This is a genomic window from Methylobacterium sp. CM6244 (assembly GCF_054817885.1).
This window is the reverse complement of sequence record NZ_CM139247.1, coordinates 5,066,497-5,123,066: the sequence shown is the minus strand read 5'-3', so window position 1 is coordinate 5,123,066 and position 56,570 is coordinate 5,066,497. Positions and strand designations below refer to the sequence as shown.

General features: G+C 68.1%; 52 protein-coding genes (1 of these 52 running past the window's edge). 23 read left to right on the top strand and 29 right to left on the bottom strand.

From position 1 onward, the window contains the following. A protein-coding gene (locus tag ACYQML_RS24250; RefSeq protein WP_461234290.1) for an FAD-dependent monooxygenase crosses the window boundary here: on the bottom strand, positions 1-924 show its 5' portion. Its footprint begins 543 nt before the window's first position; 924 of the gene's 1,467 nt are visible here — the first part of the coding sequence; its start codon is at positions 922-924; its stop codon lies off the left edge, out of view. 544 nt (positions 925-1,468) lie between these two features. Between ACYQML_RS24250 and ACYQML_RS24245 the strand changes: the two genes are divergently transcribed. Further along, positions 1,469-1,768 (top strand): hypothetical protein, encoded by a 300-nt coding sequence (locus ACYQML_RS24245; RefSeq protein WP_056426204.1) that lies wholly within the window; start codon positions 1,469-1,471, stop codon positions 1,766-1,768. 26 nt (positions 1,769-1,794) lie between these two features. Here the strand turns inward: ACYQML_RS24245 and pdeM are convergent, their stop codons facing one another. From pdeM to ACYQML_RS24230, 3 genes are read right to left on the bottom strand one after another with little or no spacing between them, the layout of a single operon-like run. Next, positions 1,795-2,508, bottom strand: a complete 714-nt coding sequence (gene pdeM / locus ACYQML_RS24240) for a ligase-associated DNA damage response endonuclease PdeM (RefSeq protein WP_461235781.1) — start codon at positions 2,506-2,508, stop codon at positions 1,795-1,797. Positions 2,509-2,551: 43 nt separating this feature from the next. After that, complete coding sequence (locus tag ACYQML_RS24235) at positions 2,552-5,176, bottom strand: ligase-associated DNA damage response DEXH box helicase (protein WP_461234289.1); 2,625 nt, start codon at positions 5,174-5,176, stop codon at positions 2,552-2,554. Positions 5,177-5,182: 6 nt separating this feature from the next. Further along, positions 5,183-6,145: an alpha/beta hydrolase gene (locus tag ACYQML_RS24230; protein ID WP_311276295.1), complete on the bottom strand. Its 963-nt coding sequence runs from the start codon at positions 6,143-6,145 to the stop codon at positions 5,183-5,185. Between the two features lie 252 nt (positions 6,146-6,397). Between ACYQML_RS24230 and ACYQML_RS24225 the strand changes: the two genes are divergently transcribed. Continuing rightward, entirely contained in the window at positions 6,398-6,745 is a 348-nt protein-coding gene (locus ACYQML_RS24225; protein ID WP_056452303.1) for a DUF6460 domain-containing protein, read from the top strand. Positions 6,746-6,831: 86 nt separating this feature from the next. On the opposite strand, the gene ACYQML_RS24220 is transcribed toward ACYQML_RS24225, so the two are convergent. From ACYQML_RS24220 to ACYQML_RS24200, 5 genes are all read right to left on the bottom strand, one after another. Then, positions 6,832-7,506: a L,D-transpeptidase gene (locus tag ACYQML_RS24220; protein ID WP_374765594.1), complete on the bottom strand. Its 675-nt coding sequence runs from the start codon at positions 7,504-7,506 to the stop codon at positions 6,832-6,834. Positions 7,507-7,780: 274 nt separating this feature from the next. Further along, a complete protein-coding gene (gene nadC, locus ACYQML_RS24215) occupies positions 7,781-8,641 on the bottom strand; it encodes a carboxylating nicotinate-nucleotide diphosphorylase (protein ID WP_461234288.1) in 861 nt (286 codons plus the stop codon). Between the two features lie 207 nt (positions 8,642-8,848). Continuing rightward, a complete protein-coding gene (locus tag ACYQML_RS24210) occupies positions 8,849-10,390 on the bottom strand; it encodes an L-aspartate oxidase (RefSeq protein WP_461234287.1) in 1,542 nt (513 codons plus the stop codon). Next, positions 10,387-11,397: a quinolinate synthase NadA gene (gene nadA / locus ACYQML_RS24205; RefSeq protein WP_420604705.1), complete on the bottom strand. Its 1,011-nt coding sequence runs from the start codon at positions 11,395-11,397 to the stop codon at positions 10,387-10,389. Before nadA ends, ACYQML_RS24210 begins: the two co-directional genes overlap by 4 nt. A gap of 199 nt (positions 11,398-11,596) precedes the next feature. Next, on the bottom strand, positions 11,597-12,409 hold the full coding sequence (locus tag ACYQML_RS24200; protein ID WP_461234286.1) for an aminotransferase class IV family protein: 813 nt from the start codon (positions 12,407-12,409) through the stop codon (positions 11,597-11,599). A 76-nt stretch (positions 12,410-12,485) separates the two neighbouring features. Here ACYQML_RS24200 and ACYQML_RS24195 point away from each other — a divergent pair, with 76 nt between their 5' ends. After that, a complete protein-coding gene (locus tag ACYQML_RS24195) occupies positions 12,486-12,830 on the top strand; it encodes a MerR family transcriptional regulator (protein WP_056426175.1) in 345 nt (114 codons plus the stop codon). 57 nt (positions 12,831-12,887) lie between these two features. On the opposite strand, the gene ACYQML_RS24190 is transcribed toward ACYQML_RS24195, so the two are convergent. Both ACYQML_RS24190 and ACYQML_RS24185 read right to left on the bottom strand, forming a co-directional pair. Next, positions 12,888-13,922, bottom strand: a complete 1,035-nt coding sequence (locus ACYQML_RS24190) for an NUDIX hydrolase (RefSeq protein WP_461234285.1) — start codon at positions 13,920-13,922, stop codon at positions 12,888-12,890. Positions 13,923-13,970: 48 nt separating this feature from the next. Further along, a complete protein-coding gene (locus ACYQML_RS24185; protein ID WP_461234284.1) occupies positions 13,971-14,543 on the bottom strand; it encodes a sugar O-acetyltransferase in 573 nt (190 codons plus the stop codon). Between the two features lie 152 nt (positions 14,544-14,695). Between ACYQML_RS24185 and thiE the strand changes: the two genes are divergently transcribed. From thiE to ACYQML_RS24170, 3 genes are all read left to right on the top strand, one after another. Beyond that, the gene (gene thiE, locus ACYQML_RS24180) at positions 14,696-15,403 is read left to right on the top strand and encodes a thiamine phosphate synthase (RefSeq protein WP_461235780.1); all 708 of its coding nucleotides are present in this window, start codon (positions 14,696-14,698) and stop codon (positions 15,401-15,403) included. A gap of 231 nt (positions 15,404-15,634) precedes the next feature. Then, complete coding sequence (gene thiD / locus ACYQML_RS24175; RefSeq protein ID WP_461234283.1) at positions 15,635-16,441, top strand: bifunctional hydroxymethylpyrimidine kinase/phosphomethylpyrimidine kinase; 807 nt, start codon at positions 15,635-15,637, stop codon at positions 16,439-16,441. Positions 16,442-16,547: 106 nt separating this feature from the next. Beyond that, positions 16,548-17,177, top strand: coding sequence for a helix-turn-helix domain-containing protein (locus ACYQML_RS24170; RefSeq protein WP_461234282.1), 630 nt, complete (start codon positions 16,548-16,550; stop codon positions 17,175-17,177). Positions 17,178-17,242: 65 nt separating this feature from the next. Here the strand turns inward: ACYQML_RS24170 and ACYQML_RS24165 are convergent, their stop codons facing one another. The 5 genes from ACYQML_RS24165 to ACYQML_RS24145 form a co-directional block, all read right to left on the bottom strand. Then, on the bottom strand, positions 17,243-17,821 hold the full coding sequence (locus tag ACYQML_RS24165; RefSeq protein ID WP_461234281.1) for an ABC-type transport auxiliary lipoprotein family protein: 579 nt from the start codon (positions 17,819-17,821) through the stop codon (positions 17,243-17,245). A gap of 109 nt (positions 17,822-17,930) precedes the next feature. Further along, positions 17,931-19,013 (bottom strand): MlaD family protein, encoded by a 1,083-nt coding sequence (locus ACYQML_RS24160; RefSeq protein WP_056426158.1) that lies wholly within the window; start codon positions 19,011-19,013, stop codon positions 17,931-17,933. Positions 19,014-19,096: 83 nt separating this feature from the next. After that, entirely contained in the window at positions 19,097-19,912 is an 816-nt protein-coding gene (locus ACYQML_RS24155; protein WP_461235779.1) for an ABC transporter ATP-binding protein, read from the bottom strand. Between the two features lie 14 nt (positions 19,913-19,926). Next, a complete protein-coding gene (locus ACYQML_RS24150; RefSeq protein WP_461234280.1) occupies positions 19,927-21,096 on the bottom strand; it encodes an ABC transporter permease in 1,170 nt (389 codons plus the stop codon). Between the two features lie 67 nt (positions 21,097-21,163). Then, positions 21,164-22,357 (bottom strand): MFS transporter, encoded by a 1,194-nt coding sequence (locus ACYQML_RS24145; RefSeq protein WP_311276306.1) that lies wholly within the window; start codon positions 22,355-22,357, stop codon positions 21,164-21,166. A gap of 168 nt (positions 22,358-22,525) precedes the next feature. Here ACYQML_RS24145 and ACYQML_RS24140 point away from each other — a divergent pair, with 168 nt between their 5' ends. Beyond that, positions 22,526-23,602, top strand: coding sequence for a hypothetical protein (locus ACYQML_RS24140; RefSeq protein ID WP_082470024.1), 1,077 nt, complete (start codon positions 22,526-22,528; stop codon positions 23,600-23,602). 52 nt (positions 23,603-23,654) lie between these two features. After that, entirely contained in the window at positions 23,655-24,095 is a 441-nt protein-coding gene (locus tag ACYQML_RS24135; protein WP_056426144.1) for a DUF1489 family protein, read from the top strand. 63 nt (positions 24,096-24,158) lie between these two features. Here the strand turns inward: ACYQML_RS24135 and ACYQML_RS24130 are convergent, their stop codons facing one another. Beyond that, complete coding sequence (locus ACYQML_RS24130; RefSeq protein WP_461234279.1) at positions 24,159-32,348, bottom strand: apolipoprotein A-IV repeat region-like domain-containing protein; 8,190 nt, start codon at positions 32,346-32,348, stop codon at positions 24,159-24,161. 292 nt (positions 32,349-32,640) lie between these two features. Here ACYQML_RS24130 and ACYQML_RS24125 point away from each other — a divergent pair, with 292 nt between their 5' ends. Together ACYQML_RS24125 and ACYQML_RS24120 are read left to right on the top strand one after the other, a co-directional pair. Next, positions 32,641-32,967: an Hpt domain-containing protein gene (locus ACYQML_RS24125; RefSeq protein ID WP_461234278.1), complete on the top strand. Its 327-nt coding sequence runs from the start codon at positions 32,641-32,643 to the stop codon at positions 32,965-32,967. A 158-nt stretch (positions 32,968-33,125) separates the two neighbouring features. Then, positions 33,126-33,446, top strand: a complete 321-nt coding sequence (locus tag ACYQML_RS24120; RefSeq protein WP_056426135.1) for a 2Fe-2S iron-sulfur cluster-binding protein — start codon at positions 33,126-33,128, stop codon at positions 33,444-33,446. On the opposite strand, the gene ACYQML_RS24115 is transcribed toward ACYQML_RS24120, so the two are convergent. After that, positions 33,424-33,876, bottom strand: a complete 453-nt coding sequence (locus tag ACYQML_RS24115; protein WP_461234277.1) for a bleomycin resistance protein — start codon at positions 33,874-33,876, stop codon at positions 33,424-33,426. The two genes, ACYQML_RS24120 and ACYQML_RS24115, sit on opposite strands and share 23 nt — an antisense overlap. After that, positions 33,873-35,048, bottom strand: coding sequence for a vWA domain-containing protein (locus ACYQML_RS24110; protein WP_461234276.1), 1,176 nt, complete (start codon positions 35,046-35,048; stop codon positions 33,873-33,875). The genes ACYQML_RS24115 and ACYQML_RS24110 overlap by 4 nt, the downstream gene beginning before the upstream one ends. A 311-nt stretch (positions 35,049-35,359) precedes the next feature. Here ACYQML_RS24110 and ACYQML_RS24105 point away from each other — a divergent pair, with 311 nt between their 5' ends. Then, positions 35,360-35,818 carry a hypothetical protein gene (locus ACYQML_RS24105; RefSeq protein WP_207411678.1) on the top strand — a complete coding sequence of 153 codons (459 nt, stop codon included), beginning with the start codon at positions 35,360-35,362 and terminating at the stop codon, positions 35,816-35,818. Positions 35,819-36,051: 233 nt separating this feature from the next. Here the strand turns inward: ACYQML_RS24105 and ACYQML_RS24100 are convergent, their stop codons facing one another. Then, the gene (locus ACYQML_RS24100; protein WP_311276313.1) at positions 36,052-37,905 is read right to left on the bottom strand and encodes a cation:proton antiporter domain-containing protein; all 1,854 of its coding nucleotides are present in this window, start codon (positions 37,903-37,905) and stop codon (positions 36,052-36,054) included. Positions 37,906-38,265: 360 nt separating this feature from the next. On the opposite strand from ACYQML_RS24100, the gene ACYQML_RS24095 reads away from it, so the two are divergent. The 9 genes from ACYQML_RS24095 to ACYQML_RS24055 all read left to right on the top strand — a co-directional run bounded on the left by ACYQML_RS24095 (position 38,266) and on the right by ACYQML_RS24055 (position 46,839). Then, positions 38,266-39,468, top strand: coding sequence for a hypothetical protein (locus tag ACYQML_RS24095; RefSeq protein WP_056426124.1), 1,203 nt, complete (start codon positions 38,266-38,268; stop codon positions 39,466-39,468). Beyond that, positions 39,465-40,109 (top strand): hypothetical protein, encoded by a 645-nt coding sequence (locus ACYQML_RS24090; protein ID WP_056149950.1) that lies wholly within the window; start codon positions 39,465-39,467, stop codon positions 40,107-40,109. Before ACYQML_RS24095 ends, ACYQML_RS24090 begins: the two co-directional genes overlap by 4 nt. A gap of 136 nt (positions 40,110-40,245) precedes the next feature. Further along, positions 40,246-41,097, top strand: coding sequence for an AAA family ATPase (locus ACYQML_RS24085; RefSeq protein WP_207411681.1), 852 nt, complete (start codon positions 40,246-40,248; stop codon positions 41,095-41,097). Between the two features lie 237 nt (positions 41,098-41,334). After that, a complete protein-coding gene (locus ACYQML_RS24080; RefSeq protein WP_461234275.1) occupies positions 41,335-42,315 on the top strand; it encodes an aldo/keto reductase in 981 nt (326 codons plus the stop codon). Between the two features lie 29 nt (positions 42,316-42,344). After that, positions 42,345-42,869 carry a SixA phosphatase family protein gene (locus ACYQML_RS24075; protein ID WP_461234274.1) on the top strand — a complete coding sequence of 175 codons (525 nt, stop codon included), beginning with the start codon at positions 42,345-42,347 and terminating at the stop codon, positions 42,867-42,869. Between the two features lie 73 nt (positions 42,870-42,942). Next, positions 42,943-44,064 carry a hypothetical protein gene (locus tag ACYQML_RS24070; protein WP_461234273.1) on the top strand — a complete coding sequence of 374 codons (1,122 nt, stop codon included), beginning with the start codon at positions 42,943-42,945 and terminating at the stop codon, positions 44,062-44,064. A gap of 95 nt (positions 44,065-44,159) precedes the next feature. After that, positions 44,160-45,599, top strand: coding sequence for a YcjX family GTP-binding protein (locus ACYQML_RS24065; protein ID WP_461234272.1), 1,440 nt, complete (start codon positions 44,160-44,162; stop codon positions 45,597-45,599). Beyond that, positions 45,596-45,811, top strand: coding sequence for a hypothetical protein (locus ACYQML_RS24060; RefSeq protein ID WP_311276318.1), 216 nt, complete (start codon positions 45,596-45,598; stop codon positions 45,809-45,811). The genes ACYQML_RS24065 and ACYQML_RS24060 overlap by 4 nt, the downstream gene beginning before the upstream one ends. After that, positions 45,808-46,839, top strand: coding sequence for a YcjF family protein (locus tag ACYQML_RS24055; RefSeq protein ID WP_461234271.1), 1,032 nt, complete (start codon positions 45,808-45,810; stop codon positions 46,837-46,839). The genes ACYQML_RS24060 and ACYQML_RS24055 overlap by 4 nt, the downstream gene beginning before the upstream one ends. Position 46,840: 1 nt before the next feature. Here ACYQML_RS24055 and ACYQML_RS24050 read toward each other — a convergent pair whose 3' ends face one another. Further along, positions 46,841-47,392, bottom strand: a complete 552-nt coding sequence (locus ACYQML_RS24050; protein WP_461234270.1) for an RBBP9/YdeN family alpha/beta hydrolase — start codon at positions 47,390-47,392, stop codon at positions 46,841-46,843. Positions 47,393-47,584: 192 nt separating this feature from the next. On the opposite strand from ACYQML_RS24050, the gene ACYQML_RS24045 reads away from it, so the two are divergent. Continuing rightward, positions 47,585-47,812, top strand: a complete 228-nt coding sequence (locus tag ACYQML_RS24045) for a hypothetical protein (protein WP_056426098.1) — start codon at positions 47,585-47,587, stop codon at positions 47,810-47,812. Positions 47,813-47,885: 73 nt separating this feature from the next. Here the strand turns inward: ACYQML_RS24045 and ACYQML_RS24040 are convergent, their stop codons facing one another. The 7 genes from ACYQML_RS24040 to ACYQML_RS24010 form a co-directional block, all read right to left on the bottom strand. Further along, entirely contained in the window at positions 47,886-48,092 is a 207-nt protein-coding gene (locus ACYQML_RS24040) for a hypothetical protein (protein WP_461234269.1), read from the bottom strand. A gap of 95 nt (positions 48,093-48,187) precedes the next feature. After that, complete coding sequence (locus ACYQML_RS24035; RefSeq protein WP_461235778.1) at positions 48,188-49,213, bottom strand: 5-oxoprolinase subunit C family protein; 1,026 nt, start codon at positions 49,211-49,213, stop codon at positions 48,188-48,190. After that, on the bottom strand, positions 49,210-49,938 hold the full coding sequence (pxpB, locus tag ACYQML_RS24030) for a 5-oxoprolinase subunit PxpB (RefSeq protein ID WP_461234268.1): 729 nt from the start codon (positions 49,936-49,938) through the stop codon (positions 49,210-49,212). Before pxpB ends, ACYQML_RS24035 begins: the two co-directional genes overlap by 4 nt. A gap of 146 nt (positions 49,939-50,084) precedes the next feature. After that, complete coding sequence (locus tag ACYQML_RS24025; protein WP_461234267.1) at positions 50,085-50,774, bottom strand: hypothetical protein; 690 nt, start codon at positions 50,772-50,774, stop codon at positions 50,085-50,087. Positions 50,775-50,853: 79 nt separating this feature from the next. Beyond that, on the bottom strand, positions 50,854-51,243 hold the full coding sequence (locus tag ACYQML_RS24020) for a DUF3618 domain-containing protein (RefSeq protein WP_207411692.1): 390 nt from the start codon (positions 51,241-51,243) through the stop codon (positions 50,854-50,856). Further along, positions 51,240-51,635: a phage holin family protein gene (locus ACYQML_RS24015; protein WP_056426085.1), complete on the bottom strand. Its 396-nt coding sequence runs from the start codon at positions 51,633-51,635 to the stop codon at positions 51,240-51,242. The genes ACYQML_RS24020 and ACYQML_RS24015 overlap by 4 nt, the downstream gene beginning before the upstream one ends. 9 nt (positions 51,636-51,644) lie before the next feature. Continuing rightward, entirely contained in the window at positions 51,645-52,154 is a 510-nt protein-coding gene (locus ACYQML_RS24010; protein ID WP_156467727.1) for a hypothetical protein, read from the bottom strand. 405 nt (positions 52,155-52,559) lie between these two features. Between ACYQML_RS24010 and ACYQML_RS24005 the strand changes: the two genes are divergently transcribed. Both ACYQML_RS24005 and glgX read left to right on the top strand, forming a co-directional pair. Next, entirely contained in the window at positions 52,560-53,981 is a 1,422-nt protein-coding gene (locus ACYQML_RS24005) for an alpha,alpha-trehalose-phosphate synthase (UDP-forming) (RefSeq protein ID WP_056426081.1), read from the top strand. Between the two features lie 146 nt (positions 53,982-54,127). Then, positions 54,128-56,227 carry a glycogen debranching protein GlgX gene (gene glgX, locus ACYQML_RS24000; RefSeq protein WP_461234266.1) on the top strand — a complete coding sequence of 700 codons (2,100 nt, stop codon included), beginning with the start codon at positions 54,128-54,130 and terminating at the stop codon, positions 56,225-56,227. 40 nt (positions 56,228-56,267) lie between these two features. On the opposite strand, the gene ACYQML_RS23995 is transcribed toward glgX, so the two are convergent. Next, on the bottom strand, positions 56,268-56,549 hold the full coding sequence (locus tag ACYQML_RS23995; RefSeq protein ID WP_461234265.1) for a hypothetical protein: 282 nt from the start codon (positions 56,547-56,549) through the stop codon (positions 56,268-56,270). Between the last annotated feature and the right edge of the window lie 21 nt (positions 56,550-56,570).

The window sequence follows — 56,570 nt, the reverse complement described above, 5'->3', positions numbered from 1 at the left end:
GGCGAGGTTGATGGCGTCGTGCATGCCGGTATTCATGCCCTGGCCACCGGCGGGGCTATGGATATGCGCCGCGTCGCCGGCCAGGATCGCGCGCCCCTGCGAGTATCGCGAGACCTTGCGCTCGTTGATGCGGAAATGCGTGAGCCAGACCGGATCGACGACACGAAAGCCGCCCGCGCGCTGGTCCACCAGGGCCTGTACGTCGCCGAGGGTCGGGTCCGGGCGCGGATGCGCCGGATCGGTCTTGCCGACCTGCGCGATGACCCGCGCGCGGCCGCCGGGGATCGGGAAGACCACGAGCGGCCCATCCCGGTGGAGATAGGTCGCGATCTCATCGCCGGGCGGTGCGTCGTCGCCCTCCACGCGGATATCGGCGAGGAGCCAGTCGTCCCCCTGCGCCTCGCCCGCGAAGGCGAGATCGAGCCCGTGCCGCACGGTGCTGTGCGCGCCGTCGCAGCCGATGAGCCAGGATGCCGAAATGGTCTCCTCAGCACCGTCCGCGTGGCGCAGCGTCGCCTCGACATGCTCGTCACCCGTCACGAAGCTCACGAGTTCCACCTCGCGCTCCACCGCGACGCCGAACGTGGCGAGATGCTCGATCAGCAGGCGCTCGGTCTCCCGCTGCGGGATCATGAGGGCGAAGTTGTAGGTGCTGGCGACGGCGTCGAACCGGATATGGCCGAGGATGCTGCCGGCGCTGCGCAGGGCCGCTCCATGGACGCGCAGACCGGCATCGAGGAAGGCTTGCCTGCAGCCCATCCGGTCCATGAGTTCAAGGCTGCGCGGCCAGACCACGAGCGCCTTCGAGGTCTGCGTCGGCTGCGGGCTCTTGTCGATCAGGCGGATGCCGATGCCGTATCGGGCGAGTTCGGCAGCGAGGGTGAGGCCGACCGGGCCGGCCCCGACGATGAGCGCTTGAAGCATGACCGTGCCCTGGCTCCGCTGCGATTCGCATTCGAAGCCACTGTATCGGAGATTCGATCACCCTCGGTAGAGACAGACCTCCCTGCCAGGAGGGTATGGGGCGACCACCATTCCGGGCCGGGGGTAGCGATGGAGTCCAAGACGACCGCGTGGTGGCCTCCGATCGGTTGCGGATTGGCCTCCCTGCATGCGGGCCTGATCGTCTCGTTCGCCCTCGGCCGCCTCCTCACCTGACCGAAACGCGACCTCATCCTTCGAGGCCTCCGCTGCGCTGCGGCGCCTCAGGATGAGGCGATTGGTTGGGATGGTCCATACTCACCGGGTCGTCGACCCATGAACCCGATCGACGATGCCCTTAAATCGGAGAGTGCCCCCATGCCGCCATCGTCGCTCGGCAGCGATGGCCGGGCAGGATTTGCCGCGCGGGACGCCCCAGCGGCGATGGGGTTTCTCTAAGTATCTGACATGAAACAGGATTTCACGCCACTACCGGCGGCGGCGTTTTTGCAATGCAGGCGTGTATCGCTGGGAAAGTCGTGCCGCCATGTCCATCGGTCTTAACGGAATATCCGCCCCGGGAGCGAGCTACCCCGTCCGCACGACACCGTCAGGATCGACGGAAGCGTCGGCGAAGGACGACTTCCTGAAATATGCCAAGATGACGCCCGCCGAGAAAATCCGCGAAGAGATCCTCAAGAAGATGGGCCTCACGGAGGAAGCGTTGGCCGGGATGCCGCAGAAGGAGCTCGAAAAGATCAACCAGGCGATCAAGGAAAAGATCGAGGAACTGGTGAAGCAAGGCCGGGAGAAAGTCGTCGGAGCCTTCGCCGACATCAAGGCCTGAAGAGACGGCACGCGGCCGGGTGGCGCTCAGTCCCGGGCCAGCATCGCTTTGCCGATGGCGAAGACCCGGCCGTCTCCCAGGAGATGCGCGGTGAAACCAGCCGGAAACAGCGGATCGAAGGCCGGGTTGCGCACGTTGAGGCCGCCCGCATAGGCACCGAAAGCCGGCATCACCAGGCGCTTCCCGTCGGTGACGAAGCAGCGGCGCCGAACCGCGCGGCCGCGCATGGCGACCTTGCCGCAGGGATGCAGATGCCCGGCGATCTCGCCCTCCGGCGCATCCGCCAGCGGCTCGTGCCGCAGGGTCAGTCCACCGAGCGCCATCGTCTCGGCATAGCGCCCGCCGACGCCCTCGGAGACGGCATGGTCGTGGTTGCCGGCGATCCAGACCCAGTCCCGGCCTTCCTGGAGGGCGGCGATCATGGCCCGGTCACCGGGCTCCATCCGCTCGGGGCCGCGCGCATCGTGGAAGGAATCGCCCAAAGCCACGACGCAGGCCGGGTCGAAGCGGGCCACCGCCTCGTGCAGGCAGGCCAGGGTCTCGCGGGTATCGTAGGGCGGCAGGAACTGGCCCGAGCGCGCGGCATAGGCCGAGCCCTTCTCCAGATGCAGGTCGGAGACGATCAGGGTCCGGTGCGCGGCGAGCCACAACCCGCCGCAGAGGTCGAGGGTGAGCGCTTCGCCGGCCAGCGTCAGGCCGGGGGTCTTGATGGTCCGTTCGAGTTTCTGGCCGAGCGCCAAGATCGCATCCTCTAATCCGGGGAAGGGGCGCGTCACCGAATCGTCACCCGAGCGCTTCTTCGAGAAGCTGCGCCTCGGCCTCCGCCAGGATCTCGTCCGCGCCTTCGCCGTAGACCTTCTCGCGCCCGATTTCGAGCATGACGGACACGGAGAGCGGCGAGACGCGGTCCAGCGCCTTGTGGGTGATTCGCCCCTGGATGCGCCTCAACATCATGCCGAGGCGGGCCACGTCGAGGAGTCCGGTTGCCGCATCCTGCCGCGCGGCGCGCAGGAGCAGGTGGTCGGGCTGGTGCTTGCGCAGCACGTCGTAGACGAGATCGGTGGACATGGTGACCTGCCGCCCGGTCTTCTTCTGGCCCGGATAGCGCCGCTCGATCAGCCCGGCGATCACGGCGCATTGGCGAAACGTGCGCTTCATCATCGAGGATTCGTCGAGCCAGGCTTCGAGATCGTCACCGAGCATGTCCTCGGCGAACAGGGCGCCGAGGAAGCCGGGCTCGCGGGCGATGGCCTCGCTCACGTCGCGGGTCATCCAGATGGCGATGCCGTAATCGTTGGCGGCAAAGCCGAGGGGACGCAGGCCCGCCCGCTCCAGGCGGCGGGTGAGCAGCATGCCGAGGGTCTGGTGAGCCAGTCGTCCCTCGAAAGGGAAAGCGGTGAGGTAATGGCGCTTCGCCCGGGGGAACGTCTCCACGAGGAGGCCGTCGGGCCCCGGCAGGATCGAGCGGCTGCGCTGCTGGACGAGGTAGTCCGCCACCTGTTTCGGCAGCCGGTCCCATTCGAACGGATCGGCGATGAGGGCGCGCACGCGAGCGGCGAGGAAGGTCGAGAGAGGAAACTTCGCTCCCGCATAGGACGGGATCGCCGGGTCGGTGCCCGGCCCGGCCTTGCTCGCCAGGGCCTCGTCCTCGGACAGGCCCTCGAAGCGCAGCACTTCCCCGGCGAAGAGGAAGGTGTCGCCCGGCGTCAGGGTATCGGCGAAATCCTCTTCGATCTCGCCGAGAACGCGCCCGCCCTTGGGCAGGATGGCGCCCGGTTTACCTCGGACGCCGCGCGCGAGGCGCACCTTCACCTTGGCGGATTCGACGATGGTGCCGACATTCATGCGGTATTGCTGGGCGATCCGCGCATCGCGCACCCGCCACAGCCCGTCCGGCCCGCGCAGGATCTTGGCGAACCGCTCATAGGCACGCAGCGCGTAGCCCCCCGTCGCCACGTAATCGACGACGGCCTCGAAATCCTCCCAGGACAACGTCGCGAAGGGCGCGGCCGAGACGATCTCCTCGTAGAGTTGCAGCGGATCGAACGCATCGGCGCAGGCCATGCCGAGGACATGCTGGGCGAGAACGTCCGGCGCGCCGAGTCGGGCATCCGGCGTGTCCTGTGCGGCTTCCTCCACCGCATCGAGGGCGGCCTGGCATTCGAGGATCTCGAAGCGGTTGCCGGGGACGAGATAAGCCTTCGACGGCTCGTCCATCCGGTGGTTGGCGCGCCCGATCCGTTGCATGATCCGGCTCGCGCCTTTCGGTGCGCCGATATTCACCACGAGGTCGACATCACCCCAATCGATGCCGAGATCGAGGGTCGCGGTGCAGACGATGGCCCGCAATTGCCCCGCCGCCATGGCCGCCTCCACCCGCCGCCGCTGGCTGGCATCGAGGGAGCCGTGATGGAGCGCGATCGGCAGCGACGCCTCGTTGATGCGCCAGAGTTCCTGGAAGGTGTACTCGGCCTGGAGCCGGGTGTTGACGAAGACCAGCACCGTCCGGTGCGCCTCGATCAGTTCGTAGATCGCCGGCATCGCCTGACTGGCGGTGTGGCCGGCCAGCGGCAGGGTCAGGCCGGTATCGAGCAGGTGGAGGTCGGGTGCTGCCCCGCCTTTCACGACGACGAGGTCGGCCATGGCATCACCTAACCCTCCCCCCTCTGCGGGGGAGGGTGGCCCGCGAAGCGGGTCGGGAGAGGGGAGCGCCGGTTCCGGAGAGGTCGACCCCTCTCCCGCCTGCTCCGCAGGCACCCTCCCCCGCAGAGGGGGGAGGGTCATCGAGCCCTGCGGCACCAGATACCGCCTCAGATCGTCCGGCTCGCGCACGGTGGCGGACAGCCCGATGGCGGTGAGGTTCGGGCTGAGGCGGTGGAGCCGCGCCAATCCGAGCGACAGCAGGTCGCCCCGCTTCGAGGTGACGAGGGCGTGCAACTCGTCGAGCACCACGCAGGAGAGGGTGGCGAAGAGCTCGGCCGCCTCGCGATGGGCGATGAGCAAAGCGAGCTGCTCAGGCGTCGTCAGCAGGATGTCGGGCGGGCGCTCGATCTGGCGCGTGCGCTTGTGTGAGGGCGTGTCGCCGGTGCGGGTCTCGACCCGGATCGGCAGGCCCATCTCGGCGATGGGCGCTTCGAGATTCCGGGCGATGTCCACCGCAAGGGCTTTCAACGGCGAGATGTAGAGGGTGTGGAGCCCCCGCGCTTTTCGCGATGGCGCGCGCTCGGACAGGGCGACGAGGCTCGGCAGGAAGCCAGCCAGCGTCTTGCCGGCCCCTGTCGGCGCCACCAGCAGGGCCGAGCGCCCGTCGCCGACAATCCGAAGCAGCTCGAGCTGATGCGGACGGGGCGCCCAGCCGCGCGAGGCGAACCAGGCCTCGAACGGCGCGGGAAGCCGGCCCTCAGGCAAGGATCGTCAAGCCAAAGCCATCAGGAACCGGTCGATCAGTTCGAGGGCGCGCCCGGTCATCGCACCGGGATAGCGCACGAAGATGTGGCAGCCGCCGGGATAGATCGCGGTATGGCCGCCATTGCCCGCTGCCGCCCAGCGGGACGACATGTAGAGCGTGTCGTCGAGCAGCGGATCGTGCGTGCCCACCGAGAACAGGGCGGGCGGCAGGCCCTTCAGATCGGCATAGAGCGGCGACACGTCGGGCCGGCGCCGGTCGATGCCGTCGCGGACATAATCGTTGGCGAAGGTGGTGAGGTCCTTGGTGTTCACCACGAGGCGGGTGTCGCCCCAGTTGCGGACGCTGGGGGTCAAACCGAGATCGAAGAAGCCGGCATTGAGGTTGGCGCCGCGGAAGGCGCGGGGCAGGTTGTGCCGGTCGCGCAGGCGCAGCAGGGTCATGACCGCCAGATGCGCGCCGGCCGATTCACCGCCGATGGTGAGCGCCGAGATGCCGAACTCGGCCTTGCCGGGGCCTGCGAGCCACAGGGCCGCCGCCTCGCAATCCTCCAAAGCCGCCGGATAGGGATGTTCCGGGGCAAGGCGGTATTCCACCGACAGGCAGACGAAGCCGCAGGTATCGGCGATCCGCTCCAACCATGGATCCTGCTCGTCGGCGGCGCCCCAGACCCAGCCACCCCGGTGGATGTGGAGGTAGGCTCCGCGGAGCTTCTGCCACTTCTTCGCGTCCGGGCGGATGACCCTCAGAGAGAGCGGACCACCCGGGCCGTCGATGATCACCGTCTCGGCGCGCGCGCTGCGCGGCATCGCCGGAGAGGCCTGGGTTCCCTGCCGGCGGCGCGCGCGCACTTCGGAAAGGGGAATCGACCAGGGATCGGCCTGGGCCGCATGGGCCGCGATGATCTCGGCGTTCAGGCGATGGGTCTCCGGATCGATCGTCGCCGGGTCGAAGAGGGCGTGGTCGATCATGGAACGGTTCGTCTCATCCAGTGTGGGGCCGAAGCAGCGTTCGGGCGGGAGGGTCGAATGTGGGCGAAGCCCGCACCGATGCCAGTCGCCTTGCCGGCACGAGACGGCCTAACGCCCCAATGGACAGACGGTTTCGTTCGGGTGTGTCGCATCGGTCACGCTTCCGCCGGGTTCGCCGGCTTCAGAGAAGCCGATGAGGCCCCATATGTCCGAGAGAGTTCGGCCGTCGGACCACGGCCAGAGGATGACAGCATGATCGTCGACAACGACCCCCGCCGACAGGGACCGTACCAGGGCCGTCCCCCGGTCGGCAGTGGCTATTCCGATGGAGAACCGCGTTCGGCCCTGCGCCGCTTCCTCGGCGGCTCGCCCATGGCCGTGCTGGTGAAGCTGCTGTTCCTGTCCATCCTCGTCGGCGCCATCATGGCGATGCTGGGTGTCACGCCCGGCCTGCTGTTCTGGCACATCTACGATGCGGGCCGCGCGCTCATCGATCTTGGATTCGAGACCTTCCATGATTTCGGCCGCTGGATACTAGCCGGTGCCGTGGTGGTGGTGCCGCTCTGGCTGCTGTCGCGGTTCCTGTCGGTGTCGAAATAGCCAGGCCGGAACGCATTCTACCGAGGAACATGAAAAAGGCCGGCGTTTCCGCCGGCCTTTTTCAGTTCGAAGCGTGTCGAAGACGATCAGCGCTGAACGATGACCTTCGCGCCGACCTTGGCGCGGGTGTAGAGATCGGCCACGTCGTCGTTGGTCATGCGGATGCAGCCAGACGAGACGGCGGTGCCGATCGTCTCCGGCTCGTTGGAGCCGTGGATGCGGTAGATCGAGCCGCCGAGATACATGGCGCGGGCGCCGAGCGGGTTCTCGATGCCGCCCTTCATGAAGCGCGGCAGGTCGGGACGACGGCGCAGCATCTCGGCCGGGGGACGCCAATCGGGCCATTCCCGCTTCATCGTGATGGTCTGGGTGCCGCCCCAGGTGAAGCCGGGACGACCGACGCCGACGCCGTAGCGCAGTGCCTGACCGCCGCCGAGCACGTAATAAAGCCGGCGCTCGGCCGTGGAGACCACGATGGTGCCGGGAGCGTAATTGCCGCCGAAGGCGACCTGCTCGCGCTGGATCGCCGACATCTGCGGCACGGCCGAGGCCATCGGGTCGGCCGGGTTGAGCGAGGCGTTGGCGGTGGGCACCGCCACCACGGCGGCGGGAGCGGGCTCCGCCTGCGGACGCACGCGCAGCACCAGCGCGTTGTCCAGGGGCTGGCGGGTAAGCGGGTCGATTTCATAGGCGGCGGCGGGCGAGGCCCAGACACCAACCATGCAAACGAGCCCGGACAGGGCGGGGGCGATACGGCGCATCAAAGCCTCTCGAAGGCAGGCGAAACGTTGGGGAAACACGGTCGGTAACGCAACGCAGGATACCGTTTTCCGATCGCCAAGACGTAAACGCTGCCGCCCCAAAGCCAAGCTGAATTCGCGATGAAGCGATGGTTGTGGCGGGGTCGTGACTCCGTGGCCACAGTGTGGCGGCTTAGCCGTATTCGCAGGGATTATTATCTGGGGGGCCTGTCAGCCGGGAACAATATCCGACGCGGCGGAACCGGACCCGCGTCGGACGTCCGAATACGCCAGATCAGACCGCGTCGAGGCCGAGGTCGATGATCGGTGCGCTATGCGTGATCCAGCCGCTGGAGATCAGGTCGACGCCGGAGGCGGCGATGGCCCCCACGGTCTCACAGTTGATGCGGCCCGAGGCCTCCGCGATGGCGCGCCCGCCGATCATCCCCACGGCCTCGCGCAGCTGGTCCGGTGACATGTTGTCGAGGAGCACCGCATCGGCGCGGACCGACAGGGCCTCGGCCAGCTGCTCCAGCGTGTCGACCTCGATCTCGATCTTCACGAGATGCCCGGAATAGGCCCTCGCCCGCTCGATGGCCGGGACGATCCCGCCGGCCACGGCGACGTGGTTGTCCTTGATGAGCACGGCATCGTCGAGGCCGTAGCGGTGATTGGAGCCGCCCCCGGCACGGACCGCGTGTTTCTCCAGGGACCGCAGGCCCGGCGTGGTCTTGCGGGTGCAGACGATCCGCGCCTTGCCGTGCGGCCGCGCGGCCTCCACGAGCCCTGCCGTGGCGGTGGCCACGCCGGACATGCGGCACAGGAGGTTCAGCGCCACGCGCTCGGCGGTGAGGATGGCGCGCGCCGGCCCATCGAGCCGGATCACCACATCACCGGGGGAGACCCGCGCGCCGTCGCCGCGTTCGACGATGACCGTCACGGCCGGGTCGATCAGCGCGAAGGCGATGATGGCCGCATCGACGCCGGAGATCACCCCGTCCTGCCGGGCGGCGATGACGCCGGAGAGGCGGGCATCGACGGGCACGATCGCGTCGGTGGTGATGTCGCCGGCGCGGCCGAGATCTTCGAGCAACGCCGCGCGGACGATCGGCTCCACGAGGAGACGGGGGAGGGGGACGAGACGGGCATCGCTCATGGGTTCGCTCGTAAGAGGGTCGCTGGAAGGGGGCCGACGGTCCGCCCACTGACCTCGTCCTGAGGTGGCGGAGCGAAGCGGAGCCCTCGAAGGAGGCCTCCATCTCGCATGGGGTAGCTGGAACTCTCCTTCAAGGCCCGCTCGCGCGGGCACTTCAGGATAAGGTCGATGGGTGGGATCATCCCAAGACGATTCCGGTCGTCCGATCTAAACCGAAGCGACCGCATCGGCCGAGACGGTCTCCGCCATCCGCCAGACCTCGGCGAGCGTCACTTCGCTGTGCCGGGCGGGTGCCTGATCCGGGTGGTCGCTGCGCCAATGGGCGCCTCGGCTCTCCAGGCGGGACAGGGCGGAGGTCGCGACCATCAACCCGGTGAGGGCCGAGTCGGAGCCCTGCCTCGCCGCCGGCGCCAGATGGCGCACAGCCTCGGTCAGGCCTTCGGCGTCGCGCACCACCCCGACATCGGCTTCCATGATCCGGCGGATCGCGTCCTGATCGGCGTCGTCACGCCGGCACGGCTCGGCGATCGAAGCCGGACCCGGGGCGGGGATGGACGCAACGGCCTCGGCGATCCAGGGGGCGAAGGCCATCGCTTCGAGGAGGGAATTGCTGGCGAGGCGGTTCGCGCCGTGCAGTCCGGTGGAAGCGACCTCGCCGCAGGCGAACAGGCCGGGCACGGTGCTGGCGCCGGACCCGTCCACCTTGATGCCGCCCATATGGTAATGCGCGGCCGGGCGCACGGGGATCGGCTGGCGCTGCGGATCGATGCCGGAGGCGGCGCAGAGGCCGGCCACGGTGGGGAACCGTGTCGCCATGCGGGCGCCGAGGGCACCACGGCAATCGAGAAACACCTCGGTGCCGCGCCGCCTGGCCTGGAAGATCGCCCGGGCGACCACGTCGCGGGGAGCGAGATCGCCCCCGGCGATGCCCGCCATGACCGGCTCGCTATTCGCATCGATCAACCGCGCGCCCTCGCCGCGCAGGGCTTCGGTGGCGAGCGGCATCGGGTCCAGTCCCACCGAGATGGCGGTGGGGTGGAACTGCACGAACTCCATGTCGCGCAAGGTCGCCCCGGCGCGCGCCGCCAGCGCCAGCCCTCGGCCGGTGGCGCCGCGCGGGTTGGTGGTCGAAGCGTAGAGGGAGCCGAGCCCGCCGGTGGCGAGCACCACCGACCGCGCTTCGAGCCGCACCGAGGCACCGTCGCGCTCGCAGATCAGGCCGGCGACGGCGCCGCTCTCGTCCTGCAGCAGGCCGCGGACATTGGCGACCAGGATCTCGATGGAGGGCGTCAGCGCGACGGCCTTCAGCAGCGTGTCGAGCACCATCCGCCCGGTGGAATCACCGCCCGCCCGGACGATGCGGCGGCGCGAATGCGCCGCTTCGAGGCCGAGCGCCAGGGCACCGGCGGCATCCCGGTCGAAGGGCGCGCCGAGGCCGACGAGCCAGTCGATCAGGCCGGGGCCGGCTTGCGCCACCCGCAGAGCGACGGCCGGGTCGGTGAGGCCGGCGCCGGCGGCTTCCGTGTCCGCCGCGTGCAATGCGGCGGCATCGTCCTCGGCCATGGCGGCGGCAATGCCGCCCTGCGCCCAGCCCGTCGCCGTGCCGCTTCCCAAGGGAGAAGCGGTGACGAGGGTGACCGGGCGGGGGCTGAGCCGCAAAGCCGTGGCGAGACCGGCGACGCCGGCGCCGACTACGATCACACGGTCCGAGCCGGGGAGGGTGAAGGAGAACGGGGAGTGGGCGTTCATCGCGGACGCACCGCGAGCATGCGCTCCACCGCCGCGCGGGCGCGCTCGGCGAGTTCCGGCTCCACCGTCACCTCGTGGGTGAGGGTCTCCAGGGCATGGCGGATGTTCCGCAGCGACATCCGCTTCATGTGCGGGCACAGGTTGCAGGGCTTGATGAACTCGATGTCCGGGTTGGCGGCGGCGATGTTGTCGCCCATGGAGCACTCGGTCACGAGCACCACCTGACGCGGCCGCTTCTCGGTGACGAAGTTCATCATCATCGCGGTCGAACCCGAGAAGTCCGATGCCGCCACCACGTCGGGCGGGCATTCGGGATGGGCGATGACGGTGACGCCGGGATAGCTCTCCCGCACCTCGTCGATATCGGCGGGGGTGAACTGCTCGTGGACCTCGCAATGGCCGGCCCAGGTGAGGATCTCGACCTCGGGCACCAGAACCTGGACGTTCTGCGCCAGGAACTCGTCGGGAATCATCAGGACGCGCGGCGCATTGAGCGAGCGCACCACGTCCACCGCGTTGCCGGAGGTGCAGCACACGTCCGATTCCGCCTTCACGGCGGCGGAGGTGTTGACGTAGGTCACGATCGGCACGCCGGGATACTTCTCGCGCAAGCCCCGCACGTCGGCGGCGGTGATCGAATCGGCGAGCGAACACCCGGCCCGCATGTCGGGGATCAGGACGGTCTTGCCCGGATTGAGCAGCTTGGCCGTCTCCGCCATGAAATGGACGCCGGCCAGCACGATCACGTCGGCATCCACGTTGATCGCCTCGCGGGCCAGCGCTAGGCTGTCGCCGACGATGTCCGACACGGTGTGGAAGATCTCGGGCGCCTGATAATTATGGGCGAGGATCACCGCGTTGCGGGTCTTCTTCAGCTCCAGGATCGCCGCGACGTCGTCGGCCAGGGCCGGCCATTCGATGGCCGGAACATGCCGGCTCACGCGGGCGTAGATATCGGGCAGAGGCAGGGTCGAAACCCGGTCGATCGGGAAACTCGTGGCCGCCATGGTCGCGTCCTCAATTATGCTCAATCTGAGCATTGTGCCGACTAACGTAGGCGTGTGAGATACGCTTGTCTAGATATGCTGAGCCTGAGCATATTCATTTTGCATTGCGATATTGTGCAAACGTCATCCTATGCCATCGCCGTCCCTTCCCTCGTGGTCGAGCGCGATAGTTCCAGATCGCATGCAGGAACAAGGACGTTCAGAGGTCGAGTGCCGGTTCGGTCCGATAGGCACGATGCAGCAGCGCGGTGAGTTCGTCGGATCGCGGCAGGGTGACGGTGCCGATGGATGAGATGGCGATGGCGGGCGTCCATGAATTCATCGCGACGGCTCCGGTAAACTCGTGGAGCCCGTCCGCCGCTACGACCGCCTCGCGCTGGGGGACACCGAGGGCGGTCAATCGACGGCGGACAATTCCCATCGTGACCCCGGCCAGGATGTCGGCCTTCGGCCATGTCACCGACACTCCGTCCCAGAAGGCCAGGTTCCAGATCGTCGCTTCGCCGATACTCCCCTGACGATCGACGAACGCGGCATCGTCGAAGCCCATCCGGGCAGCCTCGCGCAGGAGATGGGTCTTTGCCGATTCGCCCACATGCTTGACCTCCGGGCGCCAACGCTCATGCGGCGTAAGGGCCAGTTTCAGCGGGCCGGCGGGGCCGTCACTCGGCGGAAAGGTTCGAACCAGAATCGAGAATATTTCCGCTGCGCAGTCGAGGCGGAACTCGCCGTTGCGCGAGAACACTGTCGCGGTGAGCGACAGGTCGCCGGGGGCGCCCGCGATGGCGGTCCGAAGTGCGTCTCGTATGCGCTCCTCAGGAATGGTGCAGCCGAACAGTGCCTGCGACCCGTCGCGAAGGCGCTCCAGATGAAGGTCCAACCCTCTCACGCGCCGGTCACGGACCTGCATGGCGGTAAAATGCGCGAACCCGGCGAAGGCGAGGGGGGCGAGGTCGGAGGCGGTGGCGGGCCGCCCGTCGATCCAGGCGTGGCTACCAAAGACGTCTGTCATGAATCACGCTCTCGATTGGTTTCCATCGAAGAGCGCCAGCCTTAATCCGTGACAGCACTGTCAGGGTCAACGGCCAATGCGGATTGGGACGCTATCGAAGCGCACGGGCGTCAGCGTGCGCATGCTGCGCTATTACGAAGGAGAGGGGCTGCTCGCGCCGGAGCGCACCGCCTCCGGGTATCGCGATTACACGCCGCTGGACGAGGAAACCGTCCGGCGGATCAGGACGCTCGGCGCGGCCGGAATGACCTTGCCGGTCATCCGCGTGTTCCTGCCCTGCGCGCTCGCCGGGCGCGGCGCATTCGAACCCTGCGACGAGCTTCGGCAAACGTTACGCCGGCACATCGGCGAGGTGGACGAGCGCATCGCGGCGCTCGAGACGAGCCGCGCCATGCTGGAATCGATCCTGGCGGCAATGTAGGCCCCACCCGCGATTGCCGCGTCGCCAGGGCCGAAACGTGTCTCGGCACGCGATGCCTCAGGGCGACCGTCGCGAAGGGGTCAGCCGGAACCCCGGCGCGGGGCGCTCCAACAGCACTTCACGGCGGAAACGGACGAGGCGGGCGGGCCGCCCTGCGGCGCCGCTGGTGACTTCGTCGGTCTCCTCCACCAGTCCCTGCTGGGCCACGAGTCGACGGAAATTCTGCTTGTGGAGATTGGCGCCCGACAGGGCCTCCACGGTGCGCTGCAACTGGAACAGGGTGAAGGTCGGCGGCATCAGCTCGAACACCACGGGGCGATACTTGATCTTGCCACGCAAGCGTCCGATCGCCGTGGCGAGCACCCGGCGGTGATCGAACGTCATGGGCCGGCCCGTCGTGGCGAATTCGGTGGCATTCGCTTCCCCGGCCTGTCCCCGCGCTTCGGGGATCAGACCGGCCTCGAACAGGAGTTCGTAGCGTTCGAGCACGCGCTCCTCGTTCCAGGCCCCGCCGCCGATGCCGAAGGTGAGGCCGAGCCTGTCCTCACGCCGCCGCCTGACCTTGGCATCGGATGTCCCGGCCGCCCAGGCCAGGAGCTTGGCCTCGATCTCGTCCAGGGTCGCGGGCCGGCCCGCGCGCCAATCCTCCCAGGGAAGGAACGCGTACCAATTGTGCCACGACGCCTCGGCGAGCGCCGCCGACCGCATCTCGCGCACCAGAGCGAGATAGGCCACGGACAAAGAGTGAAGGCCGCCCGAATCGTCGCCTTGCCGGTCTCGGTCTCCGAACGTGTAGAGCTGCTCCACATAGCCGAGGCGCTGCTGGGTCTGGCGCTCCACCCAGGCGCGCAGACCGCGTTCCAGCGTAGGGTGCTCCGGCACGAGGGGACCGGACGGCAATCCAGTCTCGCGGCTCGAGGCCTGACCCGGCACCTTCACGGTGAGGGCGCGCGGCTCGCCATCCGTCGCCGCGACGATGACGGCGACGAGCCCGACCGCCGACGGATTGGGAAGCGCATCGGCCGCTTCCGCTGCAAATCCGTCCTGCCCCCTCGTCACTTGTCCGCCCCCCGGTCCGTGAATGGGTCTCATGGCAGATTGCCTGCCGGAATCAACGCGCGAAAGGATGTGCGCGTCGCCTCACGCCTTGGCGGGTACCGGTCGCGCCGGGTTGCCGACGACCGTCGCGCTGGGCGCCACGTCGCGGGTGACGACGGCGCCGGCCCCGATGATCGCATGGTCGCCCACCGTGACGCCGGGCAGGATCAGTGCGCCGCCGCCGATCCAGACGTTGCGGCCGATGGCGATGGGACGCGCGAATTCCAGCCCGGCCTCGCGCGCCTCCGCCTCGCGGGGATGGTCCGCCGTGAGGAGTTGGACGCCCGGCCCGATCTGCGTGCGGTCGCCGATCGTCACCGTGGTGCAATCGAGGATGACGCAGTTGAAGTTCAGGAAGACGTGGGCGCCGATGCTGATGTTGAAGCCGTAATCGCAATGGAACGGCGGCCGGATCACCGCCCCGTCGCCGACATTGGCCAACGTCTCGCGCAGCAGCACCCGGCGCTCGTCGGCGGGGCGGCCGAGCATGGCGTTGTAGCGCGCGAGCCAGACCTGGCAGGCGCGCAGGTCGGCACCGAGTTCCGCGTCGTCGGGGTGGTAGAGTTCCCCCGCGATCATCTTCTGCTTCGGCGTGCGCCCGGCTTCGGTGGTCATGCCAATCTCCGTGCTTCGTCGAGGCGGGGAGTAGGCCGATGGGCCGGGGCCGGCAAGCGAAGCGGTGCGGATCGGCTTTGCGTGGCACGGCCACCCGTTTAGATTGCCGCCGCTCGAACCTGGGCGCTGGGGCTTACCGGAGGAACGACGTGATCGGACGCGACACCGCCTTGGGCTCGACCGTGCCGGTCGACGTGAGGCTCTACGGTATCCTCGACGTGGACGTCTGTGGCGATGATGGCGACGACCTCGCCGATATGGCGGCCGAGGCCGTCTCGGGCGGATGTACCCTTCTTCAATACCGGGAGAAGTCCATCGAGAACGCGCGCGATTCGCTGGCGCGCATCCGGGCCATCCGCGCGGCCATCGCGGACACCGGGGTGCCGCTCCTCGTCAACGATCGCTGCGATCTCGCTCTGGCTGCCGAGGCCGAGGGTGTGCATCTCGGCCAGTCGGACCTGCACCCGGCGGATGCGCGGCGCATTCTGGGCCCACGCGCCATCATTGGCCTGACGTTGAAATCGGCGGCTCAGGCCGACGAGCTCTATCGCCTGCCCGTGGATTATGCCTGCATCGGCGGCGTCTTCGCCACGACGAGCAAGGACAACCCCGATCCGCCGGTCGGGCTCGACGGTTTCTCGCGCATCGCCTTCCGGGCGCGCCTCGCCCGGGGCACCGGTTTTCCGGTGGGGGCCATCGCCGGGATCGACGGCAGCAACGCCGCCGCCATCATCGCGGCGGGCGCCGACGGCATCGCCCTGATCTCCGCGCTGTTTTCCACCGAGGAGGTGGAGGCGCGCGCCAGGGACCTGCGCTTCCGGGTGGATTCGGCCCTCGCGGCGAGGGGCGCGGCCGTCTAGAGCTGCGCCCGACCACGTTGGGTCGGGGCACATCTCCAGGCCTTTGTTTCGCCGCGCTCTTTTTCGCCGAACCGGCATCCACTTTGGCGGAGAGCGCTCTAACGAGCGAGCCGGGCGAATGAGCGGTAAAATTCTCTAAGTCTCTGTTCTAAAATCATTTTCAATCGGGCCGGATTCCCTCGTTCCGGACGATGGTTTAGGGTTGCCGCAACGCAAGGGACGAGACACGCCATGACACCCATCGCCGTGACCATAGCGGGCTCCGATTCCAGCGGCGGCGCCGGTATCCAGGCCGATCTCAAGACCTTCGCGGCACTCAAGGTCTATGGCGCCAGCATCATCACCGCCCTCACGGCGCAGAACACCCTCGGCGTGCAGGCGATTCACGACGTGCCGGCCGATTTCATCGCCGCCCAGATCGATAGCGTCTTCTCCGATCTTACCGTCAAGGCGGTGAAGATCGGCATGCTGTCGAAGCCCGCGGTGATCGAGGCCGTGGCCGCCGGACTTACCCGTCATGCGTCCGGCATCCCGATCATCCTCGACCCTGTCATGGTGGCCACGAGCGGAGACCGCCTCATCTCCGACGAGGCGGTGGAGGCCATGCGCCGCCACCTCCTGCCCCTGGCCGATCTGGTGACGCCGAACCTTCCCGAGGCCGCCACCCTGATCGAGTCTCCCGTGGCGCAGAGCGAGAACGAGGCGGTGGTACAGGGGCGCAAGCTGCTCGCGATGGGGGCCCGCGCCGTGCTCATCAAGGGCGGCCATGCGGAGGGCACGGAGAGCGTCGATCACCTCATGAGCACGGACGGGACGCTGCGGCGCTTCGCATCGGCGCGCGTCGACACCCGCAACACGCACGGCACCGGCTGCACCCTGTCCTCGGCCGTGGCGGCGGGCTTGGCCCGTGGCCTCTCCCTGACGGAGGCCGTCACCCAGGCCAAACGATACGTCACCGCCGCCATCGCCGCGTCCAATTCCGTGACGGTGGGACGAGGGCACGGACCGGTCCATCATTTCCACGCCCTTTGGCACTGACACGAGGGAGAAGTTGGCCTCCTTCGCCTTGCATCGGATGCCTGATTGCGTTTGAAGTACCGCACGATCGTTCGATGTACGGAACGACGCGATAGGTTCTGGGACAATGCAAGATCAGGCGACGACGCCCGAACGGGGACGGCAGCGGGATATCCTGAACGGAGCACAGGTTCTCTCGGGCCAGCTCGGCAAGACCATCCAGCGGCTGCGCAAGGCCTACAACCTCTCACTCTCCGAACTCGCCGAGCAGTCCGGCGTGGCGAAATCGATCATCAGCCAGATCGAGCGCAACGAGACCAACCCGACCCTGGCGACCATCTGGCGCCTGAGCCAGGCCCTCGACGTCTCCATCGAACGCGTGCTGGCCACCAGCGACGAAGAGCCGTTCATCGAGAAGACGTCGCGCGCCGACACGCCGATCCTGCTCTCCGACGACGGCAAGATCCGCCTGGCCATCGTCGGCTGGATCAAGACGGTGGAATGGCTGCAATGGTACGAGGTCACGGCCGATCCGGGCGGCGTCCTCGATTCCGATCCGCATCAGCGCGGCTCGGTGGAATCCCTCACCGTCACCGAAGGCGTCCTCGAAGTCGAGGTGGCCGGCACCTTCCAGCGGGCGCGGGTCGGTGAAACGCTGCGCTACCGCTGCGACAGGCCGCACACGGTGCGCTGCGTCGGCACGGAACCCGCCAAGGCGATCATGGTCGTGATCATGAAAGCGGCGGTGATGGAGTAGGGGCGCCGAGCGTCCTTACCCGTCTCGACCTGCGGTACTCCACGGGGAGTACCGCGACACGACGGTCAATGCCCGGAATTGACCCAGCGAACGATGTCGGCGAGCACGACGCTGAGAGCGGCATCGAGACCGATGGCGGCGTTGCCCGCCTCGACCTTGGCCACCGGCACGCGCGCGGTGAAGATGCGGGCGGTGACCACCTTGCCGGTGCCGTCGGTGATGAGCTTGGCCGAGATGTCCACCACCGCTTCGCCCGAGCCGGACGCGATGTCGAACGCGCGGATCTCGCTGATGAGCGCGTAATCGGCCACGATCTTGTCGCCGGGGCGGCTCACTGATTTCAGGCGTCCGGAATTTTCGAGGCTCTGGATCAGCCGTGTCTGGACGAGGCGCGGCAGGCGGTCGGCCCATTGTCCGCCGCCGAGGAACGACAGGGCGCCGCCGGCCTGACGAACGATGATGCGATCCTGCTCGAAGGGCTGGAGGCCGACGGGCTCGGCCACCGAAATCGACCGCGCCGCCACGCTCGGCCGGCCGGAACTCGGCAGGGCGGCGAGGTCGAAGGTCATGGGCGCGCCGCCGCCACAACCGCCGAGCAGGGCGGAGAGGCAGGCGAGCGCCAGGGCATGCGAGCGAAACGTCATCCGAAGGGCCTGGAAACCTGTGCAGCGCTGCAAGAAGCGCAACCGTAAACTACGCCATAGCGGTTTCCGTGCCGTGACGCCGGACACATGCGGCTAGGCTTTGCCGGGTTCAGCGGCCACCGTTGTATTCTGGCAACGATGGCTTGCCGCCGAAGATGACCTGCGACGGGTCGCGCTCCAGGCTCTTCACCGTCCGGTTCAGGGTGTTGAGGGTGCGCTGGCCGTCCGAGGACAGGGCTTCGACCTCGCGCCGCCCGGTCCCGCTGAGGCGGCTGAAGCTCGACGCGATGGTGGAGGTGCGCTTGTCGAGGTTCTCCGACAGGGTGCGGAAGGCCTTGCCGGCATCGCGCACGGAGATCGCCGCCTCACGGACTTCGGCGAAGGTGCTGCTCCCGGCCTGGCCCGAGGCGGAGCCGAGGAAGCTTTCGGCCCCCTTCAGCACGTTGTCGACGCGGTCGGCCGAGGCGTTGAGCTTGCCGGCAAGCGAGCGCGCGTCCTTCACCGCACCCTCGATGTCGGGGCTCGCGGTGCTGAGCGCGGCGGAGAAGCGCTCGGCATTGTCGATGACGCGGTTGAGCTTCTGCCCGTCGATGGCCTTCACCAGCGAACTCACCGCAGGCCCGGCATCGTTCAGGGTCTTGGAGAAGGATTCGACATTGGCGAGTGTCCGGGTGATGGCGCCCTCGTTGCCGGCCACTAGCTTGTCGAGGCGCTGCAGCACGTCGTCTGCGCGCTGCGCGATCTGCTTGGCCGCCGCCATCATGTCCTGGATGTCGGAACTGTCGGCGAAGATCGTCGGGGTCTGGTCGCCCGAACCCGGCGTCAGGGGCGGCGAATCGGCGTTGCCGCCGGAGAGCGAGATGGTGGAGACGCCGGTCAGCATCGCGGAATCGAGGCGGGCCCGGGTGTCGGCGCGCAGGGGCGTGGTCCGTTCGACTTCCACCATCGCGACGACCCGGCGCGGGTCCTGCGGCAGCAGGCGGACATCCATCACCTCACCGACCTTGATGCCGTTGAAGGCCACGGTCGAACCCTTGGCGAGGCCGCCGACGCTGCCCGAGAAGACGATGCGCACGCTCTCGCGCACCTGACTGCGCGATCCGCCCTGGAGCCAGAACACGAAGCCGAAGGCCGCCACGACGACCGCGAGTGTGAAAGCCCCGACGAGGGCGTAGTTCGCACGAGTCTCCATCGGATCAGTCATACTCCGGATGGGCAGCGCCCGTGCGGTGCGCCACGGCACGCAATCGGCGGGCCGTCAGCGTGTGAATTCGTTCAAACATGGGCGTTTGCCCCGCCGGTGACGATCGCGCGGGCGCGCTTGCCGTGGAAATACGAGCGAAGCCAGGGGTGGTCGCTCGCCAGCATGGCGTCGATCGGCCCCTGCGCGATGATCTGGCCGTCGCCGAGCGCCGCGATGCGGTCGCAGGCCGTGTAGAGACTGTCGAGATCGTGCGTCACCATGAAGACGGTGAGCCCCAGCGTCTGTTTCAGGGTGGCGACGAGTTCGTCGAACTCCCCGGCGCCGATCGGGTCGAGGCCCGAAGTCGGCTCGTCGAGGAACAGGATTTCGGGGTCGAGGGCGAGAGACCGGGCCAGCGCCGCGCGCTTGATCATGCCGCCCGACAATTCGGAGGGGAGCTTGTCGGCGGCATCGGGCTTTAGGCCCACCATCTCGATCTTGAGGCGCGCGAACTCGTCGAGCAGGCGCTCGGACAGGTTCAGGTGCTCGCGCATCGGCATCTGGATGTTCTGCTTCACCGTGAGCGCCGAGAACAAGGCGCCCTGCTGGAACAGCACGCCCCAGCGCTGCTCGATCTGCCGGCGGCGGGCCATGGTCATGGTGTCTACGTCCTCGCCGAACACCTCGATCGTGCCGGAGCGCTTCGGCACCAGGCCGAGGATCGTCCGGGTCAGGACCGACTTGCCCTGTCCGGACGGGCCGACGAAGCCCAGGATCTCGCCGCGATAGATGTCGAGGTCGAGCCCCTTCATCACGATCTTGCTGCCGAAGCCGACCACGAGGTCGCGCACGCCGATGATGACGTCGCGAGGTGGGGCGCGGTCGAACGGCGCGGGGGGCGGGGACATCTGGTTCACGGCGATCAGAAATCGATGGCCGCGAAGAACACGGCGAAAAGTCCATCCAGTACGATGACCATGAAGATAGACTTCACGACTGAGGCCGTGACGTGACGTCCGAGCGATTCCGCCGATCCTTCGACGGCGAAACCTTCGATCGTGGCGATGATGCCGATGATGAGGGCCATGAACGGCGCCTTGATGAGGCCGACCGCCACGTGGTGGAAGGAAACGGCGGCCTGGAGCCGCGCCAGGAACGCGTCGATCGTCATGCCGCCGTAGAGCGAGGCGGTGAGGCCGCCCCCGGCGAGGGCTGCCAGCGAGGCGAGGAAGGCGAGGATCGGCAGGCCGATCACCAGGGCCAGGATGCGCGGGACGATGAGGATCTCGATGGGATCGAGGCCCATCACCCGCAAGGCATCCACCTCCTCGCGCATCCGCATCGAGCCGATTTCGGCGGTGAAGGCCGAGCCGGAACGCCCCGCCACCATGATCGAGGTGAGGAGCACGCCGAGTTCGCGCAGGATGAGCAGGCCGATCAGGTTGACGACGAAGCTCTGCGCCCCGAAGCGCTGAAGCTGAAAGATGCCCTGCTGCGCGACGATGCCGCCGACCAGGAACGAGATCAGCATGATGATCGGTACGCCCCGGAAGGCGACCTGTTCGAGCTGGTTGACCAGGGCCGTGCCGCGGAAGGTGCTCGGCCGCGAGGCGACGCGGATACAGGCGGTCACCACCTCCCCGAGGAAGGCGAGGCCGCTGACCATGTCGGATTTCGCGCCGACGACCCGGACCCCGAGATCGTGCAGGAAGCCCATGAGGCGGCCGCGCTTGGGCGGGCCGGCATAATCCTCGTCCGGCAGAATCATTTCGCCGAGCAGGATACGGTGCTCGGCCGTGGCCCCCGCATAGGCGAGGCGACCGCCCGCGGCTTCGATCTCGCCACGGGTCCGCTCCAGGACCCAGGCGCCGAGCGTGTCGAGCCGCGCCACCTTCGACAGGTCGACGAGGATGGGAGCGCCCTTTGCGTCGCTGGCGATGCGCGCGGCGGCCCTCTCCACGGAGGCACCCTGATCCGCCGTCCAGCGACCGCTCAGGACCACGCGTCCGCCCTCGCCGAGAAACTCGGCTTCGGCGGCGTCAGGGTTCGGCTTGGCAGCAGCGTGGCGCACGAAGCGCGACTCCCGGTTCATGCGCAACTAAAACGCAGATCAAGGTTACGGATTGGTCAAGACCCACGGCAAGCGGCGGAGTGCTGACCTACAAACGGGGCGGTGTGAAGGGGGCAAGTGTCGCTGCTCTCGCGGAAAGTGACACGAGGCACAGGCCGGACAGGGCGAGCGGCGCCATCAGGGCGAAAGCGAGCGAGCCGCCGCCGGCCTGGTAGGCGACACCGCAGAGAATCGTCGCGCTCGCGGAGGCGCAGGCATTGACGGCGCTCGACATGCCCTGCGCGCGCCCCCGCGCCCCATCGGGCGCGAAGGCCGAGATCGCCGTCATGGCGCCGAGCTGAGTCGCCCCGAAGCTGAATGCGTGGAGGGTCTGCAGGAACAGGGCCGGGACGAGCTCGCCGCCGATCAGGGACAGGCCGACGACGCGTATGAGGGACGCTGCGGCGCCGAGGCCGATGAGCCGGAACGGCGTACGCCAATGGGCGGGCCAGCGCCCCACCGTGGCGAAGAAGACGATCTCGGCGGCGACACCCGTCGCCCAGAGCACGCCGATCCACGAGGGCGAGATCCCGCTGGCCTGCCAGTGGATGCTGCCGAAGGCGTAGGTCGCCGCGTGGCTCGCCTGGATCGTCGCCTGCGCGCCGATGCAGAGCCAGAGCACGCGGGGCAGCTTCGGGCGTGTGCCGGGCGCGATGCGCGGCTGCGCCATATGAGCTTCCACCGGGCTGGCGAAGATGGTGGCCGCGGCGACGAGGGCGAGGCCGGTGAGGAGGACCGGCACGGCGAGGCGTTCCCCCATGGCGCTGAGGGCCGCCCCCCCGAGCAGGCTGGCGATGAGGAAACCGATGGACCCCGCCATGCGGATACGGGCGTAGTCGAGCCGCTTGCTGTGCCGTACGGCGGCCAGGGTGAGGTAGTCGATGGTCGGCACCAGTGGCGCTCCGGCCGCCGCATTCACGGCGACGAGCACAGCGAGGATGGGCCAGCCTATGGCGGCGCCGGCGGGCATCAGCGCATAGGTCGCCGCCACCGCCACGCTGCCGACCAGTAGGAGACGGCGCGCGGCCACGCCCCGGTCGATCAGCCCCACGAGGGGAGCCGTGGCGATGATCTTCATGGCGATGGGCAGCGCCAGGAGGGCGCCGATGATCCGCGCATCGAGGCCGAGCGCCTTCAGCCAGACCGGCATGAACGGCATGGCGATGCCGATCTCGACGAAGACGACGGCATAGAGCAGCGACAGACGCGTCGCGTTCGGCTCCGTCGGAGAGGATTGAGACAAGGGGGACCGCTCGATCGAGGGGCGAAGCGGCCTCAAGCCGAAGCGTTGCCGGCCGCTGACGATGATTCGACCCGTAAAGGGGGCGTTAAAACCATCGTGTCAATCTACTGGTGCTGGTACCCGCGACTTCGCGCAACGGCGCGAGGCACCATCGAGGACACGAGTTCTATGTCTGTCATGCGTTCGCTCACCCCGGTCGATGAGTCGGAATACGACCGTATCGAAGCGGCGATGAGCGAGAGCGAACGCGGCCGCTGGTTCCTCGCCGAATATACCAGGCGCAACCGCAGTGCCGATACGGACATGCTGCTCGGCGCCATCTCTCGCCTGGAGAGCGCGGTGACGGCGGATCGCCCCTCCGACCGCGAGACCGAGCGGGTCGGACGCATGCGCGGCGACCTGATGGACATGGCCCACGCCATCGCCCGAACCAAGGCCGAGATCGCCGCGATCAGCACCGTGGATCAGGACCACAGCCGCCTTGGCATCGCCTCCGTCGCCCTCGACGCCATTGTCCGGGCCACCGAGCGCGCGACGTCGGACATCCTCGGCGCCGCGGAGGAAGTCCAGGAGACAGCCTGGACAATGCGCGAAACCGGCGCGGATGCGACGATTTGCGACGTGCTCGACCGCCGGGCGACGGAAATCTACACCGCCTGCTCGTTCCAGGATCTCACGGCGCAACGCACGGCCCGGATCATCCATACCCTGCGCTATCTCGAAGAGCGCCTCGCGGCGATGATCGCGATCTGGGGCGGCGAGGTCGAGGCGATCCCGCCGGCCCCGGGCTCGACGGCGGCGACTGTCGCCCAGGACCTCGACCAGAGCGATGTGGACCGGTTCATCGACATGGATTCCGGGCGATCGGAGAGCGTTCGGGAAGCGAAGGACGACGTGACGGGGGAGATGGAGGCCGTCGTCGAAGAGCAGGCGGAAGAGCCGGTGAGCCCGGACATGCCGCTTTCCTCCGCCATGGAGACGACGGACGAAGAGGCTCCGTTCACCGAGCCGCACGCATCCGAGGCGGGCGAGGAGGCTGTCATTGAGGACGCCATCGCCGAGGAACCTATCGCCGAGGACACGAGCGAGCCTTTCGACGACGAGCCGGCCGACGAGGTAGTTTCTGACGACGAGAGCACCGAGGACCGGGCGACGTCGCCGGCTTCCGAGAAGACCGACATCGCCACGGCTTTCGCCGATATCGACGGCCTGAGCGAGAAAGAGAAACTCGCCCTGTTTTCCTGAGCGAGACGAATGCCCCGCGCGCATCGTCGACGGCACTGATAAGAGGGCCGTCATGGCCCTTCACCTCCTGAAGCTCTGCGTCGGACCCGCGACGATCGAGGACCTCGAACAACGCATCGCCCGCAACCGGGACGACGCGTTGCAGTCCGGGCGCGACCCGTCAACGTTCCACGTGACCCGAATGGTGCCCAAACGTGCCTCGGCCATTGCCGGGCAGGGCTCGATCTACTGGGTCATCAAGGGCACGCTGTGCTGCCGCCAGGCCATCACGGCCATCGAGCCCTTCACCGATACGGACGGCGTCGGCCGCTGCCGCCTCGTCCTCGATTCGGTCGTGGTCCCGGTCAATCCGCGCCCATGCCGGCCCTTCCAGGGCTGGCGCTACCTGACGGTGCGATCAGCCCCGGCCGATCTCGACATGCGCCGCGCCGACGGCCTCGCCGACATGCCCGAATCGCTGCGGCGCGAGCTCTCCGTCCTCGGCCTGATCTGACCTTATTCACCCTCACCGTGATCCGGCGACGGAGCGGTGATGCCGCCCCGTCGCCGAAGGATGTCAGGCCCCTTCGAAGCGGCCGCTCGCATGGGCGAGCATCGTGTAGACCTTGCCCGTCTCCGAGGTGAGGTAGGCATCGGCACGACGCGAGTCGCGGTCGTTCTTCGAGACTTCGCCGAGGAGCCGCTCGAACTCGCCGACATAGCGGTCCACCGTGCGGCGGAACTCAGCATCGGCCGCGTAGCGCCGGCGGATCTCCTCGAAGGTCTGCCGACCCTGCGCCGTGTAGAGACGGCGATCGAACAGGTTCGGCTCACCGCGACGGTAGCGCTCCCACAACTCCACCGCGGTCTGATGTTCGATCATCTTGGCGATGTCGTTGGAGATCGTCTCGAGGGCGGTTCGGCTGCGGTCGACGGCAGCGCCCTTGCCCGCTTCCAGTTTAGCGGAACCGGCCTTGGCGGGCTCCGCCTTGTTGGAGCCGGCCTTGGTCGCGTCCGGCTTGGCCTGACCGTTGGGACCGGCGGCCGCGTTCGCCGGATCGGCCCCATCCGTGTCGTCGTCGAGGGAGGCGCGCGTCAGCAGGTCCGATAGCCAGCCGCGATTGTCGCGTCCCGACGGGGCACCCGCACGCGCAGTCTCGCCGGGACGCAGGGCGGGCTGGTTGCCGGCACGGGCCGCCGGGGCGGAGACGATCGTCATCTGCTGAGTCGGGCGAGCGTCGGACGACTTGTCCTCGCGGGCCTTCGGCTCGGAGGGCTTTGCGGCGACCGGTGCCGCGACCGGGTTGGCCCCATTCTGCTTCGGCTTGGCTGGAGCTACCTCCGAGACCTGTACGTCCTGTTGCTTGGCGGGCTGGACGTCCGCCTTGCGCGGGGCAGGGGCCACCGCCTCGGTCACGTCGACGCTGCGCCGCGAGCGGGAGACGAGCGAGGACAGCTCGTTCAGCGCCTTGATCTGGTCAGAGACGACCCGACGCATCTCGCTGGTGGCTTCCTGGGTCTCCCGCGGGATTTCCAGAACGCCGCGCTGCAGGTCCGCCCGCGTCGCTTCGAGTTCGCGACGGATCTCCGCCGCCATCTCGCGCATCCCCGCCACCGAGTCGCCGAAGCGGCCGGCCGCACTCTCGAACACCGTCATCATCTGCTCGGATGCGCCGGAGATCGCCGTGCGAACGGCGGTCGCCGTCCGCTCGCCTTCGCTGCCCGCATCCTTGCGCAGGCCTTCGAAGGCTCCGGTCACACTGGCGCCCGCGCTTTGCGCCGCATCGGACAGGCTGCTGGCGATGCCGCGTGCCCGCTCCTCGGCGGAGCGAAGGGTCTCGGCCATCTGCGTGTCGAACCGCGCGGTCTGCTCCTCGAGGACGCCCGACCGCGCCTCGATGCGGGTCAGCACCTCTTCCACCGCCTTGTCGCGGCTGGCGAGAAGATCGACGAGGCGCGTCTCGACGGTTTCGAGCGAACCGGCCGCGTTGGTGAGCGTGCCGGAATGAGCGCGGGCGATCTCGGTGAGCGAGGTCCCGCGGGCATCGAGCGAGGCGGCGAGGTCGGCCGCATCGCGCAGGGCGCCCTCGGCGACGGCCTTCAGCTGGTCGACTTGTTCGGCGACGCTTCTGCTGGCGCGCTCCGTCTCGGTGCCGATGGCGGAGAGCGTCGCCTGCACCTGCTCGACCCGGCCCGACAGGCCGTTCTCGATGGCGCCGAGATTCTCTCCGGCATCGGTGACGAGTTCGCGCAGGGCCGAATTCGCCCCCTCGACCCGGTCCAAGACGCCAGCGAGTTCGCTGCGGAGACGATCGCTCGCCTCGTTGAGGCTCGCCAGCGCACGGGAGGCGCCGCCGTCGATGGCTGCCAGAAGGGCGTTCCTGGACGCCTCGGATTGTTCGGCGAGGTCCCGAACACGATCACGCAAGGTGTCGGCGAGGGGCTTTGCGCTCTCGTCGAGGATACGTGCGATCTCCTGATTGCGCTCGCCCAGGGAGGCGACAAGCTGGGAGGCCGGCCCCTCGACGATCTCGCGGAGGCGCTCGGAATGCGTCGCCATCGCCTCGACCATATGGGTGCCGCGCGTGTCGATCGTCTCGACGATCGATCCCCCACGTTCCTCGATCGCGCGGGTGATGGTCTCCGCGCTCTCGGCGAGGCGGCGGGCCAGGGACTGCCCGCGCGCCTCGATCAGAGAGGCCAGGGCAGTCGAGCGGCGATCGAAGCCGGCGACCATGTCCTGGTTGCGCCCGTCGATGAGGGCGGCCACGGCCTCGTTGCGCTGGTCCAGAGCCGTTGCGAGCGCATCGGCATGGGCCTGGGCGAGGGCGGCGTGGCGGTTCACCCGCTCGTCGAAGGCGGAGAGCATCGTCGCGCTGCGCTCGTCGACCAGGGCCGCATAGGCGTCCTGGCGGTCGTCGAACGCATTGGCGAGAGCATCGCCGCGTGACGCGACGAGGGAGGCGAACACCTTCATCCGGCTGTCGATCCGGTTCGTGAAGGCCTCGCTGCGGGCATCCACGGCCTGGGTCAGGGCGGCGCCGTGGTTGTCGATCGCATGAGCGAAAGCGGTCGCACGGCTGTCCACGAGCTGGTCGAGGGCGCGCAGGCACTCGTCGAACAAAGCTGCGATGGCCTGCGTACGAGCATCGACCGACTGGGTCAGTGACTGGCCCTGATCGTCCACCGTGCGGGTGAACGCGCCGGTCCGGTCTTCGACGAGATCGGTGAGGGCACGCATCCGCGCATCGAAGACATTCCCGATGGCCTGAGCGGTGGCCTCAACGGCCTGGCTGAGGGACGTGCCGCGATTGTCGATGGTCTGCGTCAGATCGGCGGCGCGGTTGTCCACGAGGTGGTCGAGGGCGCGCAGGCGCTCGTCGAAGACGGTCGCGATGGACTGGGCGGTGGCCTCGACCGCCTGGCTCAGGGAGATGCCGCGATTGTCGATGGTCTGCGTCAGATCGGCGGCGCGGTTGTCCACGAGATGGTCGAGGGCGCGCAGGCGCTCATCGAAGACGGTGCCGATGGCCTGGGCGCCGGCCTCGACGGCCTGGGTCAGAGACGTGCCCTGATGCTCGATGGTACGGGCGAACGCCGCCGCGCGGTCGTCCACCAGGGTGTCGAGGGCGCGCAGGCGCTCGTCGAACAGCGTCCCCATGGACTGGGTGCGATCGTCCACCGCCTGGTACAGGGAGCTGCCCTGCATCTCCATGGTACGGGCGAATTCCGCTGTCCGGTTCTCCACGAGGGCGTTGAGCTCGCCCAGGCGCTCGTCAAAGAGGGCGCGCAGGGAGCCGGTGCGGTCGTCGAGGGACCGGGTGAGGTGCCCGCCGCGGTCGTCCACCGTCTGGGCGAAGTCCGCCGTCCTGTTCTCCACGAGGGCGTTGAGGTCGCGCAGGCGCTCGTCGAAGAGAGCGCGCAGGGAGCCGGTGCGGTCGTCGAGGGACCGGGTGAGGCTGCCGCCGCGCTCGTCCACCGTATGGATGAGTTGCGTCGCGTGGTTCTCGATCAGCTCGTCGAGGGCGCGCAGGCGTTCGTCGAACAGCGTGCTCAGCATGGCCGTGCCGGCATCGACCGAGCGGGTCAGAACGGAGCCCTTCGTGTCCAGCGTGTGCACGAAATCGGCCGAACGGTTCGCCACGAGGGTGTCGAGGGCCTGCATGCGGTCGTCGAACAGAGCGCCCATCGCGTGGGTCCGGTCGTCGACGGTCTGCGTGAGGGCCGTACCCTTGGTGTCGATGGTCCGGGCGAAATCGGCCGAACGCTCCGCCACGAGGGCGTCGAGGGCCTGCATGCGGTCGTCGAACAGGGCACCCATCGCGTGGGTCCGGTCGTCGACGGTCTGCGTGAGGGCCGTGCCCTTGGTGTCGATGGTGCGGACGAGTTCGGCCGCGCGGTTCTCCACCAGATCGTCGATCGCCCGCAGGCGCTCGTCGAACAGGGCGCTCAGAGCGTGGGTGCGCGCATCGACCCGGTCGGTGAGGGCTTCGGCGCGGCTGTCCACCAGGCCGTCGAGGGCGGTGAGGATGTCGTCGAACAGGGTCCGCAGCCCGTGGGTGCGGGCTTCCACCGATTCCGCGATCCTCGCGCCGCGACCGTCCACGAGTTCGTCCAGGGCGCCGATGCGCTGGTCGAACAGCGCGACGAGGTCGCGGGTGCGGGCTTCCACCGCGCCGGCCGCGCCGCCGAGGCTGGCCTCGATCGTGTCGACGAAGGTCCGGCCGTGCTGGCCGAGCGAATCGTGCAGGGGCGCCAGCCGGTCTTCGAAGCTGCTGGCGAGCACCTGGGAATGATCGTCCAGCATGGTCCGGATCTCGTTGGTCCGGTTGTCCAGGAGCTGGTGGACGGTGCGCACGCCCTCGTCGAGCAGACTGCCGAGATCGGTGGTCCGCGTCTGGAGGGTGGAGCCGAGACGGCCTTCGCCTTCGCTGAGCAAACGGTCCGCATCGGCGACGACGTCGCGCAGGCGGGCGATGATGGTGTCGCCGCGCTGTTCCAGAAGCTCCGCAAGGGAGGAGCCGCCGCGATCGAACAGCTGCGCCAGTTCGGTGATACGGGTGCCGAGGGCGCCGAACACGACGCGTCCCTTCTCGTCGAGCTCCTGGCCCATGGCGGCCGTGCGCTCGTCGATGAGGGCGGCCAGGGCTTCCGCGCGGTGCGAGAAGGACGAGCGGATCGCCTCCGCCTGTCCGGCCAGAGCCTCATTGGCATGGCCCGTCCGGCTCTCGATCATCTCGACGAGCTCGCGGGTCCGGTTGGCGAGATCCTCGTCCACGGCGCGGGTGCGGCTCTCGATGAGGCGGATCGCCTCGAAGGCCTGGGAGCCGAAGGTCTCGTCGATCAGGCGGCTGCGCTCTTCCAGCGCGGCGGCGATGCCGTCGAGACGCCCGACGACGCTGGTGTCGAAGCGGCCGACGCCCTCTTCGATGCGGCGGGACAGGTCGGTCGCCTGCTGCTCGAAGCGCTCGGCGATCTCGATGGAGCGGCTGCCGAGGGTATCGCCCAGGGCCAGGCTGCGGCTGGCGATGTCCTGCGCCATGCCGTCGGCGCGGGCATCGAGAGTCTGGACGAGATCGCGGCTACCCTCGACCATGATGCGCGCCATCTCGCCGGTGCGCAGGATCAGGGCCTCGTTGAGGGCGGTGGCGCGGGAGCCGAGCTGACCGTCGATCTGGCTCACCAGATGGGTGAAGGTCTCGCCGATCTCGGCGGAGCGCTTCACGGAGCGTTCCTCGAGGGCGCCGAGCTGGCTCTCCACGGTCTCGCGGGCTTCGCGGGTGCGCTCGGCGATGGTGTCGGCCACCGCCTTGCCCTGAACCGTGATGACGCGGTCCATCTCCTGCAGCTGACCGGTGACGGTCTCGCTGAGGGTCGAGGTGTCGCGGGCGATGCGGTCGGCGAGGATATCGCCGCGCGCAATCGTCTCCTGGAGCGCCGCGAGGCGGTCGTTGAGCACGGTGTCGATGGCCTTGGCGCGGCTTTCCGTCGTGTCGGCGAAGGTGGCGCCGCTCTGCGCGAGGGCGTCGCTGACGCGGGCGCTCTGGGCGGTCACCGCCAGAACGATCTCGCGGCCGGTATTGGCGAGCTGGCCATGCGCCTCTTCGGCATGGGTGGTGATGAGGTCGGTTAGGCCACGGCTATGCGTGCCGAAGGAAGCCTCGACATCCTTGATCCGGGCGGCGAGTTCGCCGCCGACATTCTCGGCCGCGCGGGCGATCGCGCCCGTCGCCTCGGTGGCGCGGCTGACCAGGGTCTGGTCGATCTCGGACAGGGTTCGGCGCAGGGCCTCCATCGCGTCCTGGGCGCGCCCACCCACCTCTCCGCTGAGGCCGCTGGCGGCCTGCTGGAGGAGCTCGGCGGCTTCCTGTGTGCGGGCGGCGAACTCGGCTGAGGTGGCGGACAGGCGCTGCTCGAAGATCTGCACCGCTTCGACCGTGCGGGCTTCGAGTTCGCCGGTGGCGCTCGCCGAGGAACGCCGCAGGGCCTGGGCGGCTTCCGCCGTGCTGGCGCCGAGGCTCACCGTGGTCTCTTCCGCGCTGCGGCGGAAGATGTCGGCGGCCTCGCTGGTCCGCGAGCCGATCTCGCTGGCCAGGGTGTCGAGGACGGCGCGCAGGCTCTCGATCGCGGTGCCGGACTGGGAATCGAAGGTGCTGCCGAGAACCCCGAAGGCTCCGGTCAGGGTGAGGGTCGCGTCCTCGACACGCTGGGTGACGAGACCGCCGACCTGCTCGCCGGCCTTGGTCAGGCGGCGGATGCTGGCATTGACGACGGAGGCCGTATCCTCGCCGCTGCTGCGGAGCGCGGCCGCTGCCTCGGCCGACCGGGTGTCGATCTCGCCGTTGAGGCCCGCCACGGTGCCCCGGAGGTTCTCCACCGTACCCATGGCCCGGGTCTCGAAATGGGTGCCGAGGGCCGCCAGGGCCGCATCCATCGCCCGCGCGGCCTCCTCGGCACGCTGGGTGACGAGATCCCCCACGCGCTCCCCGGCGGAGGTCAGGTTGCTCTCGAGCGAGCCGCCCTGGACGGTGAGGGTTTCGTGCAGGCGGTTGGCCACCGTATCGATGCGCTCGGCCAGAAGACCGGCGCGATCGTCGATCCCGCTGCCGGCGGTCTCGATCGACCGGATGAGATCGTCGCGCAGGGCTGTGGTCCGGGCCGCGAACGTTTCGACGATTCCCTCGGATGCCTGGGCCAGACCCGCCTGCGCCTCGCGGGTACGGGTTTCGATGGTCTCGGATACGCCGCTGCCGGCAGCTTCGATCTCAGCGCGAAGGGCCGCGCCCCGAGCGGCGATGTCGTCGGTGATGGTGGCGCCCGTGGCGGCGAAATGCTCGCGGAGCGCCGTGCCGGTCTCGGCGAACCGGGCGGTGATCTGGCCGCCGGTATTGGAGAAGGTCGTGGTCAGTTCGGTGCCGCGTGCGAGGAACGTGTTCTCGAGGCCGCGCGCGGATTCCTCGAAGGTCTGGCGAACTTCGCTGCCCTGGCGGTTCAGGCTCTCGATCACCTCCATGCCGGTCTGGGCGAGGGTGCGGGCGACCTGGCCGGCATTGTCGGCCAGCGTCGCGGTGAGCATGCCGCCGGTCCGCTCGAAAGCGAGGGTGACGTCCGCCGCGCGGCTTTCCAGGGATTGCGTCAGGGTGTTGCCGACTTCGGTCAGGCTGCTGCGCACACCTTCGCTGGTGCTGGCGAGGCGCTGCACCAGGTCGTCGCCACGGTCGGTGACGAGGCCGACCACGCGGTCGCCGGCTTCTCCGAGGGCCGCCGTGATGGCGTCGCCACGGTTGCCGAGCGCCGAAGTGATGGCGTCGCCGCGCGCGTCGAGGGCACCGGTCACCCGTTCGCCGGCGCCGGTCACCGCGGCGACGATGCGTTCTGCCGCGCCATCGAGCTCCTGCGTCAGGTTCTGGTGCGACCCGGTGATCGCGCCGCGAACGCGCTCCGCATTGGCGACAATGGATTCGCGCTGTGCGACGAGCTCGTCGACGAGAGAGCGGATGCGGATCTCGTTGTCGGAATAGGCCCGCTCCAGGGTCGCGATCTCGCCGCGGACCAGGGTTTCCAGCTCGCCGGCACGGGCGAGCGCCCGCTCGACGCCGTCGCCCACGGCCGCGACCTCGCGGCGGACCGTCTGCGACATGGTGAGGACGGCATCGGTGGAGAAGTTCTCGGGTTCGGCGAGGCGGATCGCGACTTCGCCGACGGCGCGGGCCACGAGGCGCATCTCCTGCGCACGGACGGCGAGCATCGCCATGATCGCGAACAGGACGATGGGGCCGACGATGGCGGTGGCGCCGACGGCGGCCTGAAGCGCCGTCATTCCGGCGAAGAAGCCCTTCAGCTCACCCCCCGACTGGTTCCAGGCGAGGGCGAGGAGGGCGGCGAACCAGACAGCAGAGACGATCGCGGCGACGATGTAGGGCGTGCCGGACGGCCGCACGCGCAAGGTCTGCTGCAGGATGCCGATGTTCTGGCGGTCGTCATTGGCCACCATGGAGCGGTCCGGCGGCAGCAGACCTCCTTCGCGGCGCGGCCGGTTGCGGTCCGGCGGCGGCAGGTCTGAAGCGAGGGGCTGGTCGAGATCGAGGCGAGGGGGCGCGAGGCGGCCACCCTGCTCGCTCAGCAGATCGTTGTCGCCCACATCGGGAAGCCGCGGCTCGACCCGGGGCTCCGCCGCCTGCGTCGAGGGGAAGTCCAGGTTGAGGGCCTGCTCGATGGCGGAAAGAGCCGCCTCGGCCGGGTCCTTGAGCTTCTTTTCCGTGGCCATTCAACGCCTCGTTACGCAGATCGTCGAAGCCGGCCGCATCCGGTGATCGACGACATTTTTACCAATTTACCAAGGAAGTTTAGACCTCGGCGCGAGACCCGGATACCCGAGTGGATCGAACCGTCCAAAAAACCTTAACGGAATGGTTACCAAGCTTGGCGCCGGTTTCATTCCGTCGGCATTCTGCATGATGCCCCAAGGCTTAAACGGAAGCGAACGATCTCGGCCGCTCCTGTGGATAGACTGGTCGAGTCGGGCCCGATCGCCCGGTTCGGTTGAGGCGAGGAGACCCGTGACCCCTCTGATTGACCATGCCTACCTCTCCGAACAGACATTCGGCGACGTCGAACTCGCCCGCGAATTGCTCGGGCTCTTCGCCGGCCAATGCCGCCGGCTGATGCCCGGAATCGCCGACGCGGATCTCGATCCGGACCGGCGGGCCGACCTCGCCCATACGCTCAAGGGCTCGGCCCTCGGCATCGGCTCCGCGCCGGTCGCCGACCTCGCCGCGTCCATCGAGGATCGCCTGCGCGAGGGGAGGGAGGTTCCGGTGGAGACGGTCGCCCGCCTCGACGAGGCGGTGACGGCCACCCTGGCGGAAATCGACGCACTTGGCTGATCTTGCCACGCTTGGAGGGAACGGGACGGCATCTGCGACGTAAGCGCAGGAATGTGGGGCGATAGGTCCGGTGACGCTTGCATTCGATGGGCCGCGCCTTCAAGGCAGTCGCGCTGCACAACCGGCCACAGACGTGTTGTCCGAGCCTGGAGTCTTTGATGCCCAAGATCACCTACGTCGACCATGCTGGTACGGCCAGGACCGTGGAAGCCGACGTAGGATCGACCGTCATGGAAGCGGCGATCCGCAACAATGTGCCGGGCATCGATGCCGAATGCGGCGGCGCCTGCGCCTGCGCCACCTGTCACGTCTATGTCGATGCCGATTGGGTCGATGCGGTCGGGCCGGCCGAGCCGATGGAGCAGGACATGCTCGATTTCGCTTCTGACGTGCGTGCGACGTCCCGCCTGTGCTGCCAGATTCGGATCAAGCCCGAACTCGACGGGCTGAAGGTCATCACGCCGGCTCGCCAAGGCTGAGCGGACGACGGCCGAGGCTTTCGCTGAAGCGCAGCAGATACCCGTCGGGATCCTGAACCAGGAATTGCCTGACGCCGACTTCCGTCTCACCGACCCGGTACCAGGCCTCGTGGGCTGGCCGGAACAGAGGCCAGGGCACGGCGTCCAGGGCCGTCAGGATCGGATCGAGGGCATCCACCGCGATCTGGAGGTTGATCCCGCGACCGAGCGGCGGTTCCAGGGGGCCCGTCTGCCAGTTCCCGTTGACGAGGTTGAGCATCACCTGTGCTCCGCCCCGCTCGATATAGGCGAAGCCGTTCTCCGGCCGGGCATAGGCCACTGCGAACCCGAGCGCCCCGCACCAGAGGGCGAACGAGGCGGGAAGGTCGCGGATGTCGAGTTCCGGAACGAGCGGGCTGAACCCGCCATGGGGCATCCGGTCGTCCGTCATCTCACCAGGGACCTCATGGCGCCGTCGATCCCTTCGAGGTTCAGTGGGAACATCCTGTTCGCCACGATGCCACGGATCATGCCGATCGACTGGGTATAGGCCCAGTGTTCGGTGGGAACCGGGTTGAGCCAGACCGATTTCGGAAACCGTTCCAGCACCCGCTCCAGCCAGACCTGGCCCGTCTCCTCGTTCCAATGCTCCACGGAGCCACCCTGCATGACGATCTCGTAGGGGCTCATGGAGGCGTCGCCGACGAAGACGACGCGGTAATCGGCCGGATAGGTACGCAGGACGTCTAAAAGCGGGATCGCCTCGTCGTGGCGCCGGCGGTTCTCCTTCCACACGCGCTCGTAGGGGCAATTGTGGAAGTAGAAATGCTCCACATGCTTGAATTCGGCGCGGGCGGCGGAGAACAGTTCCTCGGCCAAGGCGATGTGCCAGTCCATCGAGCCGCCGACATCGAGGAAGAGCAGCAGTTTCACGGCATTGCGGCGTTCCGGCCGGTGGCGGACATCGAGATAGCCCTTATTGGCGGTCTCGCGGATGGTGCCGTCGAGATCGAACTCCTCGGCCGCGCCGGTGCGGGCGAAGCGCCGCAGGCGGCGCAGGGCGACCCGCATGTTGCGCGTTCCGAGCTCGACGCTGTCGTCGAGATCCCTGAATTCGCGCTTGTCCCACACCTTCACTGCGCGAAAATTCCGGTTGCCGTCCTGGCCGATGCGGATGCCTTCGGGGTTGTAGCCATAGGCGCCGAACGGTGAGGTTCCCCCGGTGCCGATCCACTTGTTGCCGCCCTGATGGCGTTCCTTCTGCTCGGCGAGCCGCTGTTTCAGCGTCTCGAACAGCTTGTCCCATCCGAGCGCCTTGAGCTCCGCTTTCTCGGCATCGGTGAGATACTTCTCCGCCAGCTTGCGGAGCCATTCCTCGGGGATCGCCGTCGATTCCGTGGCCTCGCCCAGGGTCTCGATGCCCTTGAACACGGTGCCGAAGACCCGGTCGAACCGGTCGAGATGGCGCTCGTCCTTCACCAGGGCCGCGCGGGCGAGAAGATAGAACTCTTCCACGCGCTTGTCCGCGAGGTCGCGGTCCAGGGCGTCGAGCAGCATGAGATGCTCCCGCAACGTGACGGGAACCTTGGCATCGCGCAGGGCCGTGAGGAAATGCAGCAGCATGGGCGGAGAACGCGCGATCCCGGCGCTCGGGTCAAGGCCACATCCGCATCGGTGGGAGCGCGTCCCGGTGCCACGGTTCGCGGGCCGATGTCGTGAGCCGGATAACGGAAATAATCTTGAATTCAGTAGGATATGCGGCGCGCTTTCGTCGTTCGGCATCGACGAAGCTGGGTATAAGTCGGGAATTCTGTTGATATCGCCGCAAACTGTGTTCGTTGCACCTTCAACACTGTCATTGGAATCAAACAGCTGAGAGGCAGAGTGAACGTCAAGTCAGGGCCGGGGTATTTGGCAGAGTAAGGGTGGACGTTATGGCGCTCGTCTTGCGCTCCTTGAGTGATTTCAAGCGGTTTCTGGCGAAACCGGGCGCGACGATTCAGATCGTGAGGAACACCTTCATCGAGCGCCAGCCAGCCTCGTTCCAAGAAGCCTATCGCCAGAAGGGCATGTACGAACCGCGCACTGTCCAGGCGATCTCGAAGAAGGCGGCGGTCTTCGCCATCAAGGGCCATCCCTCGACGGTTTGGCTCTATTGGGACAAGGGCACGCGCAACTGGCGCTATTCCGGCGACACCCTGGCGGTCCCGCTCAATACCGGCGTCGGCCCGCCCGACGAAATCATCTATCGCTGTAGCTTCTCACCGGGATCGGAGCCGAAGGCTCGCGCTCCCGCTCGTCCCCGCGCCAAATCCAGCGATCCGGCGCCGGCGGCGCCGACGGATCAGCCGAAGCCGACCATGCCCGAGCGCGGACAGGGCCGCTTGTTCTGAATCCCTTACCGTACCGCTCGCCCCAAGCACGATTCCTGATCGACCGGCCCGCATCGCCCAGTCAGCACCATGTCTTCGAACGACGTCGATAGCTGAGGCTACCTCGCTTTCAGGCCATCGCAAGAGCATTCGTTGGTCGATCTGCCGGATTTCAGACGCGCGTTAGAATTATCCACTACTTCGACGTAAGTGGCGCGGCGGTTCGTATGGAACGATACGCTCCGCCAGATCGATCACGCGCTCTTTGCGGGTTGCTCTTCTTTCGACGGTGCTTCCCGAGCTTCCATCACCTTTCCTGCCTCGAGGTTCTTGCCTACGGTGCGCCGTGCGCGGAATGCCGGCCTGACCTCGGTCTCCTTGCGCTTGAGCATGGCGCGGTACTCGTCGCGCCGCTCGTGGATCGAGGCGATGACGAGGCCCATGGGGACGCCCACATCCACCAGTACGGCTTCCGAAAGCTGCAGGGACGCTTCGATGGTCTCGGGCACGGCGTCGTCGACGCCCAGTTCGTAGAGCGCCGTGGCGTGGCGGGCGTCGCGGGCGCGGGCGACGATGGTGATGTCGCGGCGCTCCGCGCGCGCCGCTTCCACCACGGCCTCCACGGCCCGGGGATTGTCCAGGGTGACGACGAGGGCGCGGGCATTGGCGATGTCGCAGCGCCGCAGCAGTTCCGGGTTGGAGGAATCGCCGAAATAGACCGGGTTGCCGAGGCGGCGGTGCTCGGAGACACGTGCCGCGTCCGCATCGAGGGCGAGATACGGGATCTTATGGCGGGCCAGCATCTCGCCGACCTGCCGTCCGACGCGGCCGTAGCCGGCGATGATGACGCGGTTCTGCTGCTTGTCCGGCACCGGCTCGGCGCGGGCGCGACCGAGATTGGAGCGGGACATCCGCTTGCCGAGACGGCGCGCGAGGCTCGCCAACCCTGGAATCGCGATCATCGTCACCGTCGTGACGATCAGCGCCGCCTGGCCGAGGCCATCCGGCACGAGCCCGCCCGCGATGGCGCCGCCGATGAGGACGAAGGCGAATTCGCCGCCGGGGCCGAGGAGGAGCGCCGCTTCGAGCGCGACACCGCGCTGGATGCGGAGGAACCGGGCCGCCACGAGGATCACCGCGCCCTTGATGAGGATCAGCCCGATGGACAGGCCGAGGATGGTTTTCGGCGCCGCCATCAGCTGGGCCGGGTCGAGGTTCATGCCCACCGACACGAAGAAGACCCCGAGCAGCAGCCCCTTGAACGGGTCGATCGTCGCCTCGATCGCCCGGCGATACTCCGTCTCCGCCAGGAGCAGGCCCGCGACGAAGGCGCCGAGCGTCATCGAGAGGCCGCTCGCCGCAGCGGTCAGGGCGGTCGCCACGATGACGAGGAGACAGGCGGCCATGAACAGCTCAGGCGAGCGGGTCCGGGCCACGAGCTGGAACAGGGGCCGTAGCGCGAGGCGGCCGGCGACCACGATGAGGACGAGAGCGATGGCCGCCTGTCCGAGCGCGAGGGCGAGCGCGCCGCCGACATCCGCCCCGTCACTGCGGCCGAGCACGGCGATGGCGAACAGCATCGGCGCCACGGCGAGATCCTGGAACAGCAGCACGGCGAAGCTGGCGCGGCCCGCGGGCGTGTTCAGGCGCTTCTGTTCGGCCAGGACCGGCAGGACCACGGCGGTGGAGGACAGGGCGAGCGCCAGGCCGACGATGACGGAGGCGGCCAACGGCACTTCGAGGGCGAACAGGATGATGCCGATGACGAGGGAGGAGGCCAGCACCTGGGCCGACCCGAGCCCGAAGACGAGGCGGCGTAGGGTGCGGAGCCGCTCCCATGACAGCTCGACGCCGATCATGAACATCAGGAAGATCACGCCGAATTCGGCCAGATGCGCGATCTCGGACCGATTGCCGATGGTGAAGATCGACACCCATGGCACCGTGTCGGCCAGTCGCCCTAGGCCGAACGGCCCGAGGATCGCGCCCGCTCCGATGAAGCCCAGCACCGGACTGATGCGCAGCCGGTGGAACAGCGGCACCACCACGCCTGCGGTGACGAGAAAGATGATCGCTTCCTTGTAGGATCCGGCGTGAACGTCCGTCATCGAGCTGGGCAATCTCCCGAGAGTGGTGCGCGACGCTGGCCGAGACGGGGCAGCCGAAGTTCTGCACAGGGAACTCCGGCCGCGGGAATCCATCGGGTCGCCGGCAGCGAGGAGAGCATGCAAGCCCATGTACCGCCTGGGCAACCTGCATTTTGCCGGCCCATGCGGATTTCATCCCTCGCCGCACTCAGCCATGCATGCGGGACGCGCTGGCGCAGAAGGGGTTTTGCGCTGCGATACGGAATGGCGCAAAAACGGCACAATGGCCGCATAGGGCGGAACTTAACGATCGGTTAAGCCCCAGCTTACCTCACGGTTTGTTGCGTCGTTCGTCGCGTTTTTTGAAGACACGAGTGCCTCATGCGAAAGTCGCCGCCCAACCGGGATGTTCAGCGCGAACGACGTGACTGGATCCGTGAGTCCGAGCGCTGGACGCACGAGCGCCATCTCGAGAAGGGCTACCGGATCAAGTGGGGCTATGTCGGGATCGCGTATCTCGTCGAGTTCATGGTCATCGGCGCGTCCCTCTGGGGCGCCTGGCTGTTCGCCGGGGTCTACAGCGACGGGGACGACAAGGCCTTCTACTTCATGCTCCTCGCGCCGCTGGTCTACGCGGCGGTGGAGCTCTGCCGCGTGCCGCTGGGCATCCTGGCCCGCACGCAGCGCTCCTACTTCATCCGGGCGCTGGCCATCGTCGGCATCATCTTCGCCGCAGGCGTCACCACCAAGTCGGTGTCGCAGCTCGGCGAGATGATGTTCCACCCGCGCCTCATGGATGCGGCCAAGGCCAAGACCGCCCTCAAGGACGCGCAGGCCGACCGCTCGACCATCGACAACCGCATCGCCGCCGCCGATGCCCGTGTGGCCCAGTACACGACGGAACTCGACCAGATCGAGAAGCGCGCCGCCGAGAATGCGAGCCAGCTTTCGGCCTTGCCCGCCCAGCGCTGTGAGCGCGTCTCGGGCACCAACAGCAAGGGCCAGCGCTATTCCAACCTGAAATGCGTCACCGATCCGCGCACCGCCACCCTCAATGCCAGTGTCGGCAAGGCCGGCGCCGACCGGGCGGTGGTGACGAAGTCCCTCGAGGAAGCCCGCAAGGCGCGGGCCGAACTCGATCGTGGCGTGGCCGAGCGCAAGGTCGCCGATGCCGAGCAGGCCTATCGTAATTCGGTGAACCGCTCGCAGCTCCACTCCTTCACCGCCATGGTCTACGGCGTCGATCCGATCGACGTGACGGATGCGCAGGTCCACGCGTTCCTGCGCATCTTCGTGTTCGTGCCGGCCCTCTGCGCCGCCTTCGCCTCGACGATCCTGGCGCTCTGCGCGGTCTCGGTGCGCAAGACCTTCATGGACGAGGACGATCTCGGCGCCGCCGTGAACCTCGAGGCGACGCCCTACATGCTCGACTCGATCACCGATTCCATTCGCCAGGAGATGGGCCTGGCGCCGCCCAAGCCCGTGCGCGACGTGACGCCAACGGGTGAAGTGATCCCGCTGGACCGCCGCACCCCACCTAATATCCACATCCCGCCGGCGGCTAATGCGGGAGCCGGCGCATGAGCATTCACGCATCGGGGACGCCGGAAAACGTCGTCCTGGCCCAGAGCGTCAACGGCCGGCTCCGGGCCGAGACGAGGATCACCGCCGCGCGTGCCTTCCTGTTCCGGGCCATCGGGGCGGGTGCTTTCGCGGCGCTCGCCGGCATCGGCATCGGCGCGGCGTCCTATGGCTACGCCTACATGAACCAGTTCGACTCGGCGGCGGAGAAGATCGCCGCCGCCATGCAGGCCGCGCTGTCCGACGTGACGCTGAAGACCAAGGGTGAGGTGACGCTCACCGACAACGTCCTGAAACTGGAAGGCGGCCCCGTCCGCTCCTCTCCGTCGCCGACCCAGGCCCAGCTCGGCAAGGACGCCGCCCCTGCCTCGAAGGCCACGGTGAACACCACTTTCACAGTGTTCAAACAGGTGCCGTACATGGACGGCCAGATCGTCACCGGCTGGAACTTCCGCGCCAACGAGGAAGTGCCCTTCCAGCAATATTGCTACTTCTCCCGCCGGACCAACGAGGCCAAGGGCCAGGTCGAGATGAAGATCGATCTCGCCATGGACGGCAAGGTTCTGCCGCAGCCGCAGAAATCCGACGTGAACCTCGCGATCCTGGCCTCGAACTGCGTCTGGAGCGACGGGAAGTCGCTCTGAGGGCTCTACGCTTCAGCCGAATTTCGGTAGTGGGAGGGCACCCGTCGCCATCCCGCTTCGGGGAAACGCGCATCGGCTGCTCCGCAGAGGCTGAAGCTTCCCAATGGATGAAGCCGCAACAGAAAGCCGACGCCTCATGCGCTTTACCGGTACCGCCGATTACGTCGCCACTTCGGACCTCACCACCGCCGTCAACGCGGCCATCGTGCTGGAACGGCCGCTTCTGGTGAAGGGCGAGCCCGGCACCGGCAAGACCGTCCTGGCGGAGGAGATCGCCAAGGGGCTCGGTGCGCCGCTCCTCACCTGGAACGTCAAATCCACCACCAAGGCGCAGCAGGGCCTCTACGAATACGACGCGGTCTCGCGCCTGCGCGACAGCCAGCTCGGCGATCCGCGCGTGTCGGAGATCGGCAACTACATCCGGCGCGGCAAGCTGTGGGAGGCGTTCACGCATCCCGAGCGCCCGGTTCTCCTCATCGACGAGATCGACAAGGCCGATATCGAGTTCCCCAACGACCTCCTGACCGAACTCGACCGGATGGAGTTCCATGTCTACGAGACCGGAGAGACGATCCGCGCCGAGCGCCGCCCCATCGTCATCATCACCTCGAACAACGAGAAGGAACTGCCGGACGCGTTCCTGCGCCGCTGCTTCTTCCACTACATCAAGTTCCCCGACGCCGAGACGCTGAAGGCCATCGTCGAGGTGCACTTCCCCGGCATCAAGCATCGCCTCGTGGAGGAGGCCCTGCGGGTCTTCCTCGAGACGCGGGAGGTGCCGGGTCTGAAGAAGAAGCCCTCCACCTCGGAATTGCTGGATTGGCTCAAGCTCCTCGTGTCGGAGGATGTCTCGCCAGAGACCCTGCGCGAGCGCGATGGCCGCAAGCTGATCCCGCCGCTCCACGGCGCGCTCCTGAAGAACGAGCAGGATGTCAGCCTGTTCGAGAAACTGGCCTTCATGATGCGTCGCGAGGGAAGAGGGGGCTGAAGCGGACGGGTATCAAGCCGCGCCGTCACGTCATCCCGGGGCGCCGGAGGCGAGCCCGGGATCCAGAGCCGTGACGATGCCAGGAATGGGCCGGACCTGCGTTTCTGGATCCTGGGCTCCGCTACGCGGCCCCAGGATGACGCGGGGACATGAACCAGGGCGTCGCCATCGAGGCCGGGCCTTGGGGTGAGCGAAGGCAGGCCCGGATAGGGCCGACATGTCATCGGAGGATTGTCCATGAAACTGAAGAAACTCGGCCGGACCGGCCTCGACGTGTCGCCGCTCTGCCTCGGCTGCATGACCTATGGCATTCCCGAGCGCGGCCCCCATCCCTGGACCCTACGCGAGGAGGAGAGCCGCCCGCTCATCCGGCAGGCGATCGAACTCGGCATCAACTTCTTCGACACGGCGAATTACTATTCCGACGGGACCAGCGAGGAGATCGTCGGGCGTGCCCTCAAGGACTTCGCCGACCGCGACAGCGTCGTGCTCGCGACGAAGTGCTATTATCCGCTGAAGGACCAGCCCAATGCCGGCGGCCTCTCCCGCAAGGCGATCTTCGCCTCCATCGATGCCAGCCTGAAGCGGCTCGGCACCGACCATGTCGATCTCCTCCAGATCCATCGCTGGGATTACGGCACGCCCATCGAGGTGACGATGGAGGCCCTCCACGACGTGGTGAAGGCCGGCAAGGCCCGCTATATCGGCGCGTCCTCCATGTACGCCTGGCAATTCGCCAAGGCCCTGTTCACCGCCGATCTCCACGGCTGGACCCGGTTCTCGACGATGCAGGACCATTACAACCTCCTCCACCGCGAGGAGGAGCGCGAGATGCTGCCGCTCTGCGCGGACCAGGGTATCGGTGTCCTGCCCTGGAGCCCGCTGGCGCGCGGGCGCCTGACCCGCGACTGGGACGAGGGCAGCGCGCGCCAGGATTCCGACGAGGTCGGCAAGCGGCTCTATGCCTCCGCAGAGGAGGCGGACCGGGCCATCGTCGGCAAGGTGGCGGAGATCGCGCAAGCGCGGGGCGTGTCGCGGGCGCAGGTGGCTTTGGCCTGGGTGATCCAGAAACCGATCGTCACCGCGCCGATCATTGGGGCGTTGAAACCCAGCCACCTGACCGATGCCGTGGCGGCGCTCGACCTCGCGCTCGATTCCGACGAAATCTCCGCCCTCGAATCGCTCTACACGCCGCACCCCGTCGTCGGCTTCCAGTAAGGCCTTTAGACTAGGAAGGTTCTCCGTCCATGCGCCGCCTGATGCTCCTGCGCCACGCCAAGTCCGACCGTTCGCCGGGCGTGCGCGATATCGACCGTCCGCTGAACCCGCGCGGATTCAAGGCCGCGCCGCAGATGGGGGCTTATCTGGCGGCGCAGGATCTGATCCCCCAGAAGGTCGTCGTCTCTCCGTCCTTGCGGACGCGACAGACCTGGGAGGGCATGTCCGCCGCCCTCGGCAATCCCGAAACCGAGATCGTCGACGCGATCTACGAAGCGCCGGAAAGTGCGCTGCTCAAGGTCATCCGGTCGACGCCTGCCGAGATCCGGACCCTGCTCATGATCGGGCACAATCCCGGGCTGCAGGATCTCTCCCTCGATCTCGTGGGCGACGGTCCCCGCGAGGCGAGGGCGCGGCTCTCGGTGGAATTCCCGACCGCGGCGCTCGCCATCATCGATATCGAGGGCGATGCCTGGACCGGGTTCCGCCCCGGCACGGGCCGGCTCGAACGGTTCGTCACGCCCAAGGGCCTCGACCGCGATGACGCCGCCTGAGCCTATGTGGCGAGATTGAACGGATCACCGGCTGGGCCGTTGCTCAGTGCCATGGCTCGCCACCGCTGATCCCGTGTTCGTCACCACGCTTCTCGTCCTGACATCCCTGGTGCCGCGCATGGGCATCGGCCTCGACGCCGTGAAGTCCGGCGTCGCGAGCGCGGAATCTGCCGTGGCGATGGTAGCCCCTCCATCCGACGCCCCGAGTTTTCTCGCCAGCGAGCGGGCGGTGTCGAACTGGCGGGCGGAAGCGGGGACGGCCCTGCGTCCCGCTTCGCTGGCCCTGGTCGCCCGCTACGCGCCAGTCCCGCCCGCTTTCGTGGCGCGCTGCGTCAAGCTCAACAATTACTGGTGCATCAAGAGCGCCCGCTGGCGGGGCGAGATCGGCAGTGATGCGGAGGGGCATACCGGGTTCGCCAAAGCCGGCGACGGCGCCGATGCGGCGGCCTCCCTGCTCCGGCGCTATTACCGCGAGTTCGGCCGCCGCAACGCCCTGTCCATCGTCCGTCGATGGGCGCCGGCGGAATGCGCTGTTTCGAGCGCCGGGGTTTCGGGCGGAAAGGTCTCCACCGGTCTCGCGCCGCTCGGTCTCGGCAAGACGCTCCGGGCCCGCTACCTCGCCCGCCATGCGCGCGGAGGAATGCGCAAGCCCCGCATGGTCGCGCGGGGCGGGCCGCTGCGGGTTCAGCCCTGGTCGCCGCTGGCGAGGATGGCGGGTGGGCCGAAGCCCCGGCCCATCCGCGTCGCCGGGGCGGCCGAGACGATCGGCCGGCCGGCGATCACGCCGATCATCGCGAGCCCCACCGAATCCGTCGCGACATCGCCGTCCTCCCGGCTGGCAGACCGGTTCGCGGCGGAATCCGCGGCTTTGCCCGCCCTCGCGGCTGGACTACCCGGTCTACGGCTGCAGGATCTGGCGGCTCCGGCACCCCTCTGTGGAAATGACGAGGTCCGCATCCGCAATTACGCCACCCGGATCGCCGCCAGCGTCGGCCTCAAGATCGAGGACGATCTGGCGTTGTTCGATGCCGATGGTCGGCCCTCGCCCCGTCTCGCTCCGGTAATGCTCGCCATGTCAGCGGTGGAACTCGGCGTGCTGGGGGCGGGGCCGGATCTGGTCGAGGCCGCCATCGGACGGCTCGCCGCCGCCCAGGTCGATCCTGGTCAAGTCGATCCCGGCGCGGTGGACCGATGACGCGTCCGGTTCTTGCGTTCGCTTGACGCGCGCGCCACCTCACCCCTGCATTCGCCTCCCATCCTCCCCCTCCGGCCAAACGAGACCCTCGCTTCATGATCAGCTTTGCCTCGCGCGCGGGCTCCGCGATCCAGGCCTTCGCCGAGGCATCGAGCGATCTCCTGATCCAGCCGACCCTGAGGCTCGGCGTCACCGGTCTCGCGCGGTCGGGCAAGACGGTGTTCACCACCGCGCTGATCCATCATCTGGTGGAAACCCATGCGCTACCGGCCTTCGCTCCGGCGCATGAGGGACGGCTGCGCCGGGCCCGCCTCGTGCCGCAACCCGACGACGACATTCCGCGCTTTCCCTACGAGGATCATTTCGCGGCCCTGACGGAGCAGCGCCTGTGGCCACGCTCCACCGACCGGATCAGCCAGTTCCGCCTCGCCATCGAATATGAGCGCAAGGGCGGGTGGCGCTCCGGGCCGGGCACGCTGATGCTCGACGTGGTGGATTATCCCGGCGAATGGCTCCTCGACCTCGCTCTGATTGGCCAGAGCTACGCGGAATGGTCCGCCGCCACCATCGCGGGCACCCGGCGCACCGGGCGCGCCGCCATCGCGGCGCCCTGGCTGGCGGTGCTGAAGGATCTCGACCCGTCCGGCCCCCTCGACGAGGTCGTGGCCGAGCGGGCGAGCATCGCCTTCACCGCCTATCTCACCGCTTTGCGCGCCGGGCCGGAATCGGTGGCGACCACGCCGCCGGGCCGCTTCCTGATGCCAGGCGACCTCGCCGGATCGCCGGCTCTGACCTTCGCGCCCCTCGACGGCCTGCCGGAGACCATCGTCCCGAACAGCCTCGCGGGGCTCATGGAACGGCGGTTCGAGGCCTACAAGGCCAAAGTCGTGGAGCCGTTCTTCCGTAACCACTTCCAGCGGGTGGACCGGCAAATCGTCCTCGTGGACGTGCTCGCCGCCGTCGATGCCGGGCCGGCCGCCCTCGCCGAATTGGAAGAGGCGCTCGACACCGTGCTCCTCAGCTTCCGCATCGGCCGCAATACCATCCTGTCGCGCCTGTTCGCGCCGAGGGCGGACCGCATCATGTTCGCGGCCACCAAAGCGGATCACCTGCACCAGACCAGCCATGACCGCCTGGAGGCTTTGCTGCGACTCCTCGTTTCGCGCGCCATGCGCCGGACCGAGGCAGCCGGCGCCCGCGTCGGTACCGTCGCCCTCGCCTCCGTGCGGGCGACGCGGGAGACCACCGTCTACGATGACGGCATGACTCTGCGCGCGGTCTCGGGAACGCCCGAGGCGGGCGAGCATGTGGGCGACGAGATTTTCGATGGTCGGAGCGAGGCGGCGGTGTTCCCCGGTGAGTTGCCCTCGCGACCCGAATCCGTCCTCGACGGCGCGGTCCCGCCCGGATCGCTCCGCTTTCCCCGCTTCCGCCCCCCGCTGATCCGGCCCGACGCCCATGGCCGCCCCGGCCACCTGCCGCAGATACGCCTCGACCGGGCGATGCAGTTCCTCATCGGCGACAAGCTGACGTGAGCGCCGCCGCCCATCATCCCATCCCGCTCGCCGACCTCATCCTGAGGTGCCGCGCCAGCGGCCTCGAAGGAGGGTTCCAGGCTCCCCTGCGCGAACTGGAGTGCTCCTTCGAGGCCTCCGCTCCGCTCCGGCACCTCAGGATGAGGTGGGTGGATGGGGGAAGGCTGGTCTCGCAGTTTGCCGATTACGCCTCAGACAAGGTCCGCCCATGACCTCTCCGAACCGTCCCCGCGCCTTCCGCATCCCCGCCGCCGAGCCGGCCGAAGGCCTGGAGGGCATCGTTCCGCCGCCGGTGCCGCCGAACGCGGTCAGGATCGTCGAAGAGCCGTTCGAGATCGTCGAGGCGGCGGACGGCACCGCCGTGCCGGTGGCTCCGAAATCGCGGGCGCCGTGGCTGTCGGTGCTGATGCTGGCTTTGGGCGGCCTCGTCTCCCTCGGCATCGGCCTGTCGCTGGAGCGGATGATCGCGGACCTGTTCTCTGCCGCGCCCTGGCTCGGCGGCGTCGCCCTGGCCCTGCTCGTCCTCGCGGCCATCGCCTTTCTCGCCCTGGTGATGCGCGAACTCGCGGGCATCTGGCGCGAGCGCCGGATCGAGAAGCTGCGGGCGAAGGCCATCGAGGCCATCGCAACGCGGGATCACACCGGCGCGCAGGCGGTGGTGGCCGAACTTTGCGACCTCTACGCCACGAGGACCGGGCTCGCGGCCGGCCGCCAGCGCCTGAAAGCCCTGGGCGAAACGATTCTCGATGTTGACGACCGGATCGGGCTCGCGGAGCACGAGCTGCTCGAACCCCTCGACCGGCAGGCCCGCAACGCCATCGCCTCGGCCGCCAAGCAGGTCTCGGCGGTGACGGCGCTCAGCCCGCGCGCCATCGTCGACGTGGCCTTCGTGGTTTTTGCCGCGGTGCGCCTCCTGCGTCAGATCGCGACGATCTATGGCGGGCGTCCGGGCTTTCTCGGCTTCCTGCGTCTTGCCCGCGCCGCCTTCGCGCATCTCACCGTCACGGGCGGGATGGCGGTGGGCGAGAGCATGATCCAGCAGGTCCTCGGCCTCGGCATCGCCGCGCGGGTCTCGGCGAAGCTCGGCGAGGGCGTGCTCAACGGCCTGATGACCGCCCGGTTCGGCCTCGCCGCCCTGGCCGTCTGCCGCCCGCTCCCCTTCGTCAGGGAAGAGCCGCCGCGCCTGTCGGATGTGGCCGGGGAGTTGCTGAAGCCGATGGGCGGGGCCGAGAAGGCGTAAATCAGAGCCCCTTGAGGAAGCCCGCCAGGCGCATCAGCCCTTCGGGCCAGGGACCATGCCCGCTCGCCACGTTGATGTGGCCGGATTCGCCCGCATCCACCAGGGCGGAACCCCAGGAATAGGCGAAGTCCTCGGCCCGGTCATAAGCGCAATAGGGGTCGTTGCGGCTCGCCACCAGCAAGGACGGGAAGGGCAGGGGATCGCGCGGCACCGGCGCGAAATCCGTGACGCTGGATGGCAGGTTCGGCGTCTGCTCCACATCCGGGAACGCCACCAACAGGGCACCCCGCACCTTGCCCTCGGAGAAGGCGGGCGCGGCCTGCACGGAGGCGACCACGCCGAGGCTGTGGGCGATGAGGATCACCGGCCGCGTCGCCGCCTCCACTGCCTCGACGATACGCGCGCGCCAGGAGCCGGCTTCGGGATGGTGCCAGTCCTCCTGCTCGACGATGCGGGCATTGGCCATGCGGGCGGCCCAGCCGCCCTGCCAATGGCCGTCTTCCGAGCCTGCATAGCCGGGGAGGATGAGGATGTCGCAATCGGCGAGCTTCATTCTGCCCCGATAGCGGCTCGCTCGCGCGGCGTCGAGAAGGATGAGGGGAATTCGGCAGGCATTGCAGCTTGGGTGAAGTGCCGCCGGGCTGCGAGAGGTGGCGGCCCATCATTTTCAGTGAGCGCCCGCGCGGATCGAGGTTTCCCGCGTTAGCCGAGTGTCGCGCTCGTCAGCGTGGCCGGGAGAATGCACATGACAAAGCTCTTCATCGCCAATATCCGCGCCGCCAAGGGTTTTCGCCCGCTGGTCACGGTCCGGGCTGCCGCCGAGGGCGAGGCCAAAGTCTTTCTCGCCGCGGCCTATCCCGACGACGAGATCGTCGATGTGGTCGAGCCGAGCGACTGGGTCAGCGATGCCGATACCGGGTCCGCGCCCGGCGATATCCGCGAGCATGCCGGCGTCGAGTGGCAGGCCCCATAAAGCCTCAACGAGACGAGGGGGCGAAGGCTTCCCCTCGCTGCCGGCGCGGCTTTCGTCGGCCAGGCACATAAGATCACGGCCGTCCCAGACCATAGGCCAGCGCCGACACGGCGATGAGGAAGGGCGTCCAGAAATGGACCAGGCCAAGGCCGCTCCACACCGTGAACCGCTCGTTGCAGCCGGTGGTGTTCATCGGGCATCCCAGGGGGACGAGGTAGAAGAACCAGAAGGCCGTCGCCACGAGCAGCGCCAGGCCGAAGATCAACGCGGCGATTCGCATCCTGGTCCTCCTCCCGCACACAGACGCCCTTCGGTATCGGGGTGTCGCGCACTGCCGAACGACTCGATCTCGGTAAGATCGGATGCCGTCACGACTTATGGGCCTTCCCGCAGGGCATCGACGGCATGACCGGCGAGGTTGGCCCCCAGGAGCCGCTCCGCGTCGAAGCCCCCCAGCGGCCGAAGGCGGCCGGGCAGGTCGGCGATATCGCGCTGCCGCCGGAGGGCGGCCTCCCGCGCTGTTGCCAGGGTGACGGCCTCGAACCGGATCGGATCGCCCGGCCGGCTTTGGGCGAGGCGGCGCAGATCGGCCGAGATCACCGTGGCGATCTTCGGATAGCCGCCGGTGGTCTGCCGGTCCGCCATCAGCACGATGGGCAGGCCGTTGCCCGGCACCTGGATCGATCCCATGACGGTGGCGTCCGAGACGATGTTGTACCCGCCCGCGCCATGGGCGATGGCCGGCCCGTCGAGCTGGTACCCCATCCGGTCGGCGCGATGCGACACGGTGAAGGTCGAGCCCAGCAGCGTGTCGATCCCGGCTTGGGTGAAGCGTTCGGCCTGTGGGCCGAGCAGGACGCGGATCGGTGCATCCCGGTCGAGGGGAACGGCATCGATGGTCCGGTCAACCAGTGCGGTGCTCTCCATCGCGGCGAAGGTCAGATGGTCGCCGGATTGGAACAGACGTCCCTCGACGCCCCCGATGCCCGCGCGGAGATGCAGCGAGACGCTACCGAGCACCGCACCCGCTTCGAACCCGCCGGCCACGGCGAGGTAGACGAACGCTCCCTCACGCGGCGGGTCCACGATGAGTTCGGCGCCTCGCGCCAGGGTCGCGGTGCGGTGACTGGCAAGGGGGGCGCCGTCGATACGGAGCGTGCCGGGCGCGCCAGCGCAGGCGAACCATCCCTGTCCGGCCTCCATCACGAAGCTGCCGCCGCCGAGGCCGAATTCGAGGACCGGTGTGTCAGGGGCATTGCCCACCAGCGCGTTGGCGGTCGCCATGGCGAGGCGGTCCATCGCACCGGAGCCGGAAAGGCCGTAGCGCTGGTAGCCCTGCCGTCCGCCATCCTGGAGGCTGAGCGCGCCATGGCATCTGCGGATGACGAGACGCCCGGTCACGGCGTTGTCTCGCATTCGACGATGCACTCACCGGCCCCCGCTGCCCGGTCGAGTTCGTCCCATCTTTCCGGCTCGATGGGCAGGAAGCGGATGGCGTCGCCGGGCTCGAACAGGAAGACCGGGTCGCGGCCCGGCAGGAAGGCGCGCACGGGGGTCCGCCCGAGGAGGTGCCATCCGCTCGGGGCGGCGATGCTCGCCACCAGAGCCTGCACGCCGCCGATGGAGATCGTACCGGCCGGCGTTACCGGCCTCGGGCTTTCCCGGCGCGAGAGAGCGAGGCTGGGGTCGAGACCGGAGAGATAGGCGTAGCCCGGCAGGAAGCCGTTCATGGCCACCCGGTAATCGGCTGCTGCATGCCGGGACACGACCTCGTCGGCGCTCAACCCATGATGGGCGGCGACATCGGCGAGATCGATGCCGAAGGACCCGCCATACACCACCGGGATGCGCCATAACCGGCGTGGCGTCGTCTCGGTCGAGACCGCGCCGATCAAGGCGAGGAGCGAGGCTTCGATCCGGTTCGGCTCGGTTGCGCAGGGATCGAGATGGACAGTCAGCGAGCGGTAGGTGGGGACGGCTTCGACGAGCCCGGGAATGTCGCCATCCCGCACGGCACGATCGAGGGCCAGGACCATCGCGTTGGCCTCAGGGTCGATCGTCTCACCGAACTCGATGGTGACCGCAGTGTCGCCGCACCAAAGCAGGCGGGGCTGAGGGGCTGACACGGGTCGCGGGGCCTCGCTCGACGCAATCTCCGTCGGCCCCGGGGGCAACCCCGATTCCGACACTCGCTCCAGTCCGAACACAAAAGGGGCGGCGCTGTCGAGCGCCGCCCCTCTTCCGTCGCGAAATTTGGCTCGGAAACCTGCCCTCAGTGCTGGCGCACCGGCGGCACATCCGGCTTGCGGAACGGCTCGGAACCGCCCTGGGTCGTGGTGTTGAGATTCTCTGGGTCGAGCGCGCTCTCCACGAACTCGCGGCCACGGTCGGCGAAGTCGCGGGCGTAGCGGATGCCCTGGTCCTTCACCTCGTCGGACCAATGTCCCACCGTCTCGTCCTCGCGGCGCGTCCTGGGAAGCAGGGCGCCGAGGAGCATTCCCGCCGCAAGGCCGACCACGCCGACGAGAAGCGGGTTCTCGGTGACGAACTGCTCGACATTGGTCTTGCCGCGGTCGAGGCGCTGGCTTCCACGCTCGGCGAACTCGCCGATGCTGCGACGGCCGGACCGGTGGGCGTCCGACGCCCATTCACGCGCGTCGTCATAGGTCCCGGACGCGCGGTCGAGCAACGACTCCGCCTTGTCCTTGACGGTGTCGCGCGCATCGAGGGCCGCGGCCTTGGCGCGGTCCGCATAGCCCTCGGCCTTCGACTGGGTATCGTCGGCGAGGTGGCCGGCCTGGTGGCGGAGGTCGCCGGCCGTGGTCCGAGTTTCGCTGCGCGCGCGGTCGGAGATGTCGTGGAGCGAACGGGCGGTCTCGTCGCCATGGGGGAGGCCGGCGGAGACGGCGATATTGTCGGGGAGGGAGCTCTTCGGCCCGCCCGGAATGCTGCTGGAACTCATGGATGCGACTCCTGTCGAATGGGGATGGGGCGGCGATGCCGCTGCCGGATCAGTCGGGTGTCGATCGGCCCGTGATGGCTCAGATCTGGTTTGCTTCAGCCAGGTCCTTCACGGGCTGGCGGGTCGGCTGGTCGGGGTCGTAGGCCTTCGCGGCCACGCCCGGCGTCACCGGCAGGGCACCGTTGGGATCGATGACCGGACGCTTCGTCAGCGTCTGCCGATCCTTGCCGGTGCGATGCAGAAGCCAGCCGATGCCGGCCGCGATGAGCAGAACGGGGACCGGGTTGCGCCGTATCGCATCGAGAGCGCCGTCATAGGCACCGCTCAGCGGGGTCCGGCGGACATTGCCCAGCATGTCATCGACGATGCTCGGGACAGAGAGCCGGTCCTGAATGCGATCGATGGTCTGATCGAGGCGGGCACGGCTCGCCTCGATGTCCTTCTCGAGATCGTTCAACGATTCACTCATCCCGAAACCCTTTCCGACAACGCACGCGCGTCCTGGCGCATCTGCCGTGTCGTGCGGGTCGGCGCCAGGGTGGAGAGTGACATGGTGCTCCGCCCGATCAGGGCGAAAACGATGGCGATGACCAGAAGCACGCCGCCGACGATGAGAGCGGACAAGGCTTCCGAATGCACCACCGTCGCGAGCCATTTCACCAGGGCGTCCACGAGGACGAACAGGGCGACGACCCCGAAGACGCCGGCGCCGACCATCAGCGCGAGGCCGATGAACAGCGTGCGGACGTTGCTCGTCATCTCGTTGCGAAAGAGCGCCATCTCCTTGCGCGCGAGTTCGCTGGTCTCGCGCAGGGCATCGCCGACGAGGCTTTGAATGCTGGATTGAGGGGCGTTCGACATGGCGTCCGCCTAGCTTCGGAAGGAATCGCGGGCATCGCGGTCATGCGCGATGCTCGACGACTTGATGAAGCGCGAGACGACGAAGCCGGTCACGAAGGTGGCGACGGCGACGGCCACCGGCGCACGGCGGGCGAAGGCTTCCGCCTCGTCGTAGAACTCGGCGAAGCTGCGGTTCTCGATGGAGGAACCGAGCTGTTCGAGTCCCTCGGCGGCGCTGTCAAAGAACGCCTTGATGTTGGGCTGCTCCTCGAAGGACTTGCTCGAATCCCGCAGGCCCTGCGCCAGATCGTTGACGGACTGGGCCGCGTCACCTTTGCGGCGATCGGCATAGTCGGTGGCATGGGCGCGTGCGGCGGCGACGAATCCCCGCCCACGCTCGACGGCCACGTCGGCGATGCCCTCGACATCGCCCTTCAGCGTCCGCCAATCGCCGGTCGGAGTAGCAGCCTCGCCGGAGCCGATCCCGGGGGCGTTCGCCGCGGATGCCGGGCCAGTGGGTTGATTTGCGTTCACGCGCATACTCCTCGATCACTTGTGGTCTGTGTCACCTGTGGCTCTTCAACATCACGGAAACAGACGCGGTTCCGAAGGGAATGTGCTGCGTATGCAATGCTCGGACGGTGGCGCTGCCAACGGTCGGAACCGCCGACCCAACGGGATTCACCTAAGCTTACTTTGGGTGCCGGACCAGGCCCATCCTGGCGCTCGACAGCCGCCGAACCGACCGGCGATCCACCGCCGAACCGACATTCATGGTGCTGAACTCTGGCCGCGGGGGGCGCGGTCGGCTAGGTTGGTCGGCGGATTATCAACATACGTAGCCGTATCCGACGGATCACCGCCGGGTTACGCGCGTTGACTGTCGGAATCATCTTGTCCGGTGCGCCCATGGTGCGCCGCACGCTGAGGACCGGAGCCCGCTGAGTGGCACGCCTTGTCATCGTATCGAACCGTGTGGCCATCCCTGAAGACAGCGGGAAATCCGTTGCCGCGGGAGGTTTGGCGGTCGCCGTCAAGGAGGCCTTCACGTCCTATGAGGGTCTGTGGTTCGGGTGGAGCGGCAAAGTCGTCGAGGATCCGTCCGAAGAGCCCGAACTGATCGATCGCGGTCGCGTCCAGTACGCGGTGGTCGACCTGTCGCCTCAGGATCACCGGGAATATTACAGCGGGTTCGCCAACCGTGCGCTTTGGCCGATCATGCACTACCGGCTCGGCCTGGGGGCGTTTTCCCGTTCGGATTACGCCGGTTACCAGCGTGTGAACCGGACCTTTGCGCGGGCTCTCGCCAAGCTGATCGAGCCCGACGACATCATCTGGGTCCACGATTACCACCTGCTGCCGCTCGCATCGGAACTACGCGGCCTCGGGATCGCCAACCCCATCGGCTATTTCCACCACATTCCGTGGCCGGCCGCGGACGTGTTCAACACGCTGCCCGCCAGCGGTGACCTCCTGCGCGGCATCGCCGATTACGACCTGATCGGCCTCCAAACCGATCCGGACGTCCACAACCTCTCGCGCAATCTCATCGACGAATTGCGGGCCATTCCGCTCGGCGGCGGCTCGCTCATGGTCGATGGGCGCCGGACCCGCATTCGCAGCTTTCCCATCGGCATCGATGTCGCCGGGTTCAAAGAGGCGGCTGAGAATGCCGGCGCCAACAAGACTGTCCGCGAGACGATGGCGGGCCTGCGCACCCGCAAGCTCCTCATCGGCGTCGACCGGCTCGATTATTCCAAGGGCGTGCCTGAGCGGATGGAGGCGGTGGACCGCTTCTTCGCATCGAACCCCGACCAGCGCGGCAACGTCGTCTACCTCCAGATCACGCCGAAATCCCGCACCGAGGTGCCGGAATACGAGGAACTCAGCCGCGAGGTGAACGAGACCGTCGGCGAGATCAACGGCGCGCTAGGCGAGCCGAACTGGACCCCGATCCAGTACGTGACGAAGGCCTATCCGCGTCCTGTCCTGGCGGGTCTCTATCGCGCCGCCCGCGTCGGCCTGGTCACGCCCATGCGCGACGGGATGAATCTGGTCGCCAAGGAATACATCGTCGCCCAGACGGCGGACGATCCGGGCGTGCTCGTGCTGTCGAAATTCGCCGGCGCGTGCCGGCAGCTGCCCGAGGCCCTGCTGGTCAATCCCTATGACCGGTTCGAGGTGGCGGAGGCGATCCGCACGGCGCTCTACATGCCGCGCGGCGAGCGGATCGAGCGCTGGAAGCCCATGGTCGAGCGGATGACGCGCGAAGATGTGGATTGGTGGGCGCGGAATTTCTTGACGGACCTGGAGAACTTCCGCACCGTCGAGCGCGAGCCACCCCGCGCCGCTGCTGCCGCAGAGTAGCCCCCCGCCGTCCTGCTAACGGCGGGGCGAGCGGTACCGGCCAATCAGACCGGTTGCGGGACAGGGCTCCGGGGTACCGTTCTTGCGTGACCCGCGCCGACGACCGGCCCGCATTCGTTGGGCCTATGCACCTGCGAAAGGCCTCCATGATCGGCATCGACGAAGGCGTACCCGGACCTCTCGGGGCGCATTTCGATGGTCGCGGTGTCAATTTCGCGCTGTTTTCCGAGAACGCCACCGGTGTGGACCTGTGCCTGTTCGAGCCGGGCGAACGCCACGAACATCGCGTCATCCCGCTCCCCTGCCGCACCGACGACGTCTGGCACGGCTATCTGCGCGGCGTGTTTCCGGGCCAGCTCTACGGCTACCGGGTGCACGGCCCCTGGGACCCGGCCAACGGTCACCGCTTCAATCCGGCGAAGCTCGTTCTCGACCCCTATGCGCGCGAGATCCATGGCCGGATCCGTTGGCACGATTCCCTCTACGGGCACCGTCGGGGCCTCCAGCGCGAGGACCAGATCGACCGGCGCGACAGCGCGGTCCTCATGCCGCGCGGCGTGGTGACGGCCCCCGACCTGACCGAACTCGCGATCACGCCGATCCGTCGTCCCCTCGGGCAGACCGTGATCTACGAAGCCCATGTGAAGGCGCTGACGCAGCTTCACCCGGCGATTCCCGAGGCGGAGCGCGGCACCTATGCCGCCTTGGCCCATCCGGCGATCATCGAGCACCTGCTGAAGCTGGGTGTGACGGCGATCGAGCTTCTCCCGATCCAGGCCTTCGCCGACGACCGGTTCCTGGTGGAGAAGGGGCTGGTGAATTTCTGGGGCTACTCGCCGCTCGGCTATTTCGCGCCGGAGCCACGCTATCTCGGGGCGGCCGGGGCCGGCGGTCTCAAGGCGGCGATCCGCGAACTCGCCGCCGCCGGGATCGAGGTCATCCTCGACGTCGTCTACAACCATACCTGCGAGGCCGATCATACCGGACCGACCCTGTCGTTCCGGGGCATCGACAATGCCAGCTATTACAAACTGAACCCGGAGAACCGGCGGCAGGAGATCGACTGCACCGGTTGCGGCAACACCCTCGATCTCGACCACCCGCGGGTCATGCAGCTCGTCCTCGACTCCCTGCGGCATTGGGTGACCGCCTATGGTGTGGCGGGGTTCCGCTTCGATCTCGCCACCAGTCTCGGGCGCACGCCGCACGATTTCACCCCCAGGGCGGCGTTCTTCCAGGCCATCGCGCAGGATCCGATCCTGTCGCGGGCGAAGATGATCGCGGAGCCGTGGGATATCGGCATGGGCGGCTACCAGCTCGGCGCATATCCGCGCGGCTGGGCCGAGTGGAACGATCAGTTCCGCGACGGCGTCCGCGCCTTCTGGCGCGGAGACCACGGCATTCTGCCGAAGCTCACGCAGGCCCTGTCCGGCTCGCGGGAGATCTTCTCCGGCTCCGGCCGTTCGCCTTTGGCCAGCATCAACTACGTGGCGAGCCATGACGGCTACACGCTGGCCGACGTCGTCGCCTTTGAGGAGAAGCACAACCACGCCAACGGCGAGGACAATCGCGACGGCCACGGCCACAACCTCTCGCGCAATTACGGCGTCGAGGGTCCCACCGACGATCCGGCGATTCTGAGCCTTCGCGCGCGGCAGAAGCGCAACCTGCTCGCGACGACCTTTCTGGCCCAGGGCGTCCCGATGCTTCTGGCAGGGGACGAGCGCTCGCGGAGCCAAAACGGCAACAACAACGCCTATGCCCAGGACAACGCGATCAACTGGGTCGATTGGGAGAACGATCCGGATCCCGGTCTCACGGCCTTCGTCGCCAACCTCACGGCCTTGCGCCGCGAGCAACCGGCCCTGCGCCGCCTGACCTTCCTGACCGGTGCCGTGATCGGGGAGGGGCCGCTGCGCGACGTCCACTGGCTCTCGCCCTGCGGTGCCGAGATGGACGACGAGGCCTGGGCCGACGGACACCGGCAGGCCTTCGGCATGCAGATCGGCAACGATCTACCGAGCGCGGACCGCCTGCTGATCCTCATCAACGCCGCCGAGGACGCGATCGATTTCACCCTGGCCCCGGTCATCGGCGGGCCGTGGATGGTCGTGTTCGACACGACCCGACCGACGGGCGCGGTCCCGGCCGGGCAGGCCTTGTTCCCCCCCAATGCGCGCCTGCGCCTCGATCCCCGTTCGCTCTACGTCCTGCGCGGAAGACAGGCCGCGTCCTACGAGATCTGAGGGAAGGGGAGGCGGTCCGGTCTGGCCGCTCCCGCCCCGATCAGCGGTCGTCCACGCCGCGCCAGGCCGGACGGCGATCCGTCTCCGCCAGGGTGTCGCGCGACGAGCCGGCGAGAGTTCCCGCCACCTGCCGGACCAAGCCGTCGGTGGCTTGGCTCAGGGCCTTCTCGCGCGCATCGGCCGGCAACGCTCCCCAGGCGACGGAGACGGATTTCTCCAGCGACGGCGCCGCAATGCGCGCGGCGAGGTCGGGATCGTCGCGGTGGGCGGCGAGGTAGGAGAGGGCGCCGATGGCGAGGCAGACGCGGATGAGGAACGACATGGGCTTTCCGGACTGGTTCGG

What these genes read in the sequence shown, in the direction of transcription:
- ACYQML_RS24245 (WP_056426204.1), top strand. Translation starts at nt 1,469, where the DNA reads ATGTCCATCGGTCTTAACGGAATATCCGCCCCGGGAGCGAGCTACCCC.
- ACYQML_RS24230 (WP_311276295.1), bottom strand. Translation starts at nt 6,145, where the DNA reads ATGATCGACCACGCCCTCTTCGACCCGGCGACGATCGATCCGGAGACC.
- ACYQML_RS24225 (WP_056452303.1), top strand. Translation starts at nt 6,398, where the DNA reads ATGATCGTCGACAACGACCCCCGCCGACAGGGACCGTACCAGGGCCGT.
- ACYQML_RS24220 (WP_374765594.1), bottom strand. Translation starts at nt 7,506, where the DNA reads ATGCGCCGTATCGCCCCCGCCCTGTCCGGGCTCGTTTGCATGGTTGGT.
- nadC (WP_461234288.1), bottom strand. Translation starts at nt 8,641, where the DNA reads ATGAGCGATGCCCGTCTCGTCCCCCTCCCCCGTCTCCTCGTGGAGCCG.
- ACYQML_RS24210 (WP_461234287.1), bottom strand. Translation starts at nt 10,390, where the DNA reads ATGAACGCCCACTCCCCGTTCTCCTTCACCCTCCCCGGCTCGGACCGT.
- nadA (WP_420604705.1), bottom strand. Translation starts at nt 11,397, where the DNA reads ATGGCGGCCACGAGTTTCCCGATCGACCGGGTTTCGACCCTGCCTCTG.
- ACYQML_RS24200 (WP_461234286.1), bottom strand. Translation starts at nt 12,409, where the DNA reads ATGACAGACGTCTTTGGTAGCCACGCCTGGATCGACGGGCGGCCCGCC.
- ACYQML_RS24195 (WP_056426175.1), top strand. Translation starts at nt 12,486, where the DNA reads ATGCGGATTGGGACGCTATCGAAGCGCACGGGCGTCAGCGTGCGCATG.
- ACYQML_RS24190 (WP_461234285.1), bottom strand. Translation starts at nt 13,922, where the DNA reads ATGAGACCCATTCACGGACCGGGGGGCGGACAAGTGACGAGGGGGCAG.
- ACYQML_RS24185 (WP_461234284.1), bottom strand. Translation starts at nt 14,543, where the DNA reads ATGACCACCGAAGCCGGGCGCACGCCGAAGCAGAAGATGATCGCGGGG.
- thiD (WP_461234283.1), top strand. Translation starts at nt 15,635, where the DNA reads ATGACACCCATCGCCGTGACCATAGCGGGCTCCGATTCCAGCGGCGGC.
- ACYQML_RS24170 (WP_461234282.1), top strand. Translation starts at nt 16,548, where the DNA reads ATGCAAGATCAGGCGACGACGCCCGAACGGGGACGGCAGCGGGATATC.
- ACYQML_RS24165 (WP_461234281.1), bottom strand. Translation starts at nt 17,821, where the DNA reads ATGACGTTTCGCTCGCATGCCCTGGCGCTCGCCTGCCTCTCCGCCCTG.
- ACYQML_RS24160 (WP_056426158.1), bottom strand. Translation starts at nt 19,013, where the DNA reads ATGGAGACTCGTGCGAACTACGCCCTCGTCGGGGCTTTCACACTCGCG.
- ACYQML_RS24155 (WP_461235779.1), bottom strand. Translation starts at nt 19,912, where the DNA reads ATGTCCCCGCCCCCCGCGCCGTTCGACCGCGCCCCACCTCGCGACGTC.
- ACYQML_RS24150 (WP_461234280.1), bottom strand. Translation starts at nt 21,096, where the DNA reads ATGAACCGGGAGTCGCGCTTCGTGCGCCACGCTGCTGCCAAGCCGAAC.
- ACYQML_RS24140 (WP_082470024.1), top strand. Translation starts at nt 22,526, where the DNA reads ATGTCTGTCATGCGTTCGCTCACCCCGGTCGATGAGTCGGAATACGAC.
- ACYQML_RS24135 (WP_056426144.1), top strand. Translation starts at nt 23,655, where the DNA reads ATGGCCCTTCACCTCCTGAAGCTCTGCGTCGGACCCGCGACGATCGAG.
- ACYQML_RS24130 (WP_461234279.1), bottom strand. Translation starts at nt 32,348, where the DNA reads ATGGCCACGGAAAAGAAGCTCAAGGACCCGGCCGAGGCGGCTCTTTCC.
- ACYQML_RS24120 (WP_056426135.1), top strand. Translation starts at nt 33,126, where the DNA reads ATGCCCAAGATCACCTACGTCGACCATGCTGGTACGGCCAGGACCGTG.
- ACYQML_RS24115 (WP_461234277.1), bottom strand. Translation starts at nt 33,876, where the DNA reads ATGACGGACGACCGGATGCCCCATGGCGGGTTCAGCCCGCTCGTTCCG.
- ACYQML_RS24110 (WP_461234276.1), bottom strand. Translation starts at nt 35,048, where the DNA reads ATGCTGCTGCATTTCCTCACGGCCCTGCGCGATGCCAAGGTTCCCGTC.
- ACYQML_RS24105 (WP_207411678.1), top strand. Translation starts at nt 35,360, where the DNA reads ATGGCGCTCGTCTTGCGCTCCTTGAGTGATTTCAAGCGGTTTCTGGCG.
- ACYQML_RS24100 (WP_311276313.1), bottom strand. Translation starts at nt 37,905, where the DNA reads ATGACGGACGTTCACGCCGGATCCTACAAGGAAGCGATCATCTTTCTC.
- ACYQML_RS24095 (WP_056426124.1), top strand. Translation starts at nt 38,266, where the DNA reads ATGCGAAAGTCGCCGCCCAACCGGGATGTTCAGCGCGAACGACGTGAC.
- ACYQML_RS24090 (WP_056149950.1), top strand. Translation starts at nt 39,465, where the DNA reads ATGAGCATTCACGCATCGGGGACGCCGGAAAACGTCGTCCTGGCCCAG.
- ACYQML_RS24085 (WP_207411681.1), top strand. Translation starts at nt 40,246, where the DNA reads ATGCGCTTTACCGGTACCGCCGATTACGTCGCCACTTCGGACCTCACC.
- ACYQML_RS24080 (WP_461234275.1), top strand. Translation starts at nt 41,335, where the DNA reads ATGAAACTGAAGAAACTCGGCCGGACCGGCCTCGACGTGTCGCCGCTC.
- ACYQML_RS24075 (WP_461234274.1), top strand. Translation starts at nt 42,345, where the DNA reads ATGCGCCGCCTGATGCTCCTGCGCCACGCCAAGTCCGACCGTTCGCCG.
- ACYQML_RS24065 (WP_461234272.1), top strand. Translation starts at nt 44,160, where the DNA reads ATGATCAGCTTTGCCTCGCGCGCGGGCTCCGCGATCCAGGCCTTCGCC.
- ACYQML_RS24055 (WP_461234271.1), top strand. Translation starts at nt 45,808, where the DNA reads ATGACCTCTCCGAACCGTCCCCGCGCCTTCCGCATCCCCGCCGCCGAG.
- ACYQML_RS24050 (WP_461234270.1), bottom strand. Translation starts at nt 47,392, where the DNA reads ATGAAGCTCGCCGATTGCGACATCCTCATCCTCCCCGGCTATGCAGGC.
- ACYQML_RS24045 (WP_056426098.1), top strand. Translation starts at nt 47,585, where the DNA reads ATGACAAAGCTCTTCATCGCCAATATCCGCGCCGCCAAGGGTTTTCGC.
- ACYQML_RS24040 (WP_461234269.1), bottom strand. Translation starts at nt 48,092, where the DNA reads ATGCGAATCGCCGCGTTGATCTTCGGCCTGGCGCTGCTCGTGGCGACG.
- ACYQML_RS24025 (WP_461234267.1), bottom strand. Translation starts at nt 50,774, where the DNA reads ATGAGTTCCAGCAGCATTCCGGGCGGGCCGAAGAGCTCCCTCCCCGAC.
- ACYQML_RS24020 (WP_207411692.1), bottom strand. Translation starts at nt 51,243, where the DNA reads ATGAGTGAATCGTTGAACGATCTCGAGAAGGACATCGAGGCGAGCCGT.
- ACYQML_RS24015 (WP_056426085.1), bottom strand. Translation starts at nt 51,635, where the DNA reads ATGTCGAACGCCCCTCAATCCAGCATTCAAAGCCTCGTCGGCGATGCC.
- ACYQML_RS24010 (WP_156467727.1), bottom strand. Translation starts at nt 52,154, where the DNA reads ATGCGCGTGAACGCAAATCAACCCACTGGCCCGGCATCCGCGGCGAAC.
- glgX (WP_461234266.1), top strand. Translation starts at nt 54,128, where the DNA reads ATGATCGGCATCGACGAAGGCGTACCCGGACCTCTCGGGGCGCATTTC.
- ACYQML_RS23995 (WP_461234265.1), bottom strand. Translation starts at nt 56,549, where the DNA reads ATGTCGTTCCTCATCCGCGTCTGCCTCGCCATCGGCGCCCTCTCCTAC.